At 63.1% G+C, this 57,671-nt stretch carries 50 protein-coding genes, 1 tRNA gene and 1 other RNA gene (2 of these 52 running past the window's edge); 18 read left to right on the top strand and 34 right to left on the bottom strand.

Going from position 1 to position 57,671, the window contains the following annotated elements; all coding sequences use genetic code 11:
* From PATSB16_RS11750 to ffs, 8 genes are all read right to left on the bottom strand, one after another.
* Positions 1-228, bottom strand: partial view of a hypothetical protein gene (locus tag PATSB16_RS11750; protein WP_237170227.1) — the 5' portion only. The gene continues 414 nt to the left of window position 1, outside the view; only the first 228 of its 642 coding nucleotides appear in the window; the start codon lies at positions 226-228; its stop codon lies beyond the left edge, outside the window.
* A complete protein-coding gene (locus PATSB16_RS11755) occupies positions 225-731 on the bottom strand; it encodes a hypothetical protein (RefSeq protein WP_156884731.1) in 507 nt (168 codons plus the stop codon). The genes PATSB16_RS11750 and PATSB16_RS11755 overlap by 4 nt, the downstream gene beginning before the upstream one ends.
* A gap of 5 nt (positions 732-736) precedes the next feature.
* Positions 737-1,189, bottom strand: coding sequence for a hypothetical protein (locus tag PATSB16_RS11760; RefSeq protein WP_052892665.1), 453 nt, complete (start codon positions 1,187-1,189; stop codon positions 737-739).
* A gap of 499 nt (positions 1,190-1,688) precedes the next feature.
* Positions 1,689-3,062, bottom strand: coding sequence for a sigma-54 dependent transcriptional regulator (locus PATSB16_RS11765; protein ID WP_047214310.1), 1,374 nt, complete (start codon positions 3,060-3,062; stop codon positions 1,689-1,691).
* A gap of 237 nt (positions 3,063-3,299) precedes the next feature.
* The gene (gene recR, locus PATSB16_RS11770; RefSeq protein ID WP_047214312.1) at positions 3,300-3,896 is read right to left on the bottom strand and encodes a recombination mediator RecR; all 597 of its coding nucleotides are present in this window, start codon (positions 3,894-3,896) and stop codon (positions 3,300-3,302) included.
* A gap of 114 nt (positions 3,897-4,010) precedes the next feature.
* Positions 4,011-4,337 carry a YbaB/EbfC family nucleoid-associated protein gene (locus PATSB16_RS11775; RefSeq protein ID WP_047214313.1) on the bottom strand — a complete coding sequence of 109 codons (327 nt, stop codon included), beginning with the start codon at positions 4,335-4,337 and terminating at the stop codon, positions 4,011-4,013.
* Between the two features lie 35 nt (positions 4,338-4,372).
* Positions 4,373-6,232 carry a DNA polymerase III subunit gamma/tau gene (dnaX, locus tag PATSB16_RS11780; RefSeq protein WP_047216508.1) on the bottom strand — a complete coding sequence of 620 codons (1,860 nt, stop codon included), beginning with the start codon at positions 6,230-6,232 and terminating at the stop codon, positions 4,373-4,375.
* Positions 6,233-6,355: 123 nt separating this feature from the next.
* Positions 6,356-6,454, bottom strand: an RNA gene (ffs, locus tag PATSB16_RS11785) — signal recognition particle sRNA small type.
* 292 nt (positions 6,455-6,746) lie between these two features.
* Between ffs and trxA the strand changes: the two genes are divergently transcribed.
* Both trxA and rho read left to right on the top strand, forming a co-directional pair.
* On the top strand, positions 6,747-7,079 hold the full coding sequence (trxA, locus tag PATSB16_RS11790) for a thioredoxin TrxA (RefSeq protein ID WP_047214314.1): 333 nt from the start codon (positions 6,747-6,749) through the stop codon (positions 7,077-7,079).
* A 168-nt stretch (positions 7,080-7,247) separates the two neighbouring features.
* A complete protein-coding gene (rho, locus tag PATSB16_RS11795; protein ID WP_047214316.1) occupies positions 7,248-8,510 on the top strand; it encodes a transcription termination factor Rho in 1,263 nt (420 codons plus the stop codon).
* Between the two features lie 78 nt (positions 8,511-8,588).
* Here rho and PATSB16_RS11800 read toward each other — a convergent pair whose 3' ends face one another.
* Positions 8,589-9,632, bottom strand: coding sequence for a Fe(3+) ABC transporter substrate-binding protein (locus PATSB16_RS11800; RefSeq protein ID WP_047214317.1), 1,044 nt, complete (start codon positions 9,630-9,632; stop codon positions 8,589-8,591).
* A 216-nt stretch (positions 9,633-9,848) separates the two neighbouring features.
* Between PATSB16_RS11800 and PATSB16_RS11805 the strand changes: the two genes are divergently transcribed.
* A complete protein-coding gene (locus PATSB16_RS11805) occupies positions 9,849-10,832 on the top strand; it encodes a patatin-like phospholipase family protein (RefSeq protein ID WP_418303897.1) in 984 nt (327 codons plus the stop codon).
* A gap of 58 nt (positions 10,833-10,890) precedes the next feature.
* Here the strand turns inward: PATSB16_RS11805 and PATSB16_RS11810 are convergent, their stop codons facing one another.
* The 5 genes from PATSB16_RS11810 to PATSB16_RS11830 form a co-directional block, all read right to left on the bottom strand.
* Positions 10,891-11,484: a C40 family peptidase gene (locus PATSB16_RS11810; RefSeq protein ID WP_083566879.1), complete on the bottom strand. Its 594-nt coding sequence runs from the start codon at positions 11,482-11,484 to the stop codon at positions 10,891-10,893.
* 456 nt (positions 11,485-11,940) lie between these two features.
* Positions 11,941-13,539, bottom strand: a complete 1,599-nt coding sequence (locus PATSB16_RS11815; protein ID WP_047214318.1) for an ABC transporter ATP-binding protein — start codon at positions 13,537-13,539, stop codon at positions 11,941-11,943.
* The gene (locus PATSB16_RS11820) at positions 13,536-14,612 is read right to left on the bottom strand and encodes an ABC transporter permease (protein ID WP_047214320.1); all 1,077 of its coding nucleotides are present in this window, start codon (positions 14,610-14,612) and stop codon (positions 13,536-13,538) included. Before PATSB16_RS11820 ends, PATSB16_RS11815 begins: the two co-directional genes overlap by 4 nt.
* A 1-nt stretch (position 14,613) precedes the next feature.
* Complete coding sequence (locus PATSB16_RS11825; protein WP_047214321.1) at positions 14,614-15,681, bottom strand: microcin C ABC transporter permease YejB; 1,068 nt, start codon at positions 15,679-15,681, stop codon at positions 14,614-14,616.
* A 13-nt stretch (positions 15,682-15,694) separates the two neighbouring features.
* Positions 15,695-17,521, bottom strand: a complete 1,827-nt coding sequence (locus PATSB16_RS11830) for an extracellular solute-binding protein (protein ID WP_047214322.1) — start codon at positions 17,519-17,521, stop codon at positions 15,695-15,697.
* Positions 17,522-17,701: 180 nt separating this feature from the next.
* On the opposite strand from PATSB16_RS11830, the gene fabI reads away from it, so the two are divergent.
* Complete coding sequence (gene fabI, locus PATSB16_RS11835; RefSeq protein WP_047214323.1) at positions 17,702-18,502, top strand: enoyl-ACP reductase FabI; 801 nt, start codon at positions 17,702-17,704, stop codon at positions 18,500-18,502.
* A gap of 85 nt (positions 18,503-18,587) precedes the next feature.
* Here the strand turns inward: fabI and PATSB16_RS11840 are convergent, their stop codons facing one another.
* The 4 genes from PATSB16_RS11840 to PATSB16_RS11855 all read right to left on the bottom strand — a co-directional run bounded on the left by PATSB16_RS11840 (position 18,588) and on the right by PATSB16_RS11855 (position 22,683).
* Positions 18,588-19,802, bottom strand: coding sequence for an MFS transporter (locus PATSB16_RS11840; protein WP_156884733.1), 1,215 nt, complete (start codon positions 19,800-19,802; stop codon positions 18,588-18,590).
* A gap of 110 nt (positions 19,803-19,912) precedes the next feature.
* Complete coding sequence (locus PATSB16_RS11845; RefSeq protein ID WP_083566767.1) at positions 19,913-21,130, bottom strand: DUF3734 domain-containing protein; 1,218 nt, start codon at positions 21,128-21,130, stop codon at positions 19,913-19,915.
* Positions 21,131-21,140: 10 nt separating this feature from the next.
* Positions 21,141-21,929, bottom strand: coding sequence for a 3-hydroxybutyrate dehydrogenase (locus PATSB16_RS11850; protein WP_047214325.1), 789 nt, complete (start codon positions 21,927-21,929; stop codon positions 21,141-21,143).
* Between the two features lie 13 nt (positions 21,930-21,942).
* Positions 21,943-22,683 (bottom strand): acetoacetate decarboxylase, encoded by a 741-nt coding sequence (locus PATSB16_RS11855; protein ID WP_047214326.1) that lies wholly within the window; start codon positions 22,681-22,683, stop codon positions 21,943-21,945.
* Between the two features lie 707 nt (positions 22,684-23,390).
* On the opposite strand from PATSB16_RS11855, the gene PATSB16_RS11860 reads away from it, so the two are divergent.
* The 8 genes from PATSB16_RS11860 to PATSB16_RS11895 all read left to right on the top strand — a co-directional run bounded on the left by PATSB16_RS11860 (position 23,391) and on the right by PATSB16_RS11895 (position 35,636).
* On the top strand, positions 23,391-24,539 hold the full coding sequence (locus PATSB16_RS11860) for a porin (protein ID WP_047214328.1): 1,149 nt from the start codon (positions 23,391-23,393) through the stop codon (positions 24,537-24,539).
* A 71-nt stretch (positions 24,540-24,610) separates the two neighbouring features.
* Positions 24,611-25,606 (top strand): YncE family protein, encoded by a 996-nt coding sequence (locus PATSB16_RS11865; protein WP_047214329.1) that lies wholly within the window; start codon positions 24,611-24,613, stop codon positions 25,604-25,606.
* A gap of 154 nt (positions 25,607-25,760) precedes the next feature.
* The gene (locus PATSB16_RS11870; RefSeq protein WP_047214330.1) at positions 25,761-27,146 is read left to right on the top strand and encodes a TolC family protein; all 1,386 of its coding nucleotides are present in this window, start codon (positions 25,761-25,763) and stop codon (positions 27,144-27,146) included.
* A gap of 3 nt (positions 27,147-27,149) precedes the next feature.
* On the top strand, positions 27,150-28,196 hold the full coding sequence (locus PATSB16_RS11875) for an efflux RND transporter periplasmic adaptor subunit (protein WP_052892668.1): 1,047 nt from the start codon (positions 27,150-27,152) through the stop codon (positions 28,194-28,196).
* On the top strand, positions 28,193-31,270 hold the full coding sequence (locus PATSB16_RS11880) for an efflux RND transporter permease subunit (protein ID WP_047214331.1): 3,078 nt from the start codon (positions 28,193-28,195) through the stop codon (positions 31,268-31,270). Before PATSB16_RS11875 ends, PATSB16_RS11880 begins: the two co-directional genes overlap by 4 nt.
* 520 nt (positions 31,271-31,790) lie before the next feature.
* Positions 31,791-32,693: a LysR substrate-binding domain-containing protein gene (locus PATSB16_RS11885; protein WP_047214332.1), complete on the top strand. Its 903-nt coding sequence runs from the start codon at positions 31,791-31,793 to the stop codon at positions 32,691-32,693.
* A 225-nt stretch (positions 32,694-32,918) separates the two neighbouring features.
* Positions 32,919-33,932, top strand: a complete 1,014-nt coding sequence (gene cuyA, locus PATSB16_RS11890; RefSeq protein ID WP_047214333.1) for a D-cysteate sulfo-lyase — start codon at positions 32,919-32,921, stop codon at positions 33,930-33,932.
* Between the two features lie 207 nt (positions 33,933-34,139).
* Positions 34,140-35,636, top strand: a complete 1,497-nt coding sequence (locus PATSB16_RS11895; RefSeq protein WP_047214334.1) for an APC family permease — start codon at positions 34,140-34,142, stop codon at positions 35,634-35,636.
* Positions 35,637-35,784: 148 nt separating this feature from the next.
* Here PATSB16_RS11895 and PATSB16_RS11900 read toward each other — a convergent pair.
* From PATSB16_RS11900 to cysS, 6 genes are all read right to left on the bottom strand, one after another.
* A tRNA-Ser gene (locus tag PATSB16_RS11900) sits at positions 35,785-35,878 on the bottom strand.
* Between the two features lie 116 nt (positions 35,879-35,994).
* Positions 35,995-37,245, bottom strand: coding sequence for an aspartate kinase (locus PATSB16_RS11905; protein WP_047214335.1), 1,251 nt, complete (start codon positions 37,243-37,245; stop codon positions 35,995-35,997).
* A gap of 189 nt (positions 37,246-37,434) precedes the next feature.
* Complete coding sequence (gene tilS, locus PATSB16_RS11910) at positions 37,435-38,922, bottom strand: tRNA lysidine(34) synthetase TilS (protein ID WP_083566768.1); 1,488 nt, start codon at positions 38,920-38,922, stop codon at positions 37,435-37,437.
* Positions 38,891-39,859 carry an acetyl-CoA carboxylase carboxyltransferase subunit alpha gene (locus tag PATSB16_RS11915; protein WP_047214336.1) on the bottom strand — a complete coding sequence of 323 codons (969 nt, stop codon included), beginning with the start codon at positions 39,857-39,859 and terminating at the stop codon, positions 38,891-38,893. Before PATSB16_RS11915 ends, tilS begins: the two co-directional genes overlap by 32 nt.
* A gap of 94 nt (positions 39,860-39,953) precedes the next feature.
* Positions 39,954-40,760, bottom strand: coding sequence for a DNA-3-methyladenine glycosylase family protein (locus tag PATSB16_RS11920; protein ID WP_047214337.1), 807 nt, complete (start codon positions 40,758-40,760; stop codon positions 39,954-39,956).
* 10 nt (positions 40,761-40,770) lie between these two features.
* Positions 40,771-42,177 carry a cysteine--tRNA ligase gene (gene cysS / locus PATSB16_RS11925; protein WP_047214338.1) on the bottom strand — a complete coding sequence of 469 codons (1,407 nt, stop codon included), beginning with the start codon at positions 42,175-42,177 and terminating at the stop codon, positions 40,771-40,773.
* A 201-nt stretch (positions 42,178-42,378) separates the two neighbouring features.
* Between cysS and PATSB16_RS11930 the strand changes: the two genes are divergently transcribed.
* From PATSB16_RS11930 to PATSB16_RS11945, 4 genes are read left to right on the top strand one after another with little or no spacing between them, the layout of a single operon-like run.
* On the top strand, positions 42,379-42,987 hold the full coding sequence (locus tag PATSB16_RS11930; RefSeq protein WP_047214339.1) for a tetratricopeptide repeat protein: 609 nt from the start codon (positions 42,379-42,381) through the stop codon (positions 42,985-42,987).
* A 59-nt stretch (positions 42,988-43,046) separates the two neighbouring features.
* Positions 43,047-43,658, top strand: coding sequence for a peptidylprolyl isomerase (locus PATSB16_RS11935; protein WP_047214340.1), 612 nt, complete (start codon positions 43,047-43,049; stop codon positions 43,656-43,658).
* 44 nt (positions 43,659-43,702) lie between these two features.
* Positions 43,703-44,197: a peptidylprolyl isomerase gene (locus PATSB16_RS11940; protein ID WP_047214342.1), complete on the top strand. Its 495-nt coding sequence runs from the start codon at positions 43,703-43,705 to the stop codon at positions 44,195-44,197.
* 11 nt (positions 44,198-44,208) lie between these two features.
* Complete coding sequence (locus PATSB16_RS11945; RefSeq protein ID WP_047214343.1) at positions 44,209-45,030, top strand: UDP-2,3-diacylglucosamine diphosphatase; 822 nt, start codon at positions 44,209-44,211, stop codon at positions 45,028-45,030.
* Positions 45,031-45,097: 67 nt separating this feature from the next.
* Here the strand turns inward: PATSB16_RS11945 and cysE are convergent, their stop codons facing one another.
* Complete coding sequence (gene cysE, locus PATSB16_RS11950; protein WP_047214345.1) at positions 45,098-45,877, bottom strand: serine O-acetyltransferase; 780 nt, start codon at positions 45,875-45,877, stop codon at positions 45,098-45,100.
* A 283-nt stretch (positions 45,878-46,160) separates the two neighbouring features.
* On the bottom strand, positions 46,161-46,949 hold the full coding sequence (locus PATSB16_RS11955) for an RNA methyltransferase (protein ID WP_047214346.1): 789 nt from the start codon (positions 46,947-46,949) through the stop codon (positions 46,161-46,163).
* A gap of 245 nt (positions 46,950-47,194) precedes the next feature.
* Here PATSB16_RS11955 and PATSB16_RS11960 point away from each other — a divergent pair, with 245 nt between their 5' ends.
* The gene (locus PATSB16_RS11960) at positions 47,195-47,995 is read left to right on the top strand and encodes an inositol monophosphatase family protein (protein WP_047214347.1); all 801 of its coding nucleotides are present in this window, start codon (positions 47,195-47,197) and stop codon (positions 47,993-47,995) included.
* A gap of 99 nt (positions 47,996-48,094) precedes the next feature.
* On the opposite strand, the gene gltX is transcribed toward PATSB16_RS11960, so the two are convergent.
* Positions 48,095-49,483: a glutamate--tRNA ligase gene (gltX, locus tag PATSB16_RS11965; protein ID WP_418303867.1), complete on the bottom strand. Its 1,389-nt coding sequence runs from the start codon at positions 49,481-49,483 to the stop codon at positions 48,095-48,097.
* 179 nt (positions 49,484-49,662) lie between these two features.
* Between gltX and PATSB16_RS11970 the strand changes: the two genes are divergently transcribed.
* Positions 49,663-50,427, top strand: coding sequence for an AraC family transcriptional regulator (locus PATSB16_RS11970; protein ID WP_047214348.1), 765 nt, complete (start codon positions 49,663-49,665; stop codon positions 50,425-50,427).
* A 46-nt stretch (positions 50,428-50,473) separates the two neighbouring features.
* Here the strand turns inward: PATSB16_RS11970 and hisC are convergent, their stop codons facing one another.
* The 7 genes from hisC to accD all read right to left on the bottom strand — a co-directional run.
* Positions 50,474-51,541, bottom strand: coding sequence for a histidinol-phosphate transaminase (hisC, locus tag PATSB16_RS11975; protein ID WP_047214349.1), 1,068 nt, complete (start codon positions 51,539-51,541; stop codon positions 50,474-50,476).
* Between the two features lie 18 nt (positions 51,542-51,559).
* Positions 51,560-52,747: an O-succinylhomoserine sulfhydrylase gene (locus PATSB16_RS11980; RefSeq protein WP_047214350.1), complete on the bottom strand. Its 1,188-nt coding sequence runs from the start codon at positions 52,745-52,747 to the stop codon at positions 51,560-51,562.
* A gap of 171 nt (positions 52,748-52,918) precedes the next feature.
* On the bottom strand, positions 52,919-54,448 hold the full coding sequence (gene purF / locus PATSB16_RS11985) for an amidophosphoribosyltransferase (RefSeq protein WP_047214351.1): 1,530 nt from the start codon (positions 54,446-54,448) through the stop codon (positions 52,919-52,921).
* Between the two features lie 32 nt (positions 54,449-54,480).
* The gene (locus PATSB16_RS11990) at positions 54,481-55,023 is read right to left on the bottom strand and encodes a CvpA family protein (protein WP_052892670.1); all 543 of its coding nucleotides are present in this window, start codon (positions 55,021-55,023) and stop codon (positions 54,481-54,483) included.
* Between the two features lies 1 nt (position 55,024).
* On the bottom strand, positions 55,025-55,780 hold the full coding sequence (locus PATSB16_RS11995; protein WP_047214353.1) for an SPOR domain-containing protein: 756 nt from the start codon (positions 55,778-55,780) through the stop codon (positions 55,025-55,027).
* Between the two features lie 70 nt (positions 55,781-55,850).
* A complete protein-coding gene (folC, locus tag PATSB16_RS12000; protein ID WP_047214354.1) occupies positions 55,851-57,149 on the bottom strand; it encodes a bifunctional tetrahydrofolate synthase/dihydrofolate synthase in 1,299 nt (432 codons plus the stop codon).
* Positions 57,150-57,222: 73 nt separating this feature from the next.
* Positions 57,223-57,671 carry the 3' portion of an acetyl-CoA carboxylase, carboxyltransferase subunit beta gene (gene accD, locus PATSB16_RS12005; protein ID WP_047214355.1) on the bottom strand. Its footprint extends 427 nt past the window's final position, so 449 of the gene's 876 nt are visible here — the last part of the coding sequence; the start codon falls outside the window, past its right edge; its stop codon occupies positions 57,223-57,225.

Raw genomic sequence — 57,671 nt, forward strand, 5'->3', positions numbered from 1 at the left:
CTGCACGATCACGGCCTGGTTGCTTTGCGCGTTATTGGCGCCGGCCGTCTGATTGACCGCGATATTGCCGCTGGCGCCTTTGGCCACGCCGCTATCGATAGTCGACGTGGCAATCACGGCGGGCGCGGAGGTGCCGGCGCCCTGCCCCGGATCGGCCGCAGCCGGCAACGCATATGCGCCGGCGCAGATCAGTACCATGGCCAGCCTGGCGAGATGGGTGCGTTTCATTTGGGTGCCCCCACCGCGCCCATCGACGACAGCGGCGCCAACGCTTGATTGATCGCGCTGGGGATCGACGTGCCCAGGCCGCTGGTCGCGCCGACGATGGCACCGCCAAAGCCGCCGGTGGCACCGGATATCCCATTGCCGCCGGAAGTCGCATTGCCGCCGACCAGTCCCGCTGTGAGCGGCTGCATCGCATTGACGATGCTCGAGCCGATCAGGCCCATCGAGCCATGGGTCGACAATTCCGCGTCGGTCGCGGCGCTGATGGAGCCGATCGCCTCGTCGAACGGTTGCTTCGGAAACGTTGCAACGCTCGAATCGATCGGATAGTTGTCGTGCGGCAGACCGCGGTAGGCGATGCGTGGCCCGACCTGCCGCTCGATCACCAGCTCGCCCGGGGCGGCCGGTTCGGCCAATGCAGCGGTGCTGACGATTTCGCTCGCGCCGAACAGGCACAGCGCCATCGCTGGAGCCGCTCGCCGTGTCACGCGCAATAGGTGGTTCATGGCGCTCACCTGGAGTAACTCACGGTGTTGACCTGGGCGTTACCGCTCGACAATTGCTGCGGTAACGGGGTCGGATTGGTGCGTGGCATTTCGTCCCACAGGGTCACCGAGTTGGCGCCGAGCATGCGCGGCGTCGCGGCGACCATGACCGGCACGGCAACGCGTCCGCGCGCCCTGCCGAGCTGGCCGTCGTCGAGCGCCGTGGCGCCGGCCGGCATGCGCACGAAGCCAGCATCCTCGGCCGGCATTTGCGTGCCGAGCATCGCCAGTGCCACCGGGCTGCGCGTCACCACGAAATCGACCGGAAATGCAGCTGCCTGGATTGGCGAGTCGTTCATCGCCAACGTGAATTCCTGAGCACACGCAGGCAACGCGACCAAGGCACCGCCGATGGCGATCAAGAGCGCTCCGACCGCGCGTCGCGGACTGAACGATTTGCCGAGTGTGGTGTGTCGCATAGCCGGTTCCTCCTTGCGCAGAACTACTAAGCGACATCCGTGCCATGCGCGTTAAACGTTTGAAAACAAAAGAAAGCGCCAGAGGCGATCGGTAGCAACGACCGCACATTGTCAAAAAATGTTTCAGCGCTGATACGGCAGCCCGATGAATCGCCGGATCGGTGTCGCGGCGCCGGTCGGTTTCGTTGCGGGAGATGTTCGGCAGCGTTTTTGCCGGCGTGCGATGAGCAGCGCGGCGCGTATTCGCGGCGCGTCCGGGCGATCGTCCGGAAGGGTGATGCGATGCCCTGGAAAATGCCTCGGGTCGCTATTAAAGGGGGCCAGAAACAGAATGTTTCAGCCTTGAAGTGCCGCCCCGAAACCCGGCCGGAACAGCGCGCCGAGTCGAGACGGCGGTGCACCGTGTGCGTCGCAGCGGGTAATTGGGCGCCTCAAAATAAAAAGACAACCGGCCCCTGCATTAGCAGGCCGGTTGCCCTCTCACCAACGCCAGGAGATATCAGGCCGGCACGCCCGATTCGTCACTACCACCACGTAAGCCGTACCGGCACATCAGCCGGTACAACGTGATTCGAGAGATTCCCAATTCCTTTGCGACTTCAGTCAGACGATGGCAATGGCGCAGCAGCGCCTGCTCAATCGCTTCGCGCTCTGCATCGGCGCGAATTTCTTCCAGCGTTTTTATGGTGGTTGGCGCCCACTGCGACAAGTCGAGATCCTTGGCCGAGATCATGCGGCTGTCGGCCATGACCACGGCGCGCCGCACGCGATTGATCAACTCGCGAACGTTGCCGGGCCAGTGGTACTCGTACATTGCCTGTACCGCGCATTGTGTGAAGCCGCGGATTTTGCGGTGATTGTCGCCCTTGAAGCGTTGCAGCACGTGGTGCGCAAGGATTTCGATGTCTTGCCCGCGCGCCCGCAGCGGCGGCTCGTCGACCCGCAATACGCACAGGCGGTGATACAGATCCATGCGAAAGCGGCCTTCCTTGACAGCCTCTTCCAGGTTCACATTGGTCGCGGAGATGATCCTCACGTTGACCGGAATGACTTCGTGTCCTCCAAGCCGCTCGATCGCGCCCTGCTGCAGGAATCGCAGCAGGCCTGCCTGACTCTCCATCGGCAGGTCGCCGATTTCATCGAGGAACAGCGTGCCGCCGTTGGCAGCCTCGACGCGGCCGATCTTGCGCTGGTTCGCGCCGGTAAACGCCCCCCGCTCGTAGCCGAACAACTCGGATTGCATCAGGTGTGGTGGAATAGCGCCGCAATTGATCGCGACAAATGGTCCTTTGCTGCGTGGCGAGCGCTCGTGAATGGCAACCGCCGACAGTTCCTTGCCGGTGCCCGACTCGCCGAAGATGAATACCGGCGCATCGGTGTTGGCAACCTTGCGAATGGTACGAAACAGTTGCTGCATGACTTCGCAGGTGCCCACCATTTCCTGATCGCTGCCCGAGAATTCCGGCGCGGACTGCTTGATCATGTCGGACAGCGCGGCCATCCCGTAGGCGTGCCCTACGATATTGGCAATCGCATCGTTCGAGCACGGTATGTGCACGTAGTCGAAGCAGTAGTCGCGGATCAGCCGACGCACCGAGGCATTTTCCAGTTGCTCGGGACTGGTCGCCGCCACCCATCCGATATGGGCAGGCTGCATGCAGTTCTCGAACAGCGTCAGATCGCGGTCGGAATAGCCGCTGCTCAGATCGAGCAGCGCGGCCGAGGTGGGGTGCGCCGGCTGAATCAAACGGCCGACTTCTCCGGCAGACTTGGCAGGCACCACGTGCCAGCCGCGTTCCTGCAGGAAACCAAGCAAAGGCTCGCTATGTCGCCGTGACGCATAAATCAGCGTCCGATTGGTTTCATGGGTCATTCTTATTCCCCGCTTTACGGCAAGCTCGCACTCGTCGTTTGACCTGCGATTCGGATGCGAGAACAACAGCCCCAAGGCCTCTTCCATTTTTTATGGGGAAGATTGCCTAATTTAGTCTAGGCGAGAAGAGCGCCTCGAGTAATAGCGAGAAACGACTAATCCGATAGGATGACAGGGTTGACGCGATTAGCGTTTACCTGTGGTCGAGCGCGTTTGCGCGAGTCAGGGCGGCGCCGTTTACAGTGTATGCCGGTCGAGCACTGCGCGGGCGATGGTGCCGGCGTCGACGTATTCCAGCTCGCCGCCGACCGGCACACCGCGCGCCAGGCGGCTCGCCTTGAGGCCGCGGGCCTTGAGCATTTGGGCGAGGTAGTGAGCGGTGGCCTCGCCTTCGTTGGTGAAGTTCGTGGCCAGAATGACTTCCTTGACCACGCCGTCGCTGATGCGCCGGATCAACTGCTCGAAGTGGATCTCCTTGGGCCCGATGCCGTCGAGCGGCGAGAGCCGCCCCATCAGGACGAAGTAGAGCCCGCGGAAGGTCAACGTTTGCTCGACCATCAACTGGTCGGCCGGCGTTTCGACCACACACAGCAGCGAGGGGTCGCGCTCCGGGTCCTGGCAGGTCTCGCAGACTTCGACCTCGGTAAACGTATTACAGCGGGCACAGTGCCGGACTTCGCCGGATGCATGGAGCAATGCCTCGCCCAGCCGCGTGGCCGCGCTGCGGTCGTGCTGCAACAGGTGGTAAGCGATGCGCTGCGCCGATCGCGGGCCGACGCCAGGCAGTGCGCGCAGCGCTTCGATCAATTCCTGGAGACTGGTCAGTGCGGGCATGTTCGCTCGGCTCGCGGCAACGCGGTTCGATGACAGGAAAGGGCCGCCGCTGCGTGGCCCGCAGCGGGGTCGAGCGCGGCAGTCTGCAAAGTCATGATGGCGTGGCTCCGCCCCTCAGAACGGCAGCTTGAAACCCGGCGGCAAAGGCATGCCGGCGGTCATGCCGCCCATCTTTTCCTGGGCGGTGGCCTCGGCCTTGCGGACCGCATCATTGAAGGCGGCGGCCACCAGATCTTCGAGCATGTCCTTGTCGTCGGCCAGCAGGCTCGGATCGATGGAAACGCGGCGCACGTCGTTCTTGCAGGTCATCACGACCTTGACGAGTCCGGCGCCCGACTGTCCCTCGACTTCGATCTGGGCGAGCTCGTCCTGCATCTTCTTCATGTTTTCCTGCATCTGCTGAGCCTGCTTCATCAGGCCCGCGAGTTGTCCTTTCAACATCAATGACTCCTGGCGCTTGGTAGGGTAAAAAAGAATTATTGCACTGGGCGGATCGAACCGGGCACGATTTGAGCACCGAATTCGTTCATCAGCGTCTGGACGAAGGTGTCGTTGCCGATCGCCTGTTCGGCTGCCTGCTGCTGCTGCGCCCGCACTTCGGCCGCCACGGCGGCGGCCGTCGCGTTGACCGCGCCGATTTCGATCGTCAGTTCGACCGGGGTGCCGAAGTGGGCGCCGAGGGCCTCGCGCAGTTTTTCGCTCGGGCCGCTCTCGCCCAACTGCTTGAGCGGCACACGCAGATGAAACCGGCGTCCGCTCACGCTGACCAGCTCGCTTTGCAACGCGAGTTGCTGGGCCAGACCGCGCAACGGCAACTGCGCGGCCAGCGCGGGCCATTCACCAACGAACAGCGGTGCATCGTCGGAGCGAGCCGTTTCGGTCGCCGCGTTTGGCTCGGCGGGTGAACCCGGTTCGCCATGCGCGGCAGCGCTTTCGACCTCGCGCACGGTCGTCGGCGCGGCTGGCGCCATGGCCGGCTCGGGCACCTTGCGCGGCTCGGCGGCCGGCGCGCGGCGCGCCGCCTGCGTGGCGCTGCGCGATGAAGCCTGCAGCGCGGCCAGCGCCGCCTTGGCCGGCGACATGGCCGTGGCCGTCGCGGTCGGTACCGCTGCCGCTTCTGCCTGCGCGGCTGCCGGCGGAGTTGCCGGTGCCGCCGCGGCCGTTGCGGCGGACGAGGCAGCCCGGGGAGCCGTTCGCGCGGCAGCGCCGCCCACCGGTGCGACACCGCCGACGCTGCCCGGCGATGCGCTCAGCAGCGGGCGAAATGCCGCCATGCGCAGCAACGCCATCGAAAATCCGCTGTGTTCGTCCGGCGCCAGCCCGAGCTCGCTACGCGCGCGAGTCACGATTTGATAGTGCAACTGGACTTCTTCGGGCGCGAACAGCTCGGCCAGACGTCGCACGTCGGCGGCCTCCGGCCAGTCGTCGGACACCGCGTCGGGCGCCATTTGCGCCAGCGCGACTTTATGCAGCAGACTGCCCATGTCCTGCAGTGCCGCCGAGAAAGAGAAGCTGCGGCTGGCGAGCTCGTCGGCAAGATCGATCAGGTCTTTGGGCGTGCCGGCGTGCAGGGCGTCGAGAATCCGCACCAGCACGCTCTGGTCGATCGCGCCCAGCATGCCGCGCACGGCTTCTTCGTTGACCGGTCCGGCCGCGTAGGCGATCGCCTGGTCGGTCAGCGACAACGCGTCGCGCATGCTGCCGTTGGCCGCCTTGGCCAACAGCCGCAATGCCTGGTTGTCGAAGGCGATCTGCTCCTCGCCCAGGATATGAGCGAGGTGATCGACGATATGACCCGCCGGCATTTGCTTGAGATTGAACTGCAGACAGCGCGACAGCACCGTGACCGGGATCTTCTGCGGGTCGGTGGTGGCCAGAATGAACTTGACGTGCGCCGGCGGCTCTTCGAGCGTCTTGAGCATCGCGTTGAAGGCGTGGCCGGTCAGCATGTGCACTTCATCGATCATATAGACCTTGAAGCGGGCATCGACGGGCGCGTAGATCGCCTTTTCGAGCAGCGAGGTCATCTCGTCGACCCCGCGATTGGACGCCGCGTCCATCTCGACATAATCGACGAAGCGTCCCGCGTCGATCGCCTGGCAGGCCTTGCAGACCCCGCAAGGCTGAGCGGTGATGCCGGTTTCGCAATTGAGCGCCTTGGCCAGGATGCGCGACAGGGTGGTCTTGCCGACGCCGCGCGTCCCGGTGAAAAGGTACGCGTGGTGCAAGCGCTGCTGCTCGAGCGCGTGCGTGAGGGCCCGCACCACGTGCTCCTGGCCGACCAGCGTCGAGAATCCTTTGGGGCGCCATTTGCGCGCGAGTACTTGATAAGTCATGGCAAAATTGTAACAAATCAGCGCGTGGACAAGTGACCGGATCGCGGTCGGAAGGCACATCGGGCGATGCTGTCGCGACAGGTTCGCAACGATCGTTCGGACAGGCTGGCAGGAAAGGTGGAGGGTGACGAGCCTGACCCTCGGCACTGGCAGAAAACGGCTGTGGCTGCTTCGTTCCCGACCTGACCAGATTGGCCGCGCCGCCATGCGAGGAGGCCCGTCACCGCCGGATTCTACCAGAGCCTGGCTCGCGAGTCTTCAATTGCGCGCGTATTTCGAGATGGCCAGGCCGCGCAGAGCCGACCGATTTCCGCTAAGATTGGCGGAAACTGCGTTGGCAAATCGCTTGATTTCAGCGGCGCAGCCCTAACCTGAAGGCTGGAAGCGCCAATGCCTGTTCTGCCCGGTGCAGTGTGCCGCCGCAGAATCGATATTGCCCAAACCCCTTCTCCCGGCGCGGTCGCTATCCGACGCACCAGGATTTTTCGATTAGTTAGACGAGGCACTTAAAAAAATGAGCGAGCACATCAAACACGTCACCGACGCATCTTTCGATCAGGAAGTCCTGAAGTCGGACAAGCCTGTGTTGCTGGATTTCTGGGCTGAGTGGTGTGGCCCGTGCAAGATGATTGCACCGATTCTGGAAGAGATCGCCGCCGACCCGAATTTTTCCAGCCGTGTGCAGATCGCCAAACTGGACGTCGACAACAACCAGGCCACGCCGCCGAAATTTGGCATCCGAGGCATTCCGACGCTGATCCTGTTCAAGAACGGCGCGGTCGCGGCGCAGAAAGTCGGCGCACTGTCGAAATCGCAACTGACCGCGTTCCTCGACGGCAATCTGTAAGCTGCTGTAGTGCATTTGCCACAGCCGGCATGCGGCGTATCGAGGGCTTCTTGCCGAACGCGCCGCATGCGCTATAATCCGCCTAGACAGATCCTATAAATAGTTCTTCGAGCGTTCGCTCACTTTTTCCCTTGTCCTTCTTGCTCGTCCCTGCGACGGCATCTCCGTATGCATTTATCCGAACTTAAGTCCTTGCATGTCTCCGAGCTCCTCGAAATGGCCAATGGCCTCGAGGTCGAGAACGCGAATCGCATGCGCAAACAGGAATTGATGTTTGCCATTCTGAAGAAGCGCGCCAAGCTGGGAGAAACCATCTTTGGCGATGGTACGCTCGAAGTGTTGCCCGACGGCTTCGGTTTTCTGCGCTCGCCCGAGACCTCCTATCTGGCGAGTCCCGACGACATCTACATCAGTCCGTCACAAATCCGCCGCTTCAATCTGCATACGGGCGACACGATCGAAGGTGAGGTTCGCACCCCCAAGGACGGCGAGCGTTATTTCGCGCTGGTCAAGGTCGACAAGGTCAACATGCACCCGCCTGAGGCCTCGAAACATAAGATCATGTTCGAGAATCTCACGCCGCTGCATCCGAACAAGCCGTTGCTACTCGAGCGCGACATCAAGGGCGAGGAGAACATCACCGGCCGCATCATCGACATGATCGCCCCGATCGGCAAAGGCCAGCGCGGCCTGCTGGTCGCTTCGCCGAAGTCAGGCAAGACCGTCATGCTGCAGCACATCGCGCATGCCATCACCTCGAACCACCCGGACGTCACGCTGTTCGTGCTGTTGATCGACGAACGCCCCGAGGAAGTCACCGAGATGCAGCGCTCGGTGCGCGGCGAAGTCATCGCGTCGACGTTCGACGAGCCCGCCACGCGCCACGTGCAAGTGGCCGAAATGGTGATCGAAAAGGCCAAGCGCCTGGTCGAAATGAAGCAGGACGTGGTGATTCTGCTGGACTCGATCACCCGTCTGGCGCGCGCCTACAACACGGTCATCCCGGCCTCGGGCAAGGTGCTGACCGGCGGTGTCGACTCCAACGCGCTGCAACGGCCCAAGCGCTTCTTCGGCGCGGCGCGTAACGTCGAGGAAGGCGGCTCGCTGACGATCATCGCCACCGCCCTGATCGAAACCGGCAGCCGGATGGACGACGTGATCTATGAAGAGTTCAAGGGCACCGGCAACATGGAAGTCCACCTGGAACGCCGTCTGGCTGAAAAGCGCGTTTATCCGGCCATCAACCTGAACAAATCGGGCACCCGCCGCGAGGAACTGCTGGTCAAGCCGGAAATCCTGCAAAAGATCTGGGTACTGCGCAAGCTCATCTACGACATGGACGAGATCGAGTCGATGGAATTCCTGCTGGGCAAGGTCAAGCAAACCAAGAACAACGCGGAATTCTTCGACATGATGCGACGCGGCGGCTGAGCCTCGCGCACAGCGCGCTGCCGCCCCACAAAACCGGTCTTTGGTCAGACCGGTTTTTTTTACGCCCGTCGAACCCGCTCAGCGATAGCCCACCCGATCGAGAATTCGCTGTGCGGCCGGCACGCCGGCGGCAATCGCGCCGATCGGCACCGTCTCGGCCTTGAAATTGCCCAATGCGGCCAGTGTCGGATTGTCCAACTGCACCGTCTTGACGACTGGCCATTCATTGTTGCCATTGGCGAAATACGCCTGCGCCCGATCGCTGGCCAGATACTCGAGGAATTTGATCGCCGCGGCACGGTGCGGCGCGTGCCGGGCCACGCCGGCGCCCGCGACGTTCAAGTGCGTGCCCTGCCCGTTCTGGTCCGGCCATATGAAGCCGACCCGCGACATCAACGCCCGATCCTGCGGTCGCGGCGAGCGCGCCAGGCGCACATAATAATAAGAGTTGGTCAGTGCCGCGCCGCACTCGCCGCTGGCGACCGCCTTGATCTGATCGGTATCGCCTCCACGAGGCGGGCGCGCAGCGTTGGCCACCATGCCGCGCGCCCACGCCTCGGTGGCCGCCTCGCCATTGCGCGCGATGAGCGCGCTGACCAGCGACAACATGTACGGATGCGCCCCCGAGCGGGTGCAGACCTTGCCGCGGTTTTTCGGATTGGCCAGCGACGCATAGGTGGCGACGTCCTTCGGCCTGATGGTGTCCTTGTTGTAGACAATCACGCGCGCGCGCGTGGAAAACCCGAACCATTCGACGCCTTGCGAGCTATCGCCCGCATGCCACTTGGCGGGAATCCGCTGGGCCAGCACCGGCGATTTGATTGGCTGAAACAGCCCGGCACGCTGGGCGGCGGCCAGACGAGCCGCATCGACCATCAGGATCACGTCCGCGGGACTGCGTTGCCCCTCGCTTCTCAAGCGCTCGAAAATCGCATTGTCGTCAGCTTCGATGCGGTTTATTTTGATGCCGGTTTCCGCCGTGAAATCGCGGTAGAGGGCTTCATCGGCCTGATAATGCCGGGCCGAATAGAGGTTCAGCACGCGATCCTGCGCGTGAACGTTGGCGGCACACACAATCGCGGCCAACAGCGGAGCGCCCAGCCTGAGAAACAGTCCATTCATCAATGCATCCTCGCATATTGGTGTAAGGGGGCCTCAACTTGCCAGGACAGCTTAGGGATATCAGGGAAAGTTGTAAATAATTCTCATTAATTATAAGAATAGCGGAAATGATTCACGCGACTCATCCGAGCAGAAGTCGCTCAATCCTCGTAGAATTGCGCAGCGCATTCGTTGGAGCCCGGTTTGTCACCCGCAACATTTTTTACCCGCAGACCCATACCTCGCGGGATTTCCCGTTCTTTGCCAGTCGTTCTCGCGTGCCTGTTGAGCGCCTGCGCAAGCCCTCCCCGCCCGACGATCGCACCACGGCCGCTGGCGCAGCACGTCCAGCCCGCCTCGCCTGCCGGCATACCACCTGCCACGCCACGCCATCTGAAAATCGGCTTGGCATTGGGCGGTGGCGCGGCGCGGGGCTTCGCGCACATCGGCGTCATCAAGGCGCTGGAGGCGCGCGGCATTCATCCGGATCTGATCGTGGGCACCAGCGCCGGCAGCGTGGTCGGCGCGCTATACGCATCGGGCTTGACCGGTCTTCAACTCAACCGCATCGCGATTTCGATGGACGAGGCCGCGATCAGCGACTGGGCATTGCCGTTTCGCTCTCGCGGCATGCTGCGCGGCGTGGCCCTGCAGGACTATGTCAATCATCTGCTGCACAATCGCCCGATCGAGCGCATGCCGATACCGCTGGGCATCGTGGCCACGGACCTGCAGACCGGTCAGCCGATTCTATTCCGGCGCGGCAACACGGGCATGGCGGTGCGCGCCTCGAGCAGCGTGCCGACGCTTTTCGAGCCGGTTCGCATCGCCGGGCACGATTACGTCGATGGCGGTCTGGTGGCACCGGTGCCGGCCGAATACGCTCGTCGCATGGGCGCTGATTTCGTGATCGCCGTGGATATCTCCGCTCAGCCAACGGCCCAGGCGACCGGCAACTCGCTCGACGTGCTGTTGCAGACCTTCGCGATCATGGGGCAATCGATCAAGCAATACGAACTCACTCAAAATGCCGACGTCGTCATTCGCCCCGCGCTGGCGTCGATGCGGGCCGACGATTTCCACGCCCGCAATCAGGCGATCCTGGCCGGCGAGGCGGCAGTCGCCCGCGATTGGCCCGAGATCGAGCGCAAACTGGCAAGTGCGCAACAGACCCTGAATGTGGCCGCAACCCGGGACAATCGCGCGGTCCGGTCCCAATAAACAAAAACCTCGCCGCAAGCGGCGAGGTTTTTTGGATGGCCCGGATCGACGGGCCCGCTTACATCGGCGGGTTGTGCTTGAACAGTTCCTGCACACGCTTCAGATCCGGCGGCGTGACATCCGCCTTGGTGTTGAGCATGCGCACCCGGCGCGCACCTTCGAAGCGTCGCAACCAATAGGCCTGATGCAAATCGTCGATGCGAATTTCTCCGCCGGTGGCGGGCGAATGCACGAATTTGTTGTCGCCGATGTAGATACCGACGTGAGAGACCTGGCGCCGGCGGGTCGTATCGAAAAACACCAGATCGCCGGGCTTGAGGTCGTTCGACGCGACACGCTGACCGACACGACTCATCTCGACCGCGCGACGAGGCAGCAGAAAACCCAGCGTGTCCTGGAATACGTAACGCACGAAGCCGCTGCAGTCGAGCCCGCTATCGGGCGTATTGCCGCCCCATTTGTAGCGCACCCCGATCATGTTCAACGCCCCGAGGACAACCTCGCTGGCTTTATCGGCAACATTCGAGAGGAATTTGCGGGCCGGCTTCGGCGCGTCAGCCACTTGACTGGCCTGACCAGATGGCGTTTGCGATGCGGTAGCATCCTGCGCGTTCAGCGCCTTCAGAATTTTTGCAATCTGAGCGGACTGCATCGTCGCACCCGATTGACTCGACGCTGCGCCGGCCACGTCGCCCTGCGACGCCTGAAAGGACTGGCTGACATTGTTCGAGGCCTGCGCGATTGCGGCGTTGGCCACGCCGTTGATCGAAGACGGCGATGCGCTTAGCGTCGGCGCATCGACATGGTCTTTCAACAACGGACTGGAATTGTAGGGGTCGTCGGCATGAGCGACCATCGATCCGGCGAACAGGCCTGCAGCGAAAAGGACAGAAAATATGGACCTGACGGTACGCTGGAGGGATGTCTGCATTGGTCTCAATGGGCCGATAGATGCTTATGAAAAAATCGCTTAATGGTACGCGATAGTAATGTGAAGCTTGAGTGAAGTCAAAAGGCAATAGGAAAAATCAATTATTTCGACAAATCATTTCAAATCATCAATATACAACACGCGATTTCGCCGACGTTAAAAGACGTTGGCCGACGTTCAAAGCATCGCAGCAGCAAGTAATTCTCTTGTGTAGGGATGCTGTGGCGCAAACAAAACCGCCTCGGTATCCCCCGCCTCGACCATTTCCCCGTCCTTGAACACCATCACGCGGTGCGCCATCGCCCGCATTACCGCCAGATCGTGGCTGATGAACAGGTAACTCAAGTTGTACTTCTGTTGCAATTGCGCCAACAAATGCAACACCTGCTGCTGGATCGACACATCCAGAGCGCTGGTCGGTTCGTCCAGCACCAAAATCTGCGGCTCGACGATCAGCGCGCGGGCAATCGCGATACGCTGCCGCTGCCCGCCCGAAAATTCATGCGGATAGCGCTGCAAAGCCGTGCGGTCCATGCCGACCTCGCGCAGCATGCGAATAATCCGCTCACGCCGCTCCGCCGCTCCCAGATCCGGCCGATGCAACGCCAGGCCCTCACCCACGATCCGCTCGACAGTCATCCGCGGCGACAACGAACCGTAAGGGTCCTGGAACACAACCTGCATGCGCGAGCGCAAAATCCGCCGTTCGGCCCCGCGATAGGCGCCGAGCGCCTTGCCGCGAAACTCGATGCTGCTGCCCGCCGCGGCGCGCTGCAAACCCAACAGCGCCATCGCCAAGGTCGTTTTGCCCGAGCCCGATTCACCGACCACGCCCAGGGTCTCGCCCTGCCGCAAAGCCACGTCTACTGGTTTAACGGCACGAAACCGGCCAGACTTTAGCCATCCCTGCCACCCTGGCAATGTTTGCCGATAGTCGACCGCCAGTTGCCGGGCTTCGAGCAGCACCGGCGCGATCGGCACGACCGGCAATACCTCGCGTCGCGGCTGGCTGTTGAGCAGGCGCTGCGTGTACGGATGCTGAGGGTCACGAAACAGCGCCTCGGTCGGCCCGCATTCGACCAGCACGCCCTTCTCCATCACGGCGACCCGATCGGCGAAACGGCGCACCAGATTCAGGTCGTGCGTGATCAGCAGCACGGCCATGCCGCGTTTGCGTGCCTCCTCTTCCTGCAGCTCGAGCAGCAGCGCCATGATCTGCGCCCGGATCGTCACGTCCAGCGCCGTCGTCGGCTCGTCGGCCAACAGCAACTTGGGCCGGCAGGCCAGCGCCATGGCGATCATGGCGCGCTGGCGCTGCCCGCCCGAGAGCACGTGCGGGTAGTCGTCGACGCGCCGCTGCGGCTCGGCAATGCCGGTGCGGCGCAACAGCTCGATCGCCCGGGCGCGCGCAGGCGCCGGCGCCAGTCCTTCGTGCAGCTGCAGCGATTCGGCGATCTGGTTGCCGATCGTGTAAAGCGGGTTGAGCGCGGTCATCGGCTCCTGGAAAATCATCGCGATATCGTTGCCGCGCAGCGCGCGCATCTCGCGCTCGGACTTGCTGCCCAGGTCCTGCCCGTCGAATTCGATACGGCCGTCGACGTGCGCGTCCTGCAGCAGGCGCAGGATCGCCAGCGCCGTGACGCTCTTGCCCGAGCCCGATTCGCCGACCAGCGCGATCCGCTCGCCGCGCGCGATCGACAAATTGACCTCGCGCACCGCCTCGGTCTGGCCGAAGCGCACCGACAGGTTTTCAAGCACCAGCAGCGCGTCGCTCATAGCACGTTGCCTCCCGCGGCCTGGCGGTCGGCAATGCGCGTATCGAGCGCGTTGCGCAGCGCATCGCCCATGAAGGTGAGCAACAGCAGCGTGAGCACGAGCACCGCGAAGGTCGACACGGAAATCCACCAGGCATCGAGATTCTCCTTGCCCTGCGCCAGCAACTCTCCCAGGCTCGGGGTGGGCGGCGGCACTCCCAGGCCAAGAAAGTCCAGGCTGGTGAGCGCGAGGATCGCACCGCTCATGCGAAACGGCAGAAAGGTAATGACCGGCGTCAGGCTGTTGGGCAGCACATGGCGCCAGATGATCTGCCAGTTCGACAGACCCATGGCGCGCGCGGCCCGCACGTAGTCCTGCGAGCGATTGCGATAAAACTCCGCGCGCACGTAGTCCGATAACCCCATCCATCCGAACAGCGAGAGCAGGATGAACAGCAGCCACAGGCTGGGCTCGAAAATCGAGGCGAAAATGATCAGCAGGTAGAGTTCCGGCAGCGAGCCCCAGATTTCGATCAGCCGCTGGCTGAACAGGTCGATCCGGCCGCCAAAGAAGCCCTGCACGGCGCCGGCGACAACCCCCAGCGCGGTGCCGGCCACCGTCAGCGCCAGACCGAACAGCACCGAGATCCGAAAGCCATACAGCAGGCGGGAAAATACGTCACGCCCCCGGTCATCGGTGCCCAGCCAGTTCTCGGCCGACGGCGGCGCAGGATTGGGCTTTGCGGCGAAATAGTTGATCGTGTCGTAGTGGTAGTGATTCGGCGCATAGACGACGAAGTTGCCGTGCTCGCGCAGCTTGTGCTGTATATACGGGTCGAGATAGTCCGCCGGGGTATGAAAGTCGCCTCCGAAAGTGGTTTCCGGGTAAGTCTTGAACAGCGGAAAATAATAGTGGCCGTCGTAGCGCACGATCCAAGGCTTGTCATTGGCGATCAGGTTGGCGCACAGGCTCAGACCGAACAGCGTCAAAAATACCAGCAGACTCCAATAGCCCAGCCGGTTGCGCTTGAACCGGCGCCAAACGCGCCGGCCGGGTGACGGCGATGTGCCGCCCGGGCAGAGGACACGATTCAAGTCATCGCTCCAGACGTTCGAATTGAATGCGCGGATCGACCAGCACGTAGCACAGATCGGATATCAGCTTGGTCACCAGGCCGATCAGCGTGAACAGGTATAGGGTGCCCAGCACCACCGGGTAATCGCGCCGCAACACCGAATCGTAGGAGAGCAGGCCCAGCCCGTCGAGCGAAAACAGCGTCTCGATCAGCAGGCTGCTGGTGAAGAAAGCGCCGATGAAGGCCGACGGAAAACCGGTGACCAGCGGAATCATCGCATTGCGGAAAACGTGCTTCCACAACACGCGCCGCTCCGGCAGGCCTTTGGCGCGCGCGGTCAGCACGTATTGCTTGCGGATCTCGTCGAGAAAGGCGTTTTTGGTCAGCATGGTGGTCACGGCGAAACTGCCGATCACCGACGCGGTGACCGGCAGCACCATATGCCACAAATAATCGAGCACCTTGCCGACCAGACTGAGCTGATCCCAGTCGTCCGAGGTGAGGCCGCGCAGCGGAAACAGTTGCCAGAATGTGCCGCCGCCGAAAAGCACCAGCAGCAACACTCCCAGCACGAAGCCCGGGATCGCATAGCCGGTCAGCACCAGCAGGCTGGTGGCGAAGTCGAAACGGGACCCAGCGCGTACCGCCTTGGCGATGCCCAGCGGCACCGATATCAGATAGGTCAGAAAGAACGTCCATAGGCCGAGGCTGATCGAGACCGGCAGTTTCGATTTGATCAGCGACCACACGCTCTGGTGCTGATAATAGCTCTGCCCCAGATCGAAGCGCGCGAAGCGCTTGAGCATCAGCCAGTAGCGCTGCAGCGGCGGCTTGTCGAAACCGTACAGCGCCCTGATTTGCGCAATTTGCTGCGGATCGACGCCACGCCGCCCGCGGTAATCGCTGCCGGCGCCGCTGGCCTCCATCCCCTGCACGCCAACGCCGCCGCCACCGCGCCCCTTGAGCTGCAACATCAGTTGCTCGACCGGGCCGCCGGGAACGAACTGAATCACGACGAAGGTCAGCGTCAGCACGCCGAGCAATGTCGGAATCATCATCAGGATGCGTTTCAGAATGTATGGCCACATGCCTTTGCCCCGCTCATTTCGCTTTGTCCCACCATGTGCTCACCACCCAACCCTCGGCCGTATAGTACTTGGGCAACACAGCCGGATGGGCAAGCGTGCTGCGATACGCGATGCGATGCGTCGCGCTGTACCAGTGCGGCACCACGTAATAGCCATGCATCAACACGCGATCGAGCGCATGCGCACTGGTCAGCAGCGCCTCGCGGGTGCGCGCCCGCACGAGGTCGCCGATCAGCGTATCGACCGCGGGCGACTTGAGCCCCAGCAGATTGTCCGAGCCCTTGACGTCAGCCGCCTTGCTGCCGAAGCGATCGAACAGTTCATTGCCCGGGTTTTGAGAATCGGGATAGCGCATGGTCGTCATGTCGAAATCAAAATCCTCCAGGCGCTTCTGGTACAGCACGAAATCGGTCGTGCGCTGGCTCACCCGGATGCCCAGCTTGGCCAGATTGCGCACATAGATGGCAATCACCGGGCCCAGGGCCCCGCCGTTGTCCTCGAGCATCTCGAAGGTGAAAGGCTCGCCGCGGGCGTTGCGCAGTGCGCCATCGCGGTACACCCACCCCGCCTGCGCGAGCAATGCGCGCGCCTGCAGCAGATTGCCGCGCAGGCTGTGCGGTGGCGTGGTTACCGGTTGCACCGTCATGGGCCCGAATACCGCCGGGTCGAGCTCGCCGCGCAGCGGCTCGAGCAGCGCGAGCTCGGCCGGGCTCGGCATGCCGGTAGCCGCCAAATCGCTGTTGGCGAAATAACTGTCGATGCGATGATACTGGCTGTAAAAAAGCTCGCGGTTGAGCCACTGGAAGTCCAGCGCCAAATCAAGCGCATGACGCACCCGCACGTCCTGAAACAGCGGTCGGCGCAGGTTCATGATGAAACCCTGCATGCCGGCAGCGTTGTGATGCGGGAATTCGCGCTTGATCAGCTCGCCGTCGCGAAACTTCTTGCCGACGTAGCTGCGCGCCCAGTTGCGCGCGCGGTACTCGACGATGACGTCGAAATCGCCCGCCTTGAAGGCCTCGAGCCGCGCGGTGTCGTCGCTATAGAGCTTGTAGACGATGTGCCTGAAATTGAACATGCCGCGCCGCACCGGCAAGTCATTGCCCCAATAGGCTGGATTGCGCCGAAAAGTGATGCGGCGCCCAGGCTCGTAGTGTTCGATCAAATACGGCCCGCTGCCGATCGGCGTGTCGAACGCCAATTGGTCGAACGGCTTGCGCTTGCCGTCGGGCCCCATGCCCCACTTCGGCGAGAAGATCGGCAATTGCCCGATGATCAGGGGCAGCTCGCTGTTCTTCCGGGTGAAGTCGAAGCGCACGGTCAATGGACCGAGCACCACCGCGCGCGACACGTCCGCCCAATACGAGCGGAAGCCGGGCGAGGCCTGCGAACTCATCAGCGTGTCGAACGAGTATTTCACGTCGTTCGCGGTAACCGGGTCGCCGTTGGAAAAGCGTGCCTTCGGGTTGATGTGAAACGTTACCGACAGACCGTCCGGCGCCACCGCGATGTCGTCGGCCAGCAAACCATAGGCCGAGGAGATTTCGTCGGCACTGCCGGTCGTCAGCGTCTCGAACATCAGCGAAGAAATTCCGGGGGCGGCGGTGCCGCGCAGCGTGAATGGATTGAACTTGTCGAAGCTGGTGCGGCGATCCGGATTGGCAAGCACCAGCGTGCCGCGCCTGGGCGCGTTGGGATTGACGTAGTCGAAATGCGTGAAACCGGGCGGATATTTGGGTTCGCCATATTGGGCGATGGCGTACTTCGCCTGCACAGCCGGCATGCAGATGACGAAAGCCGCCAGCGAAGCTAGACTTCGAAATGCAATGCCTTCCTTCATGCGTCTCCTGGTCTCGGGGGCGCGGGTACCAGGATACGGGCCTGATCCCGCCAGACGGAACGTCAGAGCATTGTACCGAAAAGCACCTGCGCCGCCGAATCGCCAGACTCGTTGTTTTCCGGCGTCTTGTGAGACAATGCGCGCCATCCAGCTTGCGCAGATATTTATTCCGGAGTTCCCATGACCTTTCTAGCCGGCAAACGCATTCTCATCACCGGATTGCTGTCCAACCGTTCCATCGCCTACGGCATCGCCCAGGCATGCAAGCGCGAAGGCGCCGAACTGGCATTTACCTATGTGGGCGAGCGCTTCAAGGAACGCATCGACGCTTTTGCCCAGGAGTTCGGCAGCGATCTGGTATTCGAATGCGACGTCTCCAGCGACGAGCAAATCTCTGCGTTATTCGAACAGCTGGGCAAGCGCTGGGACAAATTCGACGGACTGGTGCATTCGATCGGCTTCGCACCTCGCGAGGCGATTTCCGGCGATTTTCTCGACGGCTTCTCGCGCGAGGCGTTTCGCATCGCCCACGATATTTCCGCCTACAGCTTCCCCGCGCTGGCCAAGGCCGCCCTGCCGTTGCTCTCGGAGCGCGCGGCGCTGCTCACGCTGACCTACCTGGGAGCCGAGCGCGCCATTCCCAACTACAACACCATGGGTCTGGCCAAGGCGTCGCTCGAAGCCAGCGTGCGTTATCTGGCTACCTCGCTCGGCCCGCGCGGCATCCGCGTCAACGGCGTGTCGGCCGGACCGATCAAAACGCTGGCCGCGAGCGGCATCAAGAGCTTCGGCAAGATCCTCGATTTCGTCGAGCAAAACGCTCCGCTGCGCCGCAATGTCACCATCGAGGACGTCGGCAACGTCTCGGCCTTCCTGCTGTCGGACCTGGCCGGCGGCGTGACCGGTGAAATCACTTACGTCGACGGCGGCTTCAACACCGTGGTGGGCGGCATGGGCGATCCGACGGCCGCTGGCGCCTGACGTTTGACCCAGGCCGGTCTCGGCCCCGCAAAGAAACGGACGTGACATCGCATCACGTCCGTTTTTTTTGACACTCGCGCGGCGTTCAGCCACTCGCCTTGACGGCGAAAGCCTGGCTCTCGTCGGATGATTTGAAACTCAGCGCGGCGCCGCTCAGGCACAGCACCGCCAGCAACGCCGATACACTCAGCGCCTGCGCACCGAAAGCCAGATAGGCGGATTTGGCGAGCTCGATCGCGCCGACCGATACGATGATCATGATCATGCTGAGCATGCCGGCCACCGTAGCGCGATTGGCGCCATCCACGGCAAACAGCGTCTGCCGATACACGACGCCATAGAAGAGCCCCATGCCGAGCGCGCAGAATGCGGTGCCGGCCATCAGTGCCAGGTAGCCGCTGGCTACCATTGCGACGCCCACGCAGGACACCGCCGCGCCGCACAGCATGCAGGCAATGCCGCTCCACATCAGCCTCGCGTAGCTCCAGCGCCCCACTTGCCGCGCCAGGATCACGTTGCCGGCGATCAGTGCGGCAAATACCGGCAGTTGCAGCACGCCATAGTCGATCTGACTCAATCCCGCCCGCTCGATCAGCACGATCGGGCCGACCGCGATCCAGGTCAGCAACGGCGTGACCGCAAGCCCTGTCATTACCGCGCCGGTCCAGAAACGCCGGCTCGCCAGCGGCACCCGATAGGCCCGCCACAACCCGCGCGGCGTCAGCTCGCCGGGCGCTGTGCGTTCCAGCTCGGGCATGCTGCGGTACAGGCCGGCGAAAGCGATCACGCCAATCGCCGCGATCAGCAGAAACACCACACGCCAAGGCCACCACGTCACGACCGCGGCGCCGGCCAGCGGCCCGAACAGCGGCGAGAGCAGCGACACATTGGCCATCAAGGCCACGATGCGCACGGCCGTCTTCTCATCGAAGGCTTCCTGCACCGTCGGATAGCCCACGGTCAGTACGAAACAGCAGCCCATGCCCTGGATGAAACGCAGCCCGATGAATTGCCCGATCGACTGCACCGGCCACATGGCCAGGCACGCCAGCACGAAAAGGACCAGCCCCGCCAACAACACCGGGCGGCGCCCATAGCGGTCGGACAGCGGCCCCAGCAGCCATTGCAGACTGGCATTGCCCAGCATCGCCGCGGTCAGCGCCAGCGACGTCATCTCGGGCGCGGCGCCAAACTCCCTCAGAACATTCGGCATCCCCGGCATGATCATGTCGTTCGAGACATAAACGGCAAACTCGAACAGCACCAGCGACAACGGAAACATCACGCGTGAAACCGACACCTTTGAAAACTCCAAAAAAACGAGACCGTCTCGCGACGGTCGAGAAGCTTGCTGTCCGAGGAGGCCGCGCCGGACCGGCCCCAGCCAGCCTGCGGCCGGGGCGCGCAGCGCTATTTGCGGTGAATGTCGTGCGTGACGAGCGGCTGATCCGCCGAGGGCATATCCAGCCAGCCCGGGCGCTGCAGGCTGTGCTGGATATCGGCAAGCCCGCTGCGCCAGTGATCCCGCATGGTCAACGCACCGAACTGGTAATCCTTGCAGTCGCCTTCACAGCCCTTGCCCTGGTAAATCAGGTGAATCACATTGAACAGGCGGTCGCATGACGCTTCCTCAGCGCGCCGGTACCATGGGTTGCTTTTGCGCTCGGCTTCGGGCACCAGCTCCATGAGCTCGCGCAGCAGGTGGCGATATTCCTGCATGCCCGACATGAATTCGGTGATCGTGCGCGTCCGGCTGGAAAACTGGATATCCTTTTGCCGCAGCGCCACCGATGGCAAGTCGGTCGGCAGGGCCCCTCGGGCGCTCCACAGGTCGACCTGGAAAATCAGGGCGTTCTTGCGCGGCTCGGCAGTCAGCACCTGCTGCAGCGGCGTATTCGACACGATACCGCCATCCCAGTAGTATTCGCCGTCGATCTCGACAGCCGGAAAGCCCGGCGGCAACGCACCCGATGCCATGAAATGCTCGGCGCGCAAGCGCTCCTTGGTGTTGTCGAAATAGACGAAATTGCCGGTGCGCACGTTGACTGCGCCCACCGACACGCGCATCTGCCGTGCGTCGTTGAGCCGATCGAAGTCGACCAGTGCCTCGAGCGTGCTCTTGAGCGGCGTCGTGTCGTAAAAGCTCACCTTGTCCGGGGTCGAGGGCCCCACGGCCGTCGCGGGATTGCGGGGCACGAAGAAACCCTTCTGTCCTTCGGTGAGCGCCCGCCAGGCCTCGAAGCCGTTGAGCAGCGTCAGCCATGCCTCCGGCCAATGCTGCGTGGTCTGCAGGTTGCTCCAGGGACTGGGCGGGAGGTACGGCGGCTGGCAGATGGTCTGCCAGAACTCCTTCAACCGTTCGACACGCTTGCCGGGCGGGTTGCCCGCAATGATCGCGGTATTGAGGGCCCCGATGGAAATGCCGGCCACCCAGTTCGGGTGGACGTCGGCCTCGGCCAGGCCCTCATACACGCCAGCCTGATATGAGCCAAGCGCTCCGCCGCCCTGCAACACCAGCGCGACCACCTGATAGCGATGATCGACCGGCAGACGCGGGCTGGAATGATATGCCTCGGCGCCTGCGCCGCCGGTGCCGTTGCCGTTACTGTGAAGCTTGCGTGCCGCCATACCCGCTCCTTTACTGCATGAACCAACCGTGACTGACGACGAACGACTGCCCGGTGAGGGCGGCTGACGGGAATGCCGCCAAAAAGAGTGCCGTTTGCGCCACGTCGTCGACGGTCGTGAATACGCCGTCGACCGTACCTCCCAGCATCACCTTCTTGATGACTTCTTCCTCGCTGATGCCCAGCTCCTTGGCCTGTTCGGGAATCTGCTTGTCGACCAGTGGCGTGCGCACGAACCCTGGGCAGATCACATGCGAACGGACATTGTGCGCGGCACCCTCTTTGGCCAGTACGCGGGCCAATCCGAGCAGGCCGTGCTTGGCCGTGACATAGGCCGACTTCAGCGGCGAGGCCTCGTGCGAATGGACCGACCCGGTATAGATCACCGTGCCGCCGCGGTCATCTTTGTACATATAAGGCAGCGCGGCCTTGGTGGTCAGAAATGCACCGTCCAGATGAATCGCCAGCATTTTCTTCCAGTCGGCAAAGCTGTAATTGACGATCGGATTGACGATCTGGATGCCGGCGTTGGAAATCAGGATATCCAGTTGGCCGAACTCATCGACGACCGCCTTGGTGCCGGCATTGACGGCGTCCTCGTCGGTGACATCCATCGCTACGCCCAGGGCCTTGCCGCCGGCAGCCTTGATTTCGTCGGCCGCCTTTTGCGCGGCTGCCAGGTTGATGTCGGCAATGGCGACCGCCGCGCCGGCCTTGGCGTACACCAGCGCGATTTCCTTGCCGATCCCGCTCGCGGCGCCAGTGATGAGTGCGACCTTTCCGTTCAACTGCATGGACATAATTCTTCTCCTATCAGGCCAAATAATCGAAAACGACTTCCCCCAGTCCCAAGGTCAGGTCGGCCACCAGATGCTTGGCCCCGACCACCTCGAGAACCGGCAAATCCGCCACCGGCGCCAGCGCATGCGGAAACAGCGACAATGCCGCAGGCCCGGTCCACGCGCCTTTGACAGTGACGTCCTGCAAGTAATAGCGCACCAGCTCGCAAATTCGCGCGGTGCCGTCGACGTGCGGAATGATCTTCAACAGGAAGTTCGGCGTGTCGATCAATCCTCGCGCGACCTCCGATGCATCGAGCGTCCTGTGCTTGTAGCCCATTGTAGCGGTGGCCACCCGCACCGGCCCATAATCGAGCTCGCCGACCAGCGTATCGATCTCCACTTTCAATTCGGGACGCGCCAGCTTCTTCGGAAAACCCCAGAGTTCCCGCCCGCCGGCAATCGGTGGATGATCGTTCAAATACATCGCGTGCGTATAGCTGCCGGCCACGCCGTCCAGGGTCACCGGAATCACCTGCCCGCTCTCGGTGTAATCGCCGAAGCCCGTCGAGTCGGGCATCCGAATGAACTCGTAATGCACCAGCGGCTCGCCAATCTCCAACGGCTCGGGCACCACGGCTCGCAGCTTTTCCGGATCGGTGCGGTAAGTAACGATGAAAAACTCCCGATCGATGAAGCGATAAGGCCCGACCGGAAAGGCCGGACTGGTGAACGGCATCGCGAAAGCATGCTCGCGAATGGTGCGGATGTCCATAAACGACGGTTCTCCCTCGTGGGTGAGACAAGCATTGTCCGCTTTTGCGGCAATGCGCGTGATTGCACCGGTACAACGCCCCCTGCGACATTGCGCCGCATGGCGATGTTCAGATGGAAAACGACCGTCGAAGTTCAGTCGCGTAGACACCGGCGCCAAGGCACCCGGCGCCGCCGCAGCGTATTCGGCAACGTTAAATTTTATTAAGCACGCCGAATGGACGGAAACTAAAAAGAAGGCAAACCGGTAGTGAATCACCGATTGATGAAAGTTTGATGATCGCCGGCGCCGTCGAAGCCGAGTTACCACCACCGATCGGCCCCAGTACCCCCGATGGCGGGTGGCGTCATCGCGACAAGCCTGAGCTGGTCGCTAACGGCCAATGAATAAATATATTACATCCAGAATTAAATATTATTTAAGGCTGCGATTTTTATTAATCGAAGGCATTCAATGCGAATCAACATGGGACAAATCAAAGTTAACCCTAAGTAATTGATGTCTTATTTTCATGCCATATGAGGAAATAGAAATTTCGACGCAAGTTACTGATTTTCTTGAAAAATTTTTTGACAGTTTTGATATATTAGATATTATATTCTGCATTACTTAACGCATGAACCGCGTCGCTTGACGCTTCTGGAGATGCCTATCGCCACAGTTGTCCCGAATGAGAAATCAATATTAAAAACTGATTAGGAGACGTCATGAAAATAAAGTTATCCCCCGTTTTTGCTGTCGCTCTTTTGGGTGCCGCCTCGTGCGCGCATGCGCAAAGCAGCATTACCCTTTACGGCGTGATCGACGATTCGCTGACTTACTTCAACAACTCCGGAGGCAGCTCGATACTTCAACTGCAAGGTCCGAATTTCACGGCCAACAAGTGGGGCATGAAGGGCACCGAAGATCTGGGCGGTGGTCTCAAGGCGATTTTCGATCTCGAAAACGGTTTTAACCTCAATAACGGCCAGCTCGGCCAGGGAGGACTCGAGTTCGGCCGTCAGGCATTCGTCGGCCTGACGGGCGACTCCTGGGGTACCGTCACGATCGGACGCCAATACGACCCGACGGTCGACTTGATCCAGGGCATCACCGCCGACGGTGAATATGGTCCGGCCTTTGCGACCCCGGGCGACGCGGACAACAACGACTTCACGTTCCGCGTGAATAACGCCATCAAGTATCTCAGCCCGGTCTACGCCGGACTGCAATACGAAATCCTGTACGCCTTGGGCGGCGTCGCGGGCAACCTTTCGTCCGGCCAGACTTACTCGGCAGCCGCCCTGTATACGCACGGCGGATTGAGCCTTGCCGCGGGCTACCTGTTCACCAAGAATGATGGCGTGGGCGGCGCGGGAACCACCGAGCTGACCCAGAACAATTCGGTCACGCCGCTCTATGGCGCCATCCCCATGGTCGGGTCGCGGCAAATCGTGCAATTGGCCGGCCAGTATGTGGTCGGCCCATTCACCGCGAATGTGCGCTACAGCAATGCGCAGTACAAGCCCTATCAAGTCTTTGCCGCATTCAATCGCACCGAAACCTTCAATACCGGCGCGGCGTCGCTGGGCTATCAGGTCACCCCGGCCGAACTGGTCGCTATCGGCTACACATTTACCAAATCCAGCGGAGCTTCCTCGGCTACCTACAACTCCATAGCCGCGACCTCGGAGTACAGCTTCTCGCAGCGCACAGCCCTGTATGCCACGGCGGCCTTCACGCATGCCAGCGGCAACACCTTCAGCGAGGACGGCTCGACCATCGTGCCGGCCGGCGGCGCGGTGGCCGACATGACCGCGACCTCGAGCACGCCGAACCAGATCGCGATCATGGCGGGCATCAGTCACCGGTTTTAAGCATTGCCGAGTTATCGTTGTACCCAGAGACTAATCAAGTCGCTTGAAGACTAAAATCGATTGGAGACATCATGACCTCATCTTTCAAACTGCAAGCCGTGGCATTGAGCGCCGCAATGATCGGCCTTTTCGCCACCCCCGTGTACGCCGCCTCGCAATATCACCTGGTCAAGACCATCAATCTGCCCGGCGCGAAGGGCGGTCACGGCGATTGGGTCGCATACGACCCGCAAACCGAAACCGTCTGGCTGTCGCAAGCGCCCGATCACAACGTTGTGGTGATCGATGCCAATAAACTCGACGTCAAGGCCACCATCCCTGATGTCGAAGTGGGCAATGGCATCGACATCAATCATAAATACGCATTCATCGCCGACGCCAAGCCGAATAAATTGGTCGTCATCAACAAGCGCACCTACAAAAAAGTGGCCGACGTCGACAGCGGCGGCAAAGGACCCGATGGCGTCAACGTCGACACGCGCACCGGCAAGGTGTTCGTGGCCAACGACGATACCAACTCGGAAGCGGTGTTCGAAGGCAAGGCGCCGTTCAAGCGCCTGACCGTTTTCAAGCTCAAGCCCGAGGACTCCAAGGACGGCCCTGACGTGGCGCTTTACGTCCGCTCGCTGGATCGGCTCTATCAGCCGGTGGGCAGCGACATCGACGTCATCAATCCCAACACCAACAAGATCGTCGCGGTGTGGAATTTCGGCGTCAAGAGTACCGCCAAGGGTGGCATCTACGACACCAAGACCAAGCACCTGATCTTCGGCACGGGTGACAAGAAGATGCTGGTCATCGATGCCACCACCGGCAAATTGGTGACGACCATCCCAGTGGCGGGACCGGTCGATCAAACGGCGGTCGATATCGCCAAACGACGCGCCTTCATTGGCGACAAGACGGGCAACATCGAAGTCGTCGATCTCGACACCAATCAAGTGGTCGACCATATCGCGACAGAAAAGAATATGCATACGCTCGCGGTCGATACCAAGCAACACCGCCTCTTTGTCTATCTGAACGCCAGCAACAAGGTCGGCGTGTACGCGCAAAACACGCCATAGAGCGTCGCTCGCCGGCGCATCGCGCCGGTCGGCATTCTCACGCAGCGATTTGCCAGGTGCCGGTGGCGGCGCCTGGCCTCCTTGACTCTTTTGATTCGCTAACCATGCTGACGAAGAATATCGTCGTGCCCGCCACTTCAGCGCGGGGACGAACATGAAAGCACCCAATTGGCGGGTCTGCCGTGCCTACCGGCGGACCCTGTTGAGCGGCCTCGCCTGCTGTGCCCTGAGCAGCTGCGCGACCTACCACCCGCTACCGCTGGCCACGCGGGCGGATCTTGGGGCCAGCATCACGCAGGTGCGGCACACGGTGCCGGCAGGCGCGGGGCGGCCGGGCGTGAGCATCGACGTGAGCCGGGCGCTGAGCGTGGACCAGATCGGCGTGCTGGCGATCCTCAACGATCCGGCCCTGCGTGCCGAGCACGGCCAGTCCGAGCTGGCGCGCGCCGGGGTGATCCAAAGCGCGCTGCTGCCCAACCCGTCGGTGGGCCTGGGCTACGCGGCGCTGCTGGGCGGGCCCGGCACCACCGGCGCGCTCAGCGCCTCGCTGAGCCAGGACATTGCCTCGCTGGTGACTTATCACAACCGCGTGGCCTCGGCGCGCGCGCACGCGGCCCAGGTCAACGCGCAGCTGCTGTGGCAGGAGTGGCAGGTCGCGCAGAAAGCGCGCCTGCTGGCGCTGGACCTGTACTGGGGCGGGCAGGCGATCGCGGCCAGCCAGGCCCGGCTGGCCGCGCTCACGCAATTGAGCCGGCGCCTGCAGCAGGCGGTGGACCAGGGCAGCCTGAGCCTGGCCGCGCTGGGCCCCGTGCAGGCCTCGCTGGCCTCGCAGGCGCGCTCGCTGCAGGCGCTGCATTTGACGCAGATGGACAACTGGCGCGCGCTCGACGCGCTGCTGGGGCTGCGCCCGGCGGTGCGCTTCGATATCGCCCGGCCGCATCCGCCGGTGCTGCCCGCGCAGCTGGACGCGCTGGCCGCGAGCGTGGCGCAGCGCCGCCCCGACCTGATCGCGCTGCGCCTGGGCTACCGCTCGGCCGACCAGGACGTGCGCGCGGCCATCCTCGGCCAGTTCCCGGCGTTCGTGCTGGGCGGCTCGTGGAGCTCGGACACCTCGGACGTGCGCTCGGGCGGGCCCACCGTGACCTTCGACCTGCCGATCTTCAACCGCAACCAGGGCCAGATCGCCCAGGCGCGCGCGAGCCGGCGCGTGCTGCACGCGCAGTATCAAAGCCGGCTCGATGACACGCAGGCCAGCATCCTGGCGCTGCGCGCGCGCAGCCAGTATCTGGCCGCGCGCCTGGGGCCGGCGCGGGCCGCCGCGGCCACGGCCGGCGCGCAGGCCGAGGCGGCCCGCGGGGCCTATGCCCAGCACAATCTGGACCAACGCACGCTGGACGATTATGAGAGCACTGCCTTGCAGCAGCGCCTGGCGCTGTTCGATCTGCAGCGCGGCCTGGGCGAGGCGCGCATCGCACTGACCCTGGAGCTGGGGCTGGGCCTGCCGCCCGCCCGCATCGCTCCGCTCGATTCCAAGAGGTAAGCCATGAACTATCGATGGATTCTCGGCGCAGCGCTGCTCGCCGTGGGCACGGGCGCCGCCTTGGGCGCGCCGGCCAAGGACGCGGCACCGAGCGTGCTGGTCACGCTCACCGCCTTGCATCAGGGCAGCCTGGCGCGCACGGTCTCGGCCTACGGGGTGGTGCAGCCCGGGGCCGCGGGCCAGCGCACGGTGATGGCGCCGGCCTCGCAAACGGTGGGCGCGGTGTACGTGCGCGCGGGCGAGGCCGTGGCCGCGGGCGCGCCGCTGCTGCGGCTGGTGCCCAGCCCCGAGACGGCCGCGGCCTACGCGCAGGCCCGCTCGGCGCAGCGGGTGGCCCAGCAGTTGGCCACGCGCACGCAGCAGATGTTCGCGCAGCACCTGGCCACCGCGCAGCAACTGGCCGATGCGCAGAAGGCCGCTGGCGACGCGCGCGCGACGCTGGCCGCGCTCGATGCGCAGGGCGCGAACGGGCCGACGGTGCTGCGCGCGCCGTTTCGCGCGATCGTGCTGCGCCTGTCGGCCGCGCCCGGGGCGCTGGTCTCGGCGGGCACCCCGCTGCTGGCGCTGGCCAGGCCCGAGGCCCTGGTGCTCAAGGTGGGGGTCACCCCCGCGCAGGCCGCGCTGATCCAGTCTGGCGAGTCGGCCAGCATCGCCGTGCTGGGCCAGGCGCAGCCCATCGCGGGCCGCGTCGAGCAGCGCGGCGCGATGATCGATCCGGCCAGCGGGCTGGTGCCGGTGCAGATCGGCGTGCCGGCCAATCGGTTGCTGCCCGGCCAGGCGGCCGAGGCCACCATCACGGTGGGCCGGACGCAGGGCTATGTGGTGCCGCATGCGGCGCTGCTGGCCGACGATCAGGGCGCGCCGTACGTGGTGCAGGCCAAGGGCGGCGCCGCGCGCAAGGTGCCGGTGCGGGTGCTGGGCACGCACGGCGACCAGGACGTGATCGCCGGCGCGGGCCTGGACGCGGGCCAGCCGCTGGTGCTCTCGGGCAACTACCAGCTCGATGACGGCATGCACCTGCGGGTCGCAGCCCAGGGAGCGGCCAAATGACGCTCGCCGGCTGGCTTCACCGTTATCGCCTGCCGGTGCTGAGCGTGGCGTTCGTGCTCACGATCGCCGGCATCTACGCGGCCATCAGCTTGCCGGTGGGCCTGTTCCCGCTGACCAGCTTCCCGCGCATTCGCATCGAGGTCGACGCGGGCAGCATGCCGGCGCGGCAGATGCTGGTCGATGTCACGCAGCCGCTGGAGGCGGCCGCGCGGGCGGTGCCCGGGGCGGTGGACGTGTCCTCGACGACCTCGCGCGGCTCGGCCGAGATCTTCGTGGACTTCCCGTGGGGCTCGGACATGAACCGGGCGCTGCTGAGCGTGGATGCGGCCTTCGCGCAGAAGCTGCCGGACCTGCCGGCGGGCACCGGGTACGATGCGATCCAGATGAGCCCGAACGTGATCATGCCGTTCGTCTCGTACGCGCTGCTCTCGGACCAGGTCTCGCCCGCGGCGTTGCGCCAGCTCGCGCGTCACCAGATCCTGCCGATGCTCACCGGCATCGCGGGCATCCGGCGCGTGGGGGTGCTCGGCGGCCAGACCCCGGAGGTGCAGGTGTCGGTGGCGCCGCAGACCCTGCAAAGCTACGGGCTGACGATCGACGACGTGGCCCACGCGCTGTCGGCCACCAACACGGTGGCCGCGGTCGGGCGCCTGGAGGACAACGACCTGCTGTATCTGGCGGTGGCCAACAACGCCTTCACCTCGATCGAGTCGGTGCGCCGCGTGACGGTGCCCACCGCCGGCGGCGGCATCGTGCGGCTGGACCAGATCGCCCAGGTCAAGATGGGCTCGGCCCCGCAGTGGCTGCTGGTCGACGACAACGGCCACCCGGCGGTGACCTTCGACGTGTACCAGCAGGACCGGGCCGATTCGCTGGACCTGGCCCGCCAGGTGCAGCAGCGCCTGGACGCGTTCATGAAGACGCAGCCGGGCTCGATCCATCTGTATAAGTGGTACGACCAGACGCAGCTGGTGCGCTCCTCGATCGCCGCGCTCGAGGAGGCCATCGCCATCGGGCTGGTGTTTGCCGCGGGGGTGCTGTTCTGGTTCCTGCGCAATTGGCGGGTGACGGCCGTGGCGATGATCGTGGTGCCCATGTCGGTGCTGTGCAGCGTGCTGATCCTGTACCTGCTGGGCATGACCCTGAACATCATGACGCTGGGCGGGATTGCCGCGGCCATCGGCCTGCTCATCGACGACGTGATCGTGATGATCGAGCATATCGCGCGGCGCGTGGGCCACCCCGATCAGACCGACCCGCATGCGGGGGTGCTGCACGCGGCGCGCGAATTCCTCTCGCCGCTGCTGGGCTCGACCCTGGCCACCACCATCATCTTCATCCCGCTGGCGTTTCTCTCGGGCATCACCGGGGCGTTCTTCAAGTTCCTCTCGCTGACGATGGCCTCGTCGCTGATCATCTCGTTCCTGCTCACGGCCTTCACCGCGCCCTTGCTCGCGCGCGGCCTGGTCGACTTCAGCAAGTGGAAGGACCCCGGGCACGGCAAGGACACCTGGCTGCGGCGCACCCACGCGCGCCTGCTCGACAAGCTGTTTCGCGTGCCCTTGCTGATCCTGCCGGGGCTGCTGGTGCTCATCGGCTTCGGCTACCTGGCCTACCACCACGTGGGCACCGGCTTCCTGCCGCGCATGGACGAGGGCGGCTTCGTGCTGGACTATCAGACCGCGCCGGGCACCTCGCTGGGCGAGACCAACCGGGAGCTCGCCCAGGTCGAGGCGATCCTCAAGCACAACCCGTACGTCGACACCTACTCGCGGCGCACCGGCGCGGGGCTCGGGGGCGACCTGAGCGAGACCTACCAGGGCGACTTCTTCGTGCATCTGACCGATGCGGCCAAGCGGCCCGACATCTGGCACGTGATGGACGACATCTCGGCCAAGGTCACGCAGCAGGTGCCGGGCATCGACTTCGATACGCACCAGCTGATGAGCGACATGATCGGCGACATGGTGGGGCGTCGCCAGCCGGTGGTGATCCAGCTGAGCGCGAAGGATCCGGGCGTGCTGGGGGCGGTGGCCCAGCGGGTGGCCGATGCGATCGGCAAGGTGCCGGGGATCGAGCCGGCCTCGGTCGACGACGGCGTGGTGCCGGCGGGCGACGCGCTGGAGATCCGGGTCGACCCGGCCGCGGCCGCGCTCAAGGGCATGACCCCGGCGCAGGTCAAGGCGCAGGTCTATCACTACCTGCACGGCGCGCTGGTCACCCGCTATCTGGGCACGGTCGAGGACGTGGGGGTGCGGCTGTGGCTCGCCGCGCCGCACACGCCGATCTACCGGGACGCGCTGGGCGCGCTGCCGCTGCGCGCGCCCAACGGGCAGCTGTTCACGCTGGGCACGGTGGCCAGCACGCGCTTCGTGGCCGGGCAGCCGCAGCTCACGCGCGACAACCTGCAGCAGATCGTGGCGGTGACCGCGCAGATCGGCGGCGGGCACGACCTGGGCTCGACCATTGCCGCGGTCAAGCACACGCTGGCCAAGCCCGGGCTGATCCCGCCCGGGGTCAGCTACACCTTCGGGGGCGCCTACAAGCAGCAGCAGATGGCGGTGCGCGGCATGTTGAAGGTGTTCGCCGCGGCGGTGGTCGCCGAGATCATCCTGTTGCTGTTCCTGTACCGGCGCCTGCTGATTCCGCTGATCATCATGGGCACCTCGCTGGTGTCGACCGGGGCGGTGTTCGTGGGGCTGTGGGTCACCGGGGTGGAGCTCAACATCACGGCGATGATGGGCATGGTGATGATCATCGGCATTGCCACCGAGATGGCGATCTTCCTGGTCTCGGAGTATCAGCTGCTGCGCGAGAGCGAGGGCCTGGGGCCGCGCCAGGCGCTGCGCGAGGCCGCACTCAACCGGCTGCGCCCGATCGTGATGAGCACCCTGGCGATGATCCTGGCGCTGGTGCCGCTGGGCGCGGCCATCAGCGGCTCGGGCGACCAGATGCTCCAGCCCCTGGCCATCGCCATCATCGCCGGCGCCCTGGTGCAGCTGCCGCTGGTGCTGGTGGTCATGCCCGTGCTGATCGAGTTGTTCACCCGGCGCAGCGAGACGGCGACCGCGTAGTGAACGGCTATCGTCATGGGAAGCGCCTTCGGGCGCTTCCCTGGCGAATCTCTTTCGGCGAAACTCACCCCGCCTGAATCGATGCCCCATCTCGGTCTCCGCATTTCAAGCAGACGGACCGAGACATAACCGCCATCGCCTAGAATAATGGGCCCATTAACGTGGGTCGCCTCGTCAGACGAACGCGCCGCTCCGGTAACTGAGAAAGCAACCCTCGTAGTCGGCGTGTTCTCACGGCAATCACCGACGCAACAGCCATCACCAATATCCCCTTTTTGCGATGCCCCCCCGACCGTGCAATCGGTAGCGGTCCCGTAGAGTTAACGTGCTCGCCGAAACATGCCCCTGCATAGCACGCTTGCTCGATACCCTGCGTCGGTTACCATTCCATCTCTTACCACTGGGTGACGGCGGCCGGATTGTCGTGACGGATAACCGGCAACGATGTCAATCGCGCCAGTCGCACTCACCCTGGCGCAATTGAGCATTTGATCCGTTGGGTAGACCTATGGGGGCGCACATGGAAGTCAAATGGTTGGAGGATTTCATTGCGCTCGCGCAATGCAATAACTTCTCTCGAGCAGCCGAGTTGCGCAATCTCACCCAATCGGGATTCAGCCGCCGCATCCGCGCCCTGGAACAATGGGTGGGCGCAGCACTGGTGGACCGAAGCACCTACCCGCCATCGATCACCGCTGCCGGTGAACTGCTGCTTGAAACCGCCCGCGACGTGGTTCATAAACTGGTCGACACCCGAACCGTGATTCGCACGCAACAGCGCATGCCGGGTGCCGGACTGCTGATCGCCGCCGGACATACGATTGCGCTGAATTTCCTGCCAAGCTGGCTCACCACGCTGGCGAATCATCACATAAACCTCAGCGCCCGGGTGACGGCAACCAACGGTCACGATTCGATCATGATGCTGGTCAACGGCAGCTGCGAATTGGTTCTGGTGTATCACCATCCTGACATCGCGCTGATGCTGGACCCGGTACGCTACGATTTCGTTACGGTGGGTCGCGATGCGCTGTTGCCGGTCAGCCGCGCCACGCCGCACGGGCAGCCGATGTATAGTCTGCCGGGCCGCGCCAATCATCCCGTACCACTGCTGTCTTACACCGAAACATCGTATTTCGGTCGAGGCGTCAAATTGATCGTGAAGCGAGCGAATCCCGCTCCGGCGTTATATCTTCGCTACGAGTCAGATATGGCGGAAGTGCTCAAGCGCATGGCGCTGCAAGGACATGGGATGGCATGGGTACCGGCGAGTTCGATCCAACGGGAATTGGACATCGGCGAGCTTGTGCCGTCTGGCGCACCAGCCTGGCATCTGGACCTGGAGATTCGCGCCTATCGTGATTTAACCAACCAGAGTCCGGCCCTCGAGAAACTTTGGTCTTACCTCAAAGCGACCGCATAGTCCGCAGTCCGGCGCGGCGCGTCAAGCGTGACGGCCTGACGCATGATCTATGACGATTCGTCATTACGGCTTGCTGAACCCGCATAACGCTACGGGCCAGCTTCACTATACTGGGTTCCAGCGAATGCCATCGGCCGACCGATATGGCAACCATCGCGCGCACCACGCTGACCGAGGCAGGCATTCTGCCTGGTCATCCCAAATGCCTGATCCTTGGAGACAAAATTGAATCTATCGCCGTTTCCGCGTGTCAAGCTTGGACATTTCCCAACCCCGCTCGAACCCCTCGACCGCCTGAGTGAATTGCTCGGCGGACCCAGGATTTTCATTAAGCGGGACGATTGCACAGGGCTCGCAACCGGCGGCAACAAGACACGCAAACTGGAATTCCTGATGGCCGATGCACTCGCCAAGGGAGCCGACACCGTGCTTACCCAGGGCGCAATTCAGTCGAATCACGCGCGGCAAACCGCAGCAGCCGCGGCTAAGCTTGGCTTGAAGTGCCGTATCCTGCTCGAGAGCCGCATCGATAATCCCACCACCGAGTATCTCCAATCGGGCAACGTGCAACTCGATCATCTGCTTGGGGCGCCGACGAGGGTCTACCCCGAGGGGACCGATATGAACCGGGCGATGCAAGAGGCCGCCGACGAGGTACGTCATGACGGCGGTACGCCATACGTTATCCCCGGCGGCGGCTCCAACGCGATCGGCGCGCTAGGCTATGTGGAGTGCGCATTGGAATTGCTCGTGCAAGGCAACAGCATGGGAATTCGCATTGATCATGTCGTACACGCAACCGGTAGCGCCGGCACGCAAGCGGGTCTGGTCGCAGGCTTCGAGGGCTGTCGCAGCGGTATTCCGGTGCTGGGCATTGGTGTGCGTGCGGCTCGACCAACTCAGGAAGAAAACGTTTATCGCGAAGCTCGCGAAACCGCGGCACTGCTCGGCATGCATGATGCGGTGGCTCGTGAACGAGTAATCGCCAATTGCGATTATGTCGGCCCGGGATACGGGGTGCCCACTGACGGGATGTTGGAAGCGCTCACCCTGCTGGCACGCACCGAGGGCATTCTGCTCGACCCAGTCTATACCGGCAAAGGCATGGCAGGCCTCGTCGATCTGGTCAGGAAAAAGCATTTCAGGCAGGGACAAAACATCGTTTTTGTCCACACCGGCGGCAGCGCGGGTCTATTTGGCTACACCAGCGCGTTTGCGGCCTCGAGTCCTAAGTGGTAAGGCGCTCAGAATCGGTGCACGCAAGGCCGGACAACATCGCGCGAATGCGAAAGTGCCGATAGAGCAACACACCGCTTTGCAAACGGACATATTGAAGCAAGCTGCCCGGCGCAGCCACATTGATCAAAGGAGATACTAACCAGACGGATTTTGCCGTGGAGAAACAGCATCGCTTGGCTACCAACAAGTACCATTCGAGGAGACGCAATGAGTAGCGGTGATTTGCAGACTGAGTCGGGCTTCCACCTGAGTAAAACGTTGGGTGTGTTAGCCATCATGGCATCGGCCGTCACGCAGGAGTATGGGGCCGGCATCAATTTTGTCGCAGTGCAAAGCTTGAGCGTATATCCCGCGATCCGTGATCTTGTGCCGCTCGCGATGTTCGTGACCGGACTGCTGGTGCTCACCAAGACCTATCTGTATGCCCGCTTCTCGCAAGTGATGCCCAGCGCCGGATCCGCCTACGCCTGGATCGTGCGAAGCCTGGGTTTGCCAATCGGCTTCGTGGCGAATTTCATCTGGTGGGTTGGCGTGACTTCTGCGATGGGTTTTCTTGCCTTCGCGTTTGGCACGTTTCTCGGCCAAGCATTCGCAAGCGCCGGCTGGCCCATCGGTGCCGAAATCATGACGCCCACCGGGCATATCATTGTTGGACTGCTGGCCATCTGGCTGGTCTTTGGGATCCATGCCAGTGGTGTCCATCAATATGGGCGTTTCGTGACGATTCTTTTTGCGCTGATCCTGATTGTGGCGCTGACAATTGTCGGGGTTGCCTTCACGACACCGCAGCAGACATTCCTCCATCTGCTAAGCACCCGGGAAAATCTCACTCTGACGGCTCCGGCGAGCGCCGAGCCATTCCGCCTGGGTGCATTTTTCTCGGTCTGCGCCCTGTTCATCTTCGCCTATGGCGGCATCAGTGCCGCACCGGGCCTGGGAGGCGAGTCTCGCAATGCCAGGATATCGGTACCTCGCGGCATCATGTGGGCCTGGTTCGTCGCTGTGGTCCTATTCACCACCGTCTCGGCAGCGCTCTTTCACGTAGCCCCCTGGTGGGCCATTATCGGTTTGATCAAAGCCGGCAAGTCATCGCTGGCTACCGCCCCCGGCCTGATCAGCATCATCGCGCCACGCACGCTGAGTGTGACCTTGAATTTCGTCGTGGCGCTGGTGGTCGGCAAGACGCTGGCACCCCAAATGATGTGCGCCTCGCGCATGGCTTTCGCCTGGGGGCAGGACCACATGTTCAGCGACCGATTTGTTCAAACATCCAATCGCCGCGTGCCGATGGCGGCGCTGCTGCTCTCAGCCGGACTGGCATCGCTCTTCCTGCTGGAATCGGCTTACGTCGGCTGGTCGCTAGGCGTGGTGGTACGTTCATTGAGCGTGATTCTGATCTGGTTCCTGATGGCGGCCAGCGCGCTCAACCTGCGGTTCAATCCCCGCTTCTCGCAAACGCCCTGGAGCGCCCCGCTCAAACGGGATCCGTGGCTCATGATGGCCGCGATCGCTTCACTGGTGATTACCGTCGTGTTATTTCGTGCCGCCGCGATCTCACCGCATACGCCGTTTGTTTTTCAGCCGTTGGTCCAGGGCGTTGTGCTGGCAATAGTCGGCATGGTGATCCTGGCGAGTGCTCGGCGGCGAGCAGCGCTCACGGGCGAGAATCTGGGCGAGCGAGTCGCCGCGCCGCCGTTGGAGTGATTGCCCGATAGGTGCCCGACCGCGCAATGCCGCCACATGGCTCCCAATGACCGGGCAACCTGCTCATGTGAGAGACCGGCGCTGAGTTGAAGCGCAAAAGACGAAAACCCCTGATTTCTCGCAAAATCAGGGGTTTTCATTTTTTTACTGGCGGAGACGGAGGGATTCGAACCCTCGATCCAGGTTTTGGCCCAGATGCTCCCTTAGCAGGGGAGTGCCTTCGACCTCTCGGCCACGTCTCCTGAACTTCGCGCCGCGCTGTCCGGAAGACGGCGCGGCGAAGGCAGAATAATAACGGTTCGGGGCAGAACGGTCAAATATCATGACGCTCTGCTGACGATCCGCCTCAACTCAGGCCTCAGGCCTGATCGAGTTCGAAAGCCTTGTGCAGGGCGCGCACGGCCAGTTCCATGTATTTCTCGTCAATCAGCACCGAGATCTTGATTTCGGAGGTGGAAATCATCTGGATGTTGATCCCCTCTTCAGCGAGCGTGCGGAAAGCCGTGCTGGCGATGCCGACGTGCGAGCGCATGCCGACGCCGACCACCGAGACTTTCGAAACCTTCGGATCGCCGACGATTTCGGCGGCACCCACGTGCGCCTGCACGCTGGTTTTGAGGATCTCCATCGCGCGCTGGTATTCGCCGCGCCCCACCGTGAACGTGAAGTCGGTCTTGCCCTCCACGCTCTGGTTCTGGATGATCATGTCGACGTCGATATTGGCGTCGGCGATCGGCCCCAGAATCTGGTAGGCGATACCTGGCCGGTCCGGCACCCCCCGGACGGTGATCTTGCCTTCGTCGCGCTGAAACGCGATGCCCGAGATGACTGCCTTTTCCATCGTGTCGTCTTCCTCAAAAGTAATCAAAGTGCCGGAACGCATTTCCTGCTCGAGCGGGCACAGCGGGTCGGTCAGGCTCGACAGCACTCGGGTCTTCACCTGGTATTTGCCGGCGAATTCCACCGAGCGGATCTGCAGCACCTTGGAGCCCAGGCTGGCCATCTCGAGCATTTCTTCGAAGGTGATCTTGTCGAGCCGGCGGGCGTCGTCGACCACACGCGGATCGGTGGTATAGACGCCGTCCACGTCAGTGTAGATCAGGCATTCGTCGGCCCCCAGCGCGGCTGCCATGGCCACCGCCGAGGTGTCGGAGCCGCCGCGCCCGAGCGTCGTGATGTGGCCGTTCGGATCGACCCCCTGGAAACCGGTGATGACGACGACCTTGCCTTCGTCCAGATCTTTCAGCACGCGCTCGCTGTCGATTTCGCTGATGCGCGCCTTGGTAAACGCACTGTCGGTCTTGACCGCCACTTGCCAGCCCGCGTAGCTCACCGCATCGAGCCCTTCGGCCTTGAGTGCGAGCGCCAGCAAGCCGACACTGACCTGCTCGCCGGTCGCGGCGATCATGTCGAGCTCGCGCGGATCGGGATGCGCGGAAATTTCCTTGGCCAGACCGAGCAGCCGGTTGGTCTCGCCGGACATCGCGGATGGCACCACCACCATGCGATGACCGGCCTTGTGCCACTTGGCGACGCGCTTGGCAACGTTCTTGATGCGCTCGACGGAGCCCATCGAGGTGCCGCCATATTTGTGTACGATCAGAGCCATATCATCACTAAAACATTGATTGCAAAAAATTGGGATTCGACGCAGATGGCGCAACGCTTTTGGCAACGCACTCGGCCAGCGCAAGGCCAGCGGACCGCAAACTCGAGCAGGGATAGGGCGCCCCAGTCAGCGCAACAGGGTATTATCGCATGATTTGCGGCGTCGCTTGACTGCCGCGGGGCTCGCGTGTCAGTCGCCGAGACTATGCCACGCAAGGCGCCACCACGCCCCGGGGTGTGGCTCGAGTTGCCCCGCCGCATCGCGCAGAAGCCGTTGATCGACGCCCAGCCGCGGCACGAATAAAATCTTCGACCCCAGCCAGACAACCGGCACGGCCCGTTGCCAGACCGGCACGCCTTCGGCCTGAAACAGGTTTTTCAGCGTCTTGCTCGGCTGGCGCGGATGCCGCTTGAGCCGTTCGCCGCCGCTTCTTGGCTCGGCACGCAACGGGGCCGAGCTCAGCAGGGCCTCGGGCACGTCCGTGGCCGCATCGACAGCGCTGCCGGGCGGCATCGGCGCAAAGATCAGCGTGCCGCGCCAATTCGGCAAGCGCCACTCGCGCTGCCCGTGCCAGCGCAGCGTCGCCGTGGTGTCGGCCTGGCGCGTCGGCGTGGGTGACGCTTCTTCCCAATACAGCCGATGGCGATAAAGACGCATCACGCGGCCGTCGTGCGGCAACGCGACTTGCGCCGCGCCGTCGGTACGACGCAGTTGTCGCTGCCAGTCCGCCAGGCGCGACTCGCTGGCCGGGCGCAGTCCCTGCACACGTACCCAATACCGCAACAGATTGCTCAGGCGAGCCTCGCCGAGCGTCAGCAGCTGCCGGTGATCGAGCCCCGTGCCATCGGGCCGGCGCGCCGCCTGCAGATCTTGCGCGCCGAGTTCGTCCAGCAGTGTTTGAGCCTGGTGTGCGTGGCGCGCGAAACGCGCCAGCGTTTGGCGATAGCCGGGAGCGTGCCTGGCCAGGGCCGGCATCACGTCATGGCGCAAGGCGTTGCGCAGAAAGCGCGGATCCTGATTCGAGGCATCCTCGACCCAATCCAGGCCGCGCCGTGCCGCATAGGCATCGATGGCCGCGCGCGAGACGTTCAACAAGGGTCGCACCAGTGTCACGCCGGCCAGGCGGCCGGGCCGATCCATCTCGGGCATGCCCGCCACCCCCGGCAGGCCGGTGCCGCGCAGTAATTGCAGCAGTATCGTTTCAGCCTGATCGTCCGCGTGATGGGCCGTCATCAGGCAGGTCGCGCCATGCTGCTGGCATAGCTCGCGCAACGCCGCGTAGCGGGCTTGGCGCGCCGCGGCCTCGACGCCCTGCCCGGCCCGCTCGGCAAGCCGGACCCGGCGCGCGTCGAAAGGCACTTGCAGGGCCGCCGCGCGCTCGGCGCAAAACCGTTGCCAGATATCGGCCTGACGGCTCAGGCCGTGATGAATATGCAGGGCGACCAGATGGATGCCGAGCTCGTCGGCGACACTCGCGGCCGCGTCGAGCAGCACGGCCGAATCGCGCCCACCGCTCAGTGCGATGGCGACTCGCGGGATGGTGCCGGGAATATGGGAGGAGGATGAAACACAGGACGCCAGCCAGCCGGCCAGCGCCTGCCGAACCGCCGCCAAGACGTCGGCGACGGCGCGATCGGCGCCAGAACTATTTGGCGCCGGTTTCCTTGAATTTGCCATAGCTCAGCAGCCGCTCGTGCCGGCGCGCCAGCAACTCGCGCGGACTCATGCCATGGAACTGTCGAAGTGTATCGGCCAGGGCGCGCTTGAGCATGCCCGACATGCCGAGCGGATCGCGATGGGCGCCGCCCAGCGGCTCGTTGACGATCTTGTCGATCAGGCCCAGCGCCTTCAGGCGGTGCGCCGTCAGCCCCAGCGCCTCGGCGGCCTCCGGCGCCTTGGCCGCGCTTTTCCAGAGAATCGACGCGCAACCCTCGGGGGAAATCACCGAATACGTGGCGAATTGCAGCATCAGCACGCTATCGCCCACGGCCACCGCCAGCGCGCCGCCCGAGCCGCCCTCGCCGATGATGGTGGTGACGATCGGCGTCTTGAGTTCGGCCATCACATACAGGTTGTAGCCGATGGCCTCGGATTGGCCGCGCTCTTCGGCGTCGATGCCGGGATAGGCACCCGGCGTGTCGACGAAGGTGAAGATCGGCAGATTGAATTTCTCGGCCAGCCGCATCAGTCGCAATGCCTTGCGATACCCTTCGGGCCGCGGCATGCCGAAATTGCGCAGCGCGCGCTCCTTGGTGTCGCGTCCTTTCTGATGACCGATCACCATGCAGGCCTGGCCGTTGAAGCGCGCCATGCCGCCGACGATGGCCTGATCGTCGGCAAAATGACGATCGCCGTGCAATTCGTGGAAATCGGTGAAGATGTTGCGCACATAATCGAGCGTATAGGGCCGCTGCGGGTGGCGCGCAATTTGCGAGACCTGCCATGGCGTCAGGTTCGCATAGATATCTTTGGTCAGCTGCTGGCTTTTTTTCGAGAGCCGGTCGATCTCTTCGGAAATATCAACTGCCGAGTCGTCCTGCACGAAACGCAATTCTTCGATCTTTGCGTCAAGCTCGGCGATCGGTTGTTCAAAATCCAAAAAGGTTGTTTTCATCGAGTAACCCCGGAAAATTCGGCAGCGTATTGTAACTCTTGCGAGACGATCCGGCCGGATCGCGCACAGATATATCTAATCGCCGCAAATAACATCAGTATTCGACCGGTAGCGGATCGAGGCTGCGCCACATGTACCACGTCGCCACGGACCGCCACGGTTCCCAGTTGGCGGCGACCTCGCGCGCTTCGCTGCGCGTCACGGGCTCGCCGCTGAAATAGTTTGTGCTGATCGCGTTGATCAAACCGATATCGTCGAGCGGCAGCACATTGGGCCGCAGCAGGTTGAACATCAGGAACATCTCGGCCGTCCAGCGACCGATGCCACGGATCTGCGTCAGTTCCGCGATCACGCTCTCGTCGTCCATTTCGGACCATGAACTCACATGCAACGCGCCGGATTTGAAATGCCCGGCCAGGTCATGGATGTATTCGGCCTTGCGTTTGGACAGCCCGCATGCCGTCAGGGCCTCGTGGCCCGCCTTGAGGAATTGCGCGGGCGTCAGCCGCGGACAGGTCGCCTCGACGCGGTCCCAGACGGATTGCGCGGCCTTCACGGAAATCTGCTGGCCGACGATCGAGCGCGCCAGCGTCACGAACGGATCGCCCCGCCCGAGCAGATGCGCCGGCCCGAACTGCGGGATCAGTTTTTTCAGGATGCGATCGCGCCTGACCAGATCGCTACAGGCTTTGTCCCAGTATTCCGGGCGTCCCGTGCCGGCCGTATGGACAGGTACCGCTCCCGTTACGACGACCGGTACCGCCTTGGACGTGTCGATTTGGGTGGCTTTACTGGTTTTGGCGACGACCTGCGTGGTTTTCGCAGCTTTTGCGGGCGTGGCGGGCGCTTTTAGCGCAGCGCTCTTACCGCGCGCAGTCGTGGTGGTTTTGCGAGTTGCCATCGATGTTCTCTTAACCCCGCCGCCATTCGGTCAGGCCGCCCGGCCGATCTTCCAGGACAATTCCCTCGGCCAGCAACTCCGCACGAATCCGATCGGCTTCGGCGAAATTCTTCGCTTGCTTGGCCGCCGCGCGCGCGGCAATGCGTGCCTCGATGCCGGCATTGGCCGAGGCCTGCGCGCTCGCGTCGCTGCCTGCTCTCGGCATCCCCTGGAGGAACACCTGCGGCTCGCGCCCGAGCAGTCCCAGCGTCGCGGCAAGCCCTTTGAGCTGGCGCGCCAGCTCGGCCGATTGGGTTTTGTTGATCGTGTTGACCAGCTCGAACAGTACCGAGACGGCCAGTGCGGTGTTGAAGTCGTCGTTCATCGCCGCGCGAAAACGCTGCGCGTGATCTTCTTCCCAATCGAGCGGCGCGGCGTCGGGTGCGACATCCTTGAGCGCCGTATAAAGGCGCGTCAGCGCGCCGCGGGCGTCCTCGAGATGGGCGTCGCTGTAATTCAACGGACTGCGGTAATGCGTGCGCAGAATGAAAAACCGGACGACTTCGGCGTCGAACTTTTCCAGCACTTCGCGGATGGTGAAGAAGTTGCCGAGCGATTTCGACATCTTCTCGTTGTCGACCCGCACGAAACCATTGTGCATCCAGTAGTTGACGAAAGGCTTGCCGCTCGCCCCTTCGCTTTGTGCAATTTCATTCTCGTGATGCGGAAATTGCAGATCGGCCCCGCCGCCGTGGATGTCGAAATGCTCACCCAGCAGCTGGCAGCTCATGGCCGAGCATTCGATGTGCCATCCGGGGCGGCCGGCGCCCCACGGCGAAGCCCACTTCGATTCATCGGGCTCCTGCGGTTTGGCGCGCTTCCACAGCACGAAGTCGAGCGGATCGCGCTTGGCCTCGTTGGCGGCGACGCGCTCGCCGGCGCGCAAATCCTCGAGAGATTTGCCCGACAGCTTGCCGTAGCCTACGAATTTCCGTACTGCGTAATTGACGTCGCCGTCGTCGGCCTGGTAGGCGTAACCGTTGCGCTCGAGCCGGCCGATCATGTCGAGCATCTGCGGCACGAAGCGGGTAGCGCGCGGCTCATGATCGGGGCGTTGAACGCCAAGCGCGTCTGCATCTTCGTGCATGTAGCGAATGAACCGCTCGGTCAGCGCGCCGATGGTTTCGCCGTTTTCGCTCGCGCGCTTGATGATCTTGTCGTCGATATCGGTGATGTTACGCACGTAGGTCACACGATAGCCGATCGTGCGCAGCCAACGCTGCACCATGTCGAATACCACCATGACGCGCGCGTGGCCGACATGGCAATAGTCGTAGACGGTCATGCCGCACACGTACATGCGCACTTCGCCGGGCGTCAGCGATACAAATGGCTGCTTATCCCGCGCCAGTGAGTTGTAAATCCGGAGTGAATCCATAGAAACGATGCGTGGCCGCCTGCCGATTTTCCCGCCATGCCAGTCCAGGAAAACGCCCGCTGGTCGAAGGGTACAGCGAGGCGGCAATAGAAGCACGTCCGCACGGCCAAGGAGTATCCCCCAGCACGTGTGAGCGTTTTGTTAGAATGCGGCCGAGTATAGCACCACTTATATGCCCCTTTGCACCCTCCGGCTGCCACTATGACCTTTCGTTTCCGGTTTCTCCCGCGCCCTGTCCTGGCTGTCCTGACGGCCGTGCTCATCATGAGCGGCGCCGCTCAAGCGCAGTTGCTGTCGCCCCAGCAGGAGGCCGGTGCCGCCATCGGCAAATTAGTCGATAGCCGCCAATACCAGGCGGCCCTGCCGCGCATCGATGCCTATCTGAAAAAGTATCCGCGCGATGCGCAAATGCGCTTCACGCGCGGGCGCGTGCTGACGGAACTCGGCCAGCGCGAGCAGGCCATCGCGGCATTCACTGCGTTGACGCAGGACTTTCCTGAACTGCCCGAGCCGTACAACAACCTGGCGGCGCTATATGCGCAGGAAGGCCACTACGAGCAGGCCCGCGCCGCACTCGAGATGGCGATTCGCACCAACCCGAATTTCGCCGTCGCCTATGCGAACCTGGGCGACGTCTACGCCAAACTGGCCACACAGGCCTATGCGCGGGCCAACCAGCTCGCCCCCAGCGCCAACGTGAACGCGAAGATCCAGGCGCTCGATCATCTGCTGCAGAGCCAGACGATCGCGCCGGTGTCCGCAGCACCAGCCAGCGCGGCTCCGGCCGTCAGCGGTCACACAAGTCCCTGATGCGGTGGCGTCTTGCCACTGCAATGCCATTACCGCCGTTATTTTCGGGAATGAAATCCATGTCAAATCGTCTTTCTCTTTGGCGCGTCGCAGCATGCGGCGCAACCGCCCTGAGCTTGCTGAGCATCGCCCCCGTGCACGCTCAAGACAAAAACCAGGCGGCCTCGACGAGCCATCCGGTCGTGCAGTTCAAGACCAGCGACGGCGATTTCAAAGTCGAACTGTTTCCGGAGAAAGCACCCAAGACGGTCGCCAATTTCGTTCAGTATGTCAAAAGCGGCTTTTATAACGGCACGATCTTCCACCGCGTCATCAACGGCTTCATGATTCAAGGCGGCGGCTACACGCCCGACTATAAAGAGAAGCCGACGCGCGCGCCGATCGCACTGGAAAGCCGCAATGGCCTGAAGAATGCGACGGGCACCATTGCGATGGCCCGCACCAGTGATCCGAACTCCGCCACCTCGCAATTTTTCATCAATGTGGCGGATAATGCTTCATTGGATTATCCGCAGCCGGATGGTTACGGTTATGCGGTGTTCGGCAAGGTCATCGCCGGCATGGACACGGTCGAGCGCATCAAGGCGGTGCCGACCACTACCCGCGGCCCCTATGCCAATACGCCGGTCACTCCTGTCGTGATCAAATCCGCCGCCGTGGTTCAACCCTGAACCGGAACCTGGCATCATCTCCACTTTTTTGCAAAGGAAACATCATGGTCGAGCTGCACACCAACTTCGGCGTCATTCGTCTCGAACTGGACTCGGACAAGGCGCCGAAAACCGTAGAGAATTTTTTGAACTACGTGCGTAAGGGCCATTACGACAACACGATTTTCCATCGCGTCATCGATGGCTTCATGATTCAGGGCGGCGGCTTCGAGCCGGGCATGAAACAGAAGGAGTCCGACGCGCCGATCGAAAACGAGGCAAACAACGGCCTGCAAAACGATCGCGGCACGATCGCAATGGCTCGTACCAACGACCCGCACTCGGCCACGGCGCAGTTCTTCATCAACGTGAAGGACAACGAGTTCCTCAACTTCAAGGCGCCCAACTCGAGCGGCTGGGGTTACTGCGTGTTCGGCAAAGTGATCGAGGGGCTCGATGTGGTCGACCAGATCAAGGCCGTCAAAACCGGCTCGCGCGGTTTCCACCAGGACGTCCCGACCGACGACGTGATTATCGAAAAAGCCGTGATCGTCGCCTAACTCGCTCTCGTATGCCGTTCGAGATCGCGCGGTTGCCCGCCTCGTTTCATTTGCGCGGGCCCGCGCTTTTTATTTCCGATCTGCACCTGAGTCCGGCACTGCCGCGCACGACGGCCGCCTTCGATGCCCTGTTGCAGGGCCCGGCACGGTCAGCGGGAGAGTTGTTCATTCTGGGTGACTTTTTCGAATATTGGGTCGGCGACGACATGCTCGATACCGACCCGGACGACCCAGCCTCGTTCGGCGCCTTCGCCCGCGATATCGCCGCCCGGCTCGCGGCACTGGGCGCGACTGGCATTCCGATCCACATCATGCCGGGCAACCGCGACTTCCTGCTCGGGCAGCGATTTGCCCGCAGCGCCGGCGCCACGCTGCTGCACGACCCGTGTGTCGTCGAGCGCTTTGGACAGCGCATCGTGCTCACGCACGGAGATATGTTATGCCGCGACGATCTGGCCTATATGCGTTATCGCCGCATCGTGCGCTCGCCCCGGCTGCAGCACCTGTTCCTGGCATTGCCGCTGCGGTTTCGCATGGCCATCGCCGAACGGCTGCGCGCGCGCAGCGCCGGCACCCAACAGCGCAAAATCTATGACGACGTCGATCATGCGGCGGCACGCGAATTGTTCTCGTGCGCCGAGGCCCCGACGCTGATCCACGGCCATACCCACCGCCCCGCGTGTCACGAAGACCGCGACGCCCGGGGGCGGTCCACGCATCGCTGGGTGCTCACCGACTGGGAGTGCGATCATGGCCAGCCGCGGGCCGGCTATCTCCAATGGGACGCAGACGGCTTGCGGGCCGTGCCATATTCGGCCCCGCAGCACCTTTAGCGCGCCGGGTATTGGCAGGCGAACCCGGCGCCGACGGCATGAGCTTGCGCCTCGCGCAAATGGCGGGCTAGTTGTCCTGAATGCCCTCGCCGAGCTTGCGTAACTCGCTGGCGTCCACCTTGCAGCGCTGCAGTACCTCCAGATGCGCGCCGAGCCGGTCGAGCGCGGCCAGTATCGCCTCGATTTTCTGGGAGTGATCGGCTGCATTCTCGATCAGGCCGTGAATCGCCAACGACACCGGGTCATCCGCATTCGGCGTGATGCCGTAAGCGGAGAACTCGGGTTTGGCGGCCTCGCCCTCAGGTTTTTCGCGCGGCCGGTCCGGCGAGATGACGCGCGCCGGGTTGCCCACCGCGGTGGCCCCTGGCGGCACCGGCTTGACCACCACCGCATTGGAGCCGATCTTCGCGCCCTCGCCCACCGTAAAGCCGCCCAGCACTTGCGCGCCCGCACCGACGATGACGCCCCGCTCGAGCGTCGGGTGGCGCTTGGCGCCACGCGTGAGCGATGTACCGCCCAGCGTCACTCCCTGGTAAATCGTGCAGTCGTCGCCGATGATTGCCGTCTCGCCGATGACTACCCCCATGCCGTGGTCGATGAACACACGTCGGCCGATGGTCGCGCCGGGGTGAATCTCGATGCCGGTCAGAAAACGGCCGAATTGCGACAGAAAGCGCCCCAGCCACCTGAAGCCGAGTTGCCAGCATCCGTGCGCCATCCGATGCCAGAGCACCGCGTGCAGCCCCGGATAGCAGGTCAGAACTTCCCAGTTGCTGCGCGCAGCGGGGTCTTTTTGCCGAATCGCGGCAATGTCTTCGCGAATATGGGATAGCGTTTCAGATGGCATGGCCCTGATATCGATCTCGAATGCGTGTTGGGAAAAGGCAAAAGGCGACGCGCGATGTCTTACGATGGCGCATCGCATGCACGGCGAGCGTTACGCGCGCGTACAGGACACGGAGTACGGCAGGCACGCGCAACAACGTTGACGCAGACGGTTCATAGGCGGCGAGTCGATTTTACGGAGGGGCGCCGAAGAGCGCCTCGACCGGGCAATTCTGGACTTATGATTTCGGATTGTATGAGTTTTTGCGAATCCCTGCTGAGCCCCGGGTTGCCTGCGCAATACGCTACTTGCGAGGCTGCCGCTGCAGGATATGCTTGGCGATGCCGCGCAAAATATTGACTTCCTCGTGCTCCAGGCCGCTGCGCGCGAACAGGCGGCGCAGCCGCGTCATCAATCGCTTCGGGTTGGCCGGATCGAGAAAATCGAGCGCCACCAGCGCCGACTCCAAATGCGCGAACATTCCTTCGATTTCATCACGGCTGGCCAGCAACTCCCCGGGCGGCGGCTCGTACCCGGACAGCGACGGTTGCTCGGCCAGGCACGCCAGGCGTGCCTCATAGGCGATCACCTGCACCGCCTGCGACAGATTCAGCGATGCATACGCCGGATTGGCCGGGATATGCACCAGGGCGTTGCAGAGTTCGACGGCCTCGTTGGGCAACCCTGCCCGCTCGCTGCCGAAGACGAAAGCGATCTGTTGGCCGCGAACCGCATGCCGGCATGCCAGGGCCGCCGACTCGCGCGGCACCGCCGATGGCGGTCCATATTCGCGGGTGCGCGCGGACAGTGCCACGGCCCAATTGACGCCGGTCAGCGCCGCCGGCAGATCCGGCTCGATGCGTGTGGCGGCCAGGACGTCGTCGGCGCCGCTGGCCAAGGCAATGGCCTCGGGGTGCTGCAGGACGTCGCTGCCCAAGCGCGGAGCGGCCAGCACCAATTGGCCGAATCCCATGGTCTTGATGGCCCGCGCGGCCGCACCGACATTGCCGGGGTGACTGGTTTCCACCAGCACGAATCGGAATTGATGAAACAGCGCATCGCGCCGTGCCACTTCGTCGGGGGGGATCGCCATCGCAAATCTCTCTCAAATGTGCCGAAACCGGCAGCCGGAGCGCACAACTGCACGACAGTTGGCACGACACCCGACTCCTCGGCTAAAATAGCGTTCTTTCGCCGTCGAAGCACCCGTTGATACGAGTGCTTCGCGTGATGCCCGCAGGGCATCGCCACGGCAGCGCTCTTATCCAAAATTCATCACGCAATCGTCGCGCGGTTGTCGGGCAGCGTCCCGGCGGTCCAGCACACAAAGGATTATTTATGCATCCCATGCTCAACATCGCGGTCAAGGCTGCTCGCCGCGCTGGCCAGGTCATCAATCGCGCTTCGCTGGATATCGATCTGGTCCGGGTCAGCAAGAAACAGCATAACGATTTCGTGACGGAAGTGGACAAGGCCGCCGAACAAGCCATTATCGAAACCCTGCTGACCGCCTATCCGGAGCACGCGATTCTAGCAGAGGAGTCGGGCGCTTCCGGGCAGGACTCCGAGTTTCAGTGGATCATCGATCCGCTCGATGGCACGACCAATTTCATCCACGGCTTCCCCTATTACTGCGTATCGATCGCGCTGGCGCACAAGGGCGTGGTCAGCCAGGCGGTCATCTACGATCCGACCCGCAACGACCTGTACACGGCCTCGCGCGGGCGCGGTGCGTTTCTCAATGACCGCCGGTTGCGGGTGTCGCGCCGCGACCGACTGGCCGACAGCCTGATCGGCACCGGCTTTCCGTTCCGCGACCTGCAAGGTATCGATAACTATCTCAAGATGTTCGGCGCAATGACCGAACATTGCGCAGGCATTCGCCGCCCGGGCGCCGCCGCGCTCGATCTGGCCAGCGTCGCCGCCGGGCGACTCGATGGCTTCTTCGAGCAGGGGCTCAGTCCGTGGGACATGGCGGCCGGCAGCCTGCTCATCACCGAGGCCGGCGGTCTGGTCGGCAACTATGTCGGCGACAGCAACTTCCTGCATCACGGGGAGATTCTGGCCGGCAATCCGAAGGTTTTCGCGCAAATGGTCAAACTGCTGGAAGGCTATTCAAGCGTCAAGCCGTCGGCCTGAGGCAATTGCGCGCGGCCCGCGGGCCGGACACCTCTCAAAAAAGCCGGTACTGCATGGCAGTCACCGGCTTTTTCTTTGCCCTCCGGCGCTCTTTGGCGCTTAACCGCCCAGCCGGCTGAGCACCGTCTGACGTCCCAGCAGCGCCAACACCGCATCGATCGACGGCGTTTGCGTTTGTCCCACGGTCAGCAGGCGCACCGGCATCGCCAATTGGGGCATCTTCAGGCCATGCCGCGCCAGCACGGCCTTGAACGCGGCACCGATCGCTTCCTTGCTCCACTCGACGTCGCCCAGCGCGGCGGCCAGATCGGCCAGCGCCGGCTTGACCTGCTCGCTCAGGTGCTGAGCCAGCGCCTCGGGCGCCGGTTGCGGTACCCGGTAGAACATCGCGGCATTCGCGGCGATTTCCTTGACGGTGTTGGCGCGGTCCTTGAGCAGGCCGACTACGCCGGCCAGCGCCGGACCGCCGTCGGTCGACAATCCCTGCTGGGCGAGAAACGGCTGCGCCAGGCCCGCCAGCCGGTCATTGTCGGCCTGTTTGATGTAGTGGTTGTTCAACCATGCCAACTTTTCAGGGTTGTGCTGCGCCGGCGATTTGCCCAGATGCTCGAGGTCGAACCATGCGACAAACTGCTCGCGCGAGAAAATCTCCGCATCGCCGTGCGCCCAACCCAAGCGGGCGAGATAGTTCAATACCGCTTCGGGCAAGTAGCCTTCGTCGCGGTATTGCATCACGCCCATCGCACCATTGCGCTTGGACATTTTCTCGCCCTGATCGTTGAGTACCGTGGGCAAATGCGCGTAGACCGGGGGTTCCTTGCCCAGCGCCCGGAAAATATTGATTTGACGCGGTGTATTGTTGACGTGGTCATCGCCGCGAATCACGTGCGTAATGGCCATGTCCATGTCGTCGACCACCACGCAGAAATTGTAGGTCGGCGTGCCGTCGGGCCGGGCGATCACCAGATCGTCCAGTTCTTCGTTCGAGATTTCGATGCGGCCCTTCACCGCGTCGTCCCACGCGACCGACCCGCTCAGCGGATTTCTGAACCGCAGCACCGGCGCGACGCCCGGCGGCGGACTCGGCAGCGTCTTGCCCGGCTCGGGCCGCCACCGACCGTCGTAGCGCGGCTTCTCGCCTTTGGCCCGCTGCTCCTCGCGCAGGGCGTCGAGTTCTTCGGGCGTCATGTAACACTGGTACACCTGACCAGCCTCGAGCAACTGCTGCAGCACTTCACGGTAGCGATCCATGCGCTGCATTTGATAGAACGGCCCCTCGTCGAAATCCAGTTCGAGCCACGCCATGCCGTCCAGGATCGCCTGTACCGCAGCCGGCGTCGAGCGCTCGAGATCGGTGTCTTCGATGCGCAGAATGAAGTCGCCGTGATTGTGGCGCGCAAACGCCCAGGGATACAGCGCGGAGCGAATATTGCCCAGATGAATGAAGCCAGTCGGGCTGGGGGCGAAACGTGTACGGATTTTGCTCATGATAGGCCTGAAGAATTGCGGCGAACCAAACAAAAAGCCCGCGATTGGCGCGCAGGCTGATTGTCGAGGGCTGCCCTGAAGCGGCTTGAAAGCTGAAGCCGCCATTATACAGCCGGGCTTGTGTCGCGGATCGGGCATATACTTGGCTATCCCGTCAACGGCAGCCCTGCGCGCGTCTTATGTCTCACTCATCGAGCCACACCGCCGCCCCGGCCGTACTGGAGGTCCGGCACTATGAGCCGCTCCAGAACAGCGACCTGCATGAGCACCACCAGGTGGTCATCGGCCTGGCCGGCCGCATGGAAATCGCGCTGCCAGGCAGCGCGGGCGAAATCACCGCGCGGCGTGGCTGTGTGATTCCGGCCAGCGTGCGCCACGATTACCGCGGCGAGCGGCGAAACAGCCAGCTTGTACTGGATTTACCGGTATCGCGGCATACCGACGGACCGTTATTCGATGATGCGAGATTCTTTACGCTGGACCGAGATCTGGTGCATCTGGTGCATTTCATCGCGGAAAACACACAACGGCATCCGCAACGCCAGGCGCTGCGCCTGCGCGGCTGCCATTTGCTGCTCGATGCGCTGAACGAACGCTTGAGCCCGCAACGCACCGACGCCCGGCGCCTGGACGTCGCGAAGATCGACCAGTTCATGCGCAGCCGCCTCGATGAGCCGGTGACCACGGCCCAGTTGGCCGGGCTCACGGGGCTGAGTCCGCGCCGCTTTCACGATTGCTTCGTGGCGGCTGCCGGCACCACGCCGTACCGCTATCTGCTGCGCCTGCGGCTGGAGCGCGCCGCGACGCTGCTGCGCCAGAACACCATGCCGCTGAGCGACATTGCGCTGGCGGTCGGCTTCAACGATCAGAGCGCGTTGACGCACGCGTTTCGCGCGGCGTACGGCATGCCGCCCGCGCAGTGGCGCAAACAGGCCATGGCGTAGCGCGAGCGGTGTCCTGGCGCAAAAATTCGCCGGGAGCCGCCCCGCCTCACGCCACGATGTCCGCCAGCGCGTCGCAGAGCGCGTCGCATTCCTGGTCGGTGCCGACCGAGATGCGCAGGAATTGCGCGATACGCGGCTTGGCAAAGTGCCGCACCACGATGTGCCGCGCCCGCAATGCAGCAGCCAGCGTCGCGGCGTCGTGCGCCGGGTGGCGCGCGAAGACGAAGTTGGCGGCCGAAGGCAACACTTCGAACCCCAGCGCGCTCAAGCGAAGCGTCAAGGCATCCCGGCTCGCCATGACGGCCCGGCGGGTGTGCTCGAAATGATCGCGGTCTTCAAAAGCGGCCACCGCGCCCGCCTGGGCCAGTCGATCCAGCGGGTAGGAGTTGAAGCTGTTTTTGACGCGCTCCAGGCCCGCGATCAGATCGGCATGACCCAGCGCAAAGCCGACGCGCAATCCAGCCAGGGAGCGCGATTTGGAGAGCGTCTGGACCACCAGTAGATTCGGATACCGGTCGATCAGCGTCACGGCCGAGACGCCTCCGAAGTCGATATATGCCTCATCGACGACGACAACGGAGTCCGGATTGCCGCGCAGGATCGCTTCAACGTCCTGCAATGGCATCAGGCACCCTGTCGGCGCATTGGGATTGGGGAAGATGATGCCGCCGTTCGGGCGCACGTAGTCGGCCGCCCGGATCGTGTATCGGTCGGTCAGCGGCACGCTCTCGTAGGCGATCTCATACAGGCCGCAATAGACCGGGTAGAAGCTGTACGTGATGTCGGGAAACAGAATCGGTCGTTCGTGCTTGAGCAGCGCCTGAAATACCAGTGCCAGCACTTCGTCGGACCCATTGCCCACGAATACCTGCGCAGCGCTCAGTCCGTGATAGGCGGCAATGGCCGCCTTCAGGCGCGCGGCGTCCGGGTCGGGGTAGCGCCGCAGGCCGTCGCCGTCGTCGCCCAGCGCGTCGCGCACGGCTTGCAGCACGCGTGGCGACGGCCCATAGGGATTCTCGTTGGTATTGAGCTTGATCAGTCGTTCAAGCTGCGGTTGCTCGCCCGGCACGTAGGGTGTCAGGCGTGCAATACCGGGACTCCAGTAGCGGCTCATGGCAGTGGCGATCGTTGGTCAGATATCCAGTCCGCGCGCCAGATCGGCACGGATGTCGGCAGCGTTTTCCAGCCCCACCGCCAGGCGAATCAGCCCCTCGGTAATACCCGCCGCGGCTCGTGCTTCCGGCGTGATGCGGCCATGCGTGGTGCTCGCCGGATGCGTGATCGTGGTACGGGTGTCACCGAGGTTACCCGTGATCGAGCAGATTTTCGTGTGATCGATCACTCGCCAGGCGTTGGCGCGCTGCTGCTCGGGCGTGTCGCCCTTGACGTCGAATGCGACGATCGCCCCGCCACTGCTTTGCTGGCGCATCGCCAGCGCGTGTTGCGGATGCGACGGCAGCCCGGGGTAGTAGACACGGGCGATCCCCGGGTGCGCCTCGAGCCATCGGGCGATCTCCAGCGCATTGGCCGATTGCTTCTCCATGCGCAGTTTGAGCGTCTCCATGCCCTTGAGCAGAACCCAGGCATTGAAGGCCGACAGGGTCGGCCCGGCGCTGCGCACGAAGGGAAATATTTTCCCCATGATGTACTCGCGGGTGCCGACCACCGCGCCGCCCAGCACGCGCCCCTGGCCATCGAGGTACTTGGTCGCCGAGTGCACGACCACGTCGGCCCCTAGCTTGATGGGCAGTTGCAAGGCCGGCGAACAGAAGCAGTTGTCGACCACGAACAAGGCGCCTGCCTGTTTTGCGATACTGCCGATGGCGGCGATATCGGCAACATCGGTCAGCGGATTGGACGGCGTTTCCAGGAAGAACATCTTGGTGTCGGGTTCGATTGCCGCGCGCCACGCGTCGAGGTCGCTCGGATCGACGAAAGTCGTTCGGATACCAAATCGACTGAAAATCGCGCTGAACATTTGCAGCGTCGAACCGAAGATGCTTTGCGAACTGACCAGATGATCGCCCGCGCTGAGCGTGCTCATCACCACCGACATGATCGCGCTCATGCCAGAGGCCGTCGCCATGCAGGCCTCGGCGCCCTCCAGGGCCGCGAGCCGGTCCTGGAACATCGATACGGTCGGATTGGTGAAGCGGGAGTAGACGAAGCCTTCCTCGGATTTGGCAAAACGCTCGGCGGCCTCGGCCGCGCTCTTGAAGCAAAAGCTGGAGGTCAGGAAAAGCGCTTCCGAATGCTCGTTGAAGTTGGTGCGCTCGGTGCCGGCGCGCACCGCCAGCGTATCGAAATCGAAGGCGTCCATGGAGGTATCCCTTATCAATAAAAAAGCCCGTTTCGCTGGTCAGCAAAACGGGCTTGAAATTCCATCTATCTAGGCCTCGCTTTAGCTGTTTCGAGGCTGTTTGCCCCGCGTCCGCAAGCTGAAATCAAATCGACGCTCATGCAGTGTACCACCCTGTGCCACAACCCGCCATCACAGACTCAGGTGAGTGGCGCCCTCGTCGTCCGTGCCGCCGTCGGTGCCGTCGCGGTCGCTCTGTGCACGCGGCGACAGGCGCGCCTGCTCGAGCCGGTCGAGATAGGCCGGGGTGACGTCGCCGGTGATGTAGTTGCCGTCGAAGCAGGATGCGTCGAAGTTGCTCAGCGCCGGATTGATGTCCATCACGGCCCGTTTCATGTCTTCGACGTCCTGGTATACCAGGGCGTCGGCGCCAATGATGCGCGCCACCTCTTCATCCGTGCGGCCGTGTGCAACCAGCTCGCTGCTGGTCGGCATATCGATACCGTAGACGTTCGGGAATTTGACCGGCGGCGCGGCAGAGGCAAAGATCACTTTGCGGGCTCCGGCGTCGCGCGCCATCTGGACGATTTCCTGGCTGGTCGTGCCGCGCACGATCGAATCGTCGACGATCAGCACGCATTTGTCCTTGAATTCGACACGCATCGCATTGAGCTTCTGGCGCACCGATTTCTTGCGCACCGCTTGCCCCGGCATGATAAATGTGCGGCCCACGTAGCGGTTCTTGAAGAAACCCTCGCGGTAGTTGACGTTGAGCTGCTTGGCGACCTGCATGGCGGCCGGGCGGCTCGAGTCGGGAATCGGCATCACCACGTCGATCTCGTCGATAGGCAGGGTTCGCTTGATCTTCTCGGCCAGGTAATCCCCCATGCGCAGCCGGGCGTCGTAGACCGGAACACCGTCCAGGCACGAATCCGGCCGAGCCAGATAAACCAGCTCGAAAATACAGGGGTTCAGGCTCGGCGCATCGGCACATTGCTGCGTGTGCAGATTGCCATCGAGATCGATGATGACGGCTTCGCCCGGTGCCACATCGCGCACGAAGGTGAACCCCATGCCCTCGAGCGCCACCGATTCGGAGGCGACCATCCATTCGGTACCGTTCGGACCGTCGTGGCGACCAAAGCACAGGGGCCGGATGCCGAAAGGATCGCGGCATGCAAGCAGGCCGAAGCCGGCAATCAGCGCGACGATCGCATAGGAGCCGCGCACGCGCCGGTGCATCCCCGAGACCGCGCGGAACAGCCCTTCGCGCGAGAGCGAGATGTCGGTGCTGGCAGTCTGCAGTTCATGCGCCAGCACGTTGAGCAATACTTCCGAGTCGGAACTGGTGTTGATGTGACGGCGATCGACACGGAACATCTCGTCCCTGAGCTGTTCCCAGTTGGTCAGGTTGCCGTTGTGCGCCATGATGATGCCGTATGGCGCGCTGACATAGAACGGCTGCGCCTCTTCGGCGCTGCTGGCCGATCCGGCGGTCGGATAGCGCACCTGACCAATGCCGATATTGCCCGGCAGGCTGCGCATGTTGCGCGTGCGAAATACGTCGCGCACCATGCCGTTGCCCTTGTGCATGTGAAACGAGTTGCCGTTCGCGGTCGCGATACCGGCGGCGTCCTGTCCACGATGCTGCAGCAACAGCAGACTATCGTAAATGAACTGATTGACAGGCGATTTGGAAACTACCCCTACGATGCCGCACATGGCATGAGTCCTTCAAAAAAACATCGAAACCTTCACATGGCGCCAGCCGACAGGCGCTCACTCGGCACGTACTGCGCGACGGCGTCCGGCAGGAACGGCCTGAGCACCTGCAAGCCCTGTTCGACATAGGGCCGCAACAGCGACTGTTGCCAGAACGTTTGCTGCGGCGCGTCGGTCAGGCGGGCAGCGCACACCAGAATCATCAGGATCACTACGCCGCGCACCACGCCGAACAGCGTGCCCAGGCCACGATCGGCCGGGCGCAGCCCGGAAATCTCCACCAGCTTGCCCAGCAGGCTGTTGACGATGCCAGCCAGAAAAACCACCGCCACAAACACCAGCACGAACGCCAGCAAACCTTGTGTCACCTCGCGCCCGGGCAAGTCGCCGGGCAGCCAGCGGGTCACCGTGGGAGCCAAGGCCCGCGCCACGAAAAACGCCACTACCCAGCCGATAAGGGCGAATACTTCCCGCAAGAACCCGCGCCACATCCCCAGCAGCATGGACCCGGCCACGATCACCAGCGCCAGATAATCGACGCTGGTCAGGATCGCGCCATGCGTTGCGCCGACCAACTCAGGAGACCTCAGCTATCTGTGCCTGCAGGCCGATGCGGCGCACCTGGCGCGCGGCATCCTCCGCGCTGGCTTTGTCCTTGAACGGCCCGGCACGCAACAAGAACAGCGTGCGGCCGTTGATCTTGCGCTGTTCGACGTAACTGGGCACCTTGGCGGCCTTCAGCTTGGTCAGCCAGTTCATGGCACGCTGACGATCGGCGAACGCGCCAATGCGTATGACGAAATGTCCGGCCTTGTCTGCGGCGGCGGCCGTGGTGGCCGGCGCCGGCTTACTGGCTTGCGGCTCGGCCTGCGCCGGTTTGGCCGTCACGGCAGGCGCCACGGCGCGCGGCGCAGCACTTGGTGCCGCTTTGTTCGTTTTGTCGGCCGGGGCATCAGCCGGCGGATTGGCAGGCGCAGCGGATTTGGCGGCATCCGGCACGACGCTCTCGCCCTGGCCCAGGCTTTGCTGGGTCGCCGCGATCTTGACGGGCGGCATGGTCTGGTTCTGGCTCGGAATTTCGATTGCGATATCGCCGGTCGCCGGCTTCGGCTTGGAATCGAGCACCATCGGCAGCACGATGACGGCCGCCAGCACAAGCGCCAGAGCGCCAACCAGGCGGCGGCGCGCACGTTGCTTTTCGGGCAACAAGGGGTCGACCTGAGGATGTGCGCTATATTCGTTCGCCGCCGCGGTGCGCGGCGCGCGGGCACGGCTGGCGCGCTTGGGAGTTACGGATTCGACTTCTTTTTTGCGGAAGGAGAACAATCCCATGGCGAGGCTCAGGTCGTGGCGGAAAAACCGGCATTAGCCGTCATGCGCCCAATTCCAGTGTGTCGGTCATTCAATGGCGCTCCAACTTGCGCTGGGCAATTACGCCGGCAACGGTATAGAACGATCCGAAAACCACGATTCTATCATTGTCGCGAGCCACTTTTCGTGCCTCGAGATATGCCTGCTCGGGCGAAGCGAAGCGCTGCACCGAATGATCGGCGTCTGTTCGGAAACCGGCCGCCAGAAGTTTCTGCTCCAACACCTCCGGCGCGGCCGCGCGCGCCGTTGGCAGTGCGCTCAGGTACCAGTGATCGACCTTGTCCACCAGATGTTTGAGGATGCCGCCGATATCCTTGTCCTGCATGGCGCCGAACACCACGTGCGTGTATGGGAAGTAACCCATGCTGTCGAGATTCTGCCCCAGCACGGCGGCGGCGTGCGGGTTGTGGGCAACGTCAAGCACGACAGCCGGCTGGCCAGGCAGCACCTGGAAGCGCCCCGGCAGTTCGGCGGCGGCCAGGCCGCGCCGCATGTCCTGTGCGCTGACCGGCAGGCGCTCCCGCATGGCCTCCAGGGCCGCCAGCGCCGCGGCCGCGTTCAGCAGCTGATTGGCGCCGCGCAGAGCCGGATAGGCAAGCGCCGCCCGACGCAGGCTGCGCCCGCCATAACTCCATTGCTGCTTGTCACCCTGGTAATTGAAATCGCGGCCAAACAGCCAGAGATCGGCGTCGATCTCCTGTGCGTGATCGATCAACGATTGCGGCGGCACCGGGTCGCTGCAGATCGCCGGCCGGCCGGTTCGGAAGATACCCGCCTTCTCGAAGCCGATTTTTTCTCGGGTATCGCCCAGATAGCTGGCGTGATCGATATCGATACTGGTGACGACGGCGCAGTCCGTATCGATGATATTGACCGCATCGAGTCGCCCGCCCAGGCCGACCTCCAGGATCACGGCGTCCAGGCCGCTGGCGGCGAACAGATGCATGATCGCCAGCGTGGTGAATTCGAAATAGGTCAGCGATACCGGCTCGGGGAAACTGCATCTAGCTGATTCGACCGCTTCGAAATGCGGCAGCAGTTGCTCATCGCTGGCAATCTCGCCGTTGATTCGTGCCCGCTCGTTGAATGCCAGCAGGTGCGGCGACGTATGGCAGCCGACCTTGTAACCGGCGGCCAGCAGCATCGCTTCGAGCAGCGCGCAGGTCGAACCCTTGCCGTTGGTGCCGCCCACGGTAAACACCGGGCAGGCAAAGGTCAGCCCCAGGGCCTGCTTGACCTTGCCGATACGCGCAAGGCCCATGTCGATACCCACGGGATGGGCGGTTTCCAGGTATTCGAGCCACGGAGAAAGCGTTGGAAAAGTCGGCATGGGACAGGCAAAAAAACAAAGCGCGGACGCCGCCGCGCTGAAGACTGAATCTTACGCTGAATTCGAACTGCGTTCAGGCCACCGCGTCGGCCGGCTGGCGCTCCATCAGGGCGATCAGCCGGGCGATTTCCTCCCGCAACTTGCGACGATCGACGATCATGTCGATCGCCCCTTTCTGCAGCAGGAACTCGGCGCGCTGGAATCCTTCCGGCAGCGTCTCGCGCACGGTCTGCTCGATCACGCGGGGCCCCGCGAATCCGACCAGCGCCCTGGGTTCGGCAATCACGACGTCGCCCAAAAAGGCGAAGCTGGCCGACACGCCGCCCATGGTCGGATCGGTGAGCACGGAAATGAAAGGCAATTTCGCTTCCGACAGCTTGGTCAGCATGGCGGTGGTCTTGGCCATCTGCATCAGGGAAAGCAGACTTTCCTGCATGCGCGCACCACCGGAGGCGGTAATGCAGATGAACGGCACACCCTGTTCGATGGCATTTTGCGCGCCGCGCGCAAAGCGCTCGCCGA

Source organism: Pandoraea thiooxydans, from assembly GCF_001931675.1.
Classification (GTDB): Bacteria; Pseudomonadota; Gammaproteobacteria; order Burkholderiales; family Burkholderiaceae; genus Pandoraea; species Pandoraea thiooxydans.

Coding starts and splice junctions, on each gene's coding strand:
- PATSB16_RS11760 (WP_052892665.1), bottom strand. CDS start 1,189: ATGCGACACACCACACTCGGCAAATCGTTCAGTCCGCGACGCGCGGTC.
- PATSB16_RS11940 (WP_047214342.1), top strand. CDS start 43,703: ATGGTCGAGCTGCACACCAACTTCGGCGTCATTCGTCTCGAACTGGAC.
- fabI (WP_047214323.1), top strand. CDS start 17,702: ATGACCTTTCTAGCCGGCAAACGCATTCTCATCACCGGATTGCTGTCC.
- PATSB16_RS11960 (WP_047214347.1), top strand. CDS start 47,195: ATGCATCCCATGCTCAACATCGCGGTCAAGGCTGCTCGCCGCGCTGGC.
- PATSB16_RS11825 (WP_047214321.1), bottom strand. CDS start 15,681: ATGTGGCCATACATTCTGAAACGCATCCTGATGATGATTCCGACATTG.
- PATSB16_RS11980 (WP_047214350.1), bottom strand. CDS start 52,747: ATGGACGCCTTCGATTTCGATACGCTGGCGGTGCGCGCCGGCACCGAG.
- PATSB16_RS11815 (WP_047214318.1), bottom strand. CDS start 13,539: ATGAGCGACGCGCTGCTGGTGCTTGAAAACCTGTCGGTGCGCTTCGGC.
- PATSB16_RS11755 (WP_156884731.1), bottom strand. CDS start 731: ATGAACCACCTATTGCGCGTGACACGGCGAGCGGCTCCAGCGATGGCG.
- tilS (WP_083566768.1), bottom strand. CDS start 38,922: ATGGCAAATTCAAGGAAACCGGCGCCAAATAGTTCTGGCGCCGATCGC.
- recR (WP_047214312.1), bottom strand. CDS start 3,896: ATGCCCGCACTGACCAGTCTCCAGGAATTGATCGAAGCGCTGCGCGCA.
- PATSB16_RS11930 (WP_047214339.1), top strand. CDS start 42,379: ATGACCTTTCGTTTCCGGTTTCTCCCGCGCCCTGTCCTGGCTGTCCTG.
- PATSB16_RS11875 (WP_052892668.1), top strand. CDS start 27,150: ATGAACTATCGATGGATTCTCGGCGCAGCGCTGCTCGCCGTGGGCACG.
- PATSB16_RS11935 (WP_047214340.1), top strand. CDS start 43,047: ATGTCAAATCGTCTTTCTCTTTGGCGCGTCGCAGCATGCGGCGCAACC.
- dnaX (WP_047216508.1), bottom strand. CDS start 6,232: ATGACTTATCAAGTACTCGCGCGCAAATGGCGCCCCAAAGGATTCTCG.
- rho (WP_047214316.1), top strand. CDS start 7,248: ATGCATTTATCCGAACTTAAGTCCTTGCATGTCTCCGAGCTCCTCGAA.
- PATSB16_RS11945 (WP_047214343.1), top strand. CDS start 44,209: ATGCCGTTCGAGATCGCGCGGTTGCCCGCCTCGTTTCATTTGCGCGGG.
- PATSB16_RS11865 (WP_047214329.1), top strand. CDS start 24,611: ATGACCTCATCTTTCAAACTGCAAGCCGTGGCATTGAGCGCCGCAATG.
- PATSB16_RS11920 (WP_047214337.1), bottom strand. CDS start 40,760: ATGGCAACTCGCAAAACCACCACGACTGCGCGCGGTAAGAGCGCTGCG.
- PATSB16_RS11855 (WP_047214326.1), bottom strand. CDS start 22,683: ATGGACATCCGCACCATTCGCGAGCATGCTTTCGCGATGCCGTTCACC.
- PATSB16_RS11955 (WP_047214346.1), bottom strand. CDS start 46,949: ATGGCGATCCCCCCCGACGAAGTGGCACGGCGCGATGCGCTGTTTCAT.
- PATSB16_RS11880 (WP_047214331.1), top strand. CDS start 28,193: ATGACGCTCGCCGGCTGGCTTCACCGTTATCGCCTGCCGGTGCTGAGC.
- PATSB16_RS11895 (WP_047214334.1), top strand. CDS start 34,140: ATGAGTAGCGGTGATTTGCAGACTGAGTCGGGCTTCCACCTGAGTAAA.
- PATSB16_RS11995 (WP_047214353.1), bottom strand. CDS start 55,780: ATGGGATTGTTCTCCTTCCGCAAAAAAGAAGTCGAATCCGTAACTCCC.
- trxA (WP_047214314.1), top strand. CDS start 6,747: ATGAGCGAGCACATCAAACACGTCACCGACGCATCTTTCGATCAGGAA.
- PATSB16_RS11845 (WP_083566767.1), bottom strand. CDS start 21,130: ATGGCGGCACGCAAGCTTCACAGTAACGGCAACGGCACCGGCGGCGCA.
- PATSB16_RS11915 (WP_047214336.1), bottom strand. CDS start 39,859: ATGAAAACAACCTTTTTGGATTTTGAACAACCGATCGCCGAGCTTGAC.
- PATSB16_RS11860 (WP_047214328.1), top strand. CDS start 23,391: ATGAAAATAAAGTTATCCCCCGTTTTTGCTGTCGCTCTTTTGGGTGCC.
- PATSB16_RS11810 (WP_083566879.1), bottom strand. CDS start 11,484: ATGCAGTCCGCTCAGATTGCAAAAATTCTGAAGGCGCTGAACGCGCAG.
- PATSB16_RS11885 (WP_047214332.1), top strand. CDS start 31,791: ATGGAAGTCAAATGGTTGGAGGATTTCATTGCGCTCGCGCAATGCAAT.
- PATSB16_RS11800 (WP_047214317.1), bottom strand. CDS start 9,632: ATGAATGGACTGTTTCTCAGGCTGGGCGCTCCGCTGTTGGCCGCGATT.
- gltX (WP_418303867.1), bottom strand. CDS start 49,483: ATGAGCAAAATCCGTACACGTTTCGCCCCCAGCCCGACTGGCTTCATT.
- PATSB16_RS11850 (WP_047214325.1), bottom strand. CDS start 21,929: ATGTCCATGCAGTTGAACGGAAAGGTCGCACTCATCACTGGCGCCGCG.
- PATSB16_RS11765 (WP_047214310.1), bottom strand. CDS start 3,062: ATGACCCATGAAACCAATCGGACGCTGATTTATGCGTCACGGCGACAT.
- PATSB16_RS11830 (WP_047214322.1), bottom strand. CDS start 17,521: ATGAAGGAAGGCATTGCATTTCGAAGTCTAGCTTCGCTGGCGGCTTTC.
- purF (WP_047214351.1), bottom strand. CDS start 54,448: ATGTGCGGCATCGTAGGGGTAGTTTCCAAATCGCCTGTCAATCAGTTC.
- folC (WP_047214354.1), bottom strand. CDS start 57,149: ATGCCGACTTTTCCAACGCTTTCTCCGTGGCTCGAATACCTGGAAACC.
- cysS (WP_047214338.1), bottom strand. CDS start 42,177: ATGGATTCACTCCGGATTTACAACTCACTGGCGCGGGATAAGCAGCCA.
- hisC (WP_047214349.1), bottom strand. CDS start 51,541: ATGAGCCGCTACTGGAGTCCCGGTATTGCACGCCTGACACCCTACGTG.
- PATSB16_RS11775 (WP_047214313.1), bottom strand. CDS start 4,337: ATGTTGAAAGGACAACTCGCGGGCCTGATGAAGCAGGCTCAGCAGATG.
- PATSB16_RS11970 (WP_047214348.1), top strand. CDS start 49,663: ATGTCTCACTCATCGAGCCACACCGCCGCCCCGGCCGTACTGGAGGTC.
- PATSB16_RS11870 (WP_047214330.1), top strand. CDS start 25,761: ATGAAAGCACCCAATTGGCGGGTCTGCCGTGCCTACCGGCGGACCCTG.
- cysE (WP_047214345.1), bottom strand. CDS start 45,877: ATGCCATCTGAAACGCTATCCCATATTCGCGAAGACATTGCCGCGATT.
- PATSB16_RS11905 (WP_047214335.1), bottom strand. CDS start 37,245: ATGGCTCTGATCGTACACAAATATGGCGGCACCTCGATGGGCTCCGTC.